This window comes from Pseudomonas sp. GW456-12-1-14-TSB6, assembly GCF_059424205.1.
The window spans coordinates 54,506-110,888 of sequence record NZ_JBWKZE010000006.1 but is presented as its reverse complement, the minus strand read 5'-3'; the positions used below and the strand labels follow the sequence as shown (position 1 = coordinate 110,888).

Sequence of the window (56,383 nt, the reverse complement as noted above, 5' to 3'; positions counted from 1 at the left end):
GGCAGCGGCTGGTCGAGTTCGATCAGGCGCTTGGCTTCACTTTCATAGAAGTCGAACAGTTCGAACAGCTTGTCGACGTTGGCGTGTTCGAAGTTGTAGGTGGACTGCTCCACTTCGTTCTGGTGGAACACGTCGCCGTAGGTCACTTTGCCGAACGGACCGTCAGCCCAGACCAGGTCGTAGACCGAATCCACGCCTTGCAGGTACATGGCCAGACGCTCGAGACCGTAGGTGATCTCGCCGGTCACCGGGTAGCACTCGATGCCGCCCGCTTGCTGGAAGTAGGTGAACTGAGTCACTTCCATGCCGTTCAGCCAGACTTCCCAGCCCAGACCCCAGGCGCCGAGGGTCGGCGATTCCCAGTTGTCTTCGACGAAGCGGATGTCGTGGACCAGCGGGTCCAGGCCGACATGCTTGAGGGAGCCCAGATACAGTTCCTGGAAGTTGTCCGGGTTCGGCTTCAGGACTACCTGGAACTGGTAGTAGTGCTGCAGACGATTCGGGTTTTCGCCGTAACGGCCGTCAGTCGGACGGCGGCTTGGCTGCACGTAGGCGGCGTTCCAGGTTTCCGGGCCGATGGCGCGCAGGAATGTCGCGGTGTGGAAAGTGCCGGCGCCTACTTCCATATCGTAGGGCTGAAGTACCACACAACCTTGCTCGGCCCAGTACTGCTGGAGCGCGAGGATCAAGTCTTGGAAGGTACGCACGGCTGGCGTAGGCTGGCTCACGAAATTCACCTGTTTCTTGGGCTGCGATTTAAAGAGCGGGAGTATACCCGATTCAGTCGCACCTCCACCCCCTGGAGCCTTATGCCACGCTGCTTTTGGTGCAACGAAGATCCGCTGTACATGGCTTACCACGATCAGGAGTGGGGTACGCCGCTACGCGATGCGCAGGGTTTGTTCGAGTTGCTTTTGCTCGAAGGGTTCCAGGCCGGGCTGTCGTGGATCACCGTGCTGCGCAAGCGCGAGCGATATCGCGAGGTGTTGTTCGGCTTCGACGTACAGCGCGTGGCGCAAATGAGCGACGCGGAAATCGATGAATTGATGCTCGATCCGGGAATCATCCGCAACCGCCTCAAGCTCAACGCGGCCCGGCGCAACGCCCAGGCCTGGCTGGCGCTGGAAGATCCGGTGGCGTTTCTCTGGTCGTTTGTGGATAACCGCCCGGTGATCAATCATTTCAAGGATCGCAGCGAAGTCCCGGCCATCACCCCGCAGGCCGTGGCCATGAGCAAAGGTCTGAAAAAAGCCGGTTTCACCTTCGTCGGCCCGACCATCTGCTACGCGCTGATGCAGGCCTCGGGCATGGTCATGGATCACACTCAGGACTGCGACCGCTACGCGCAGCTCGTCAACGGCGGTTAGAATGGCCGCCTCGCGCACAGCACAAGATCAGGAGTGACCTGTGGAAAAGTTTAAAGGCGCCATGCTGGTTGGCGCTCTGCGGCTGTTTGCCCTGCTTCCTTGGCGGGCCGTACAGGCCGTGGGTTCGGCGATCGGCTGGATCATGTGGAAAACCCCCAACCGCTCCCGCGATGTGGTGCGGATCAACCTGGCCAAATGTTTTCCACAGATGGACCCGGCCGAACGCGAGCGTCTGGTCGGCCAGAGCCTCAAGGACATCGGCAAGTCTCTGACCGAAAGCGCCTGCGCCTGGATCTGGCCGGCCCAGCGCTCCATCGACCTGGTACGCGAAGTCGAAGGCCTTGAAGTGCTGAAAGACGCGCTGGCCTCGGGCAAGGGCGTGGTTGGCATCACCAGTCACCTGGGCAACTGGGAAGTGCTCAACCACTTCTATTGCAGCCAGTGCAAACCGATAATTTTCTACCGACCACCAAAGCTCAAGGCTGTGGATGAATTGCTGCGCAAGCAGCGCGTACAACTGGGCAACAAAGTCGCCGCGTCGACCAAGGAAGGCATCCTCAGTGTCATCAAGGAAGTGCGCAAGGGCGGCCAGGTGGGGATTCCCGCGGATCCGGAACCGGCGGAATCCGCCGGGATCTTCGTGCCGTTCTTCGCCACTCAGGCCCTGACCAGCAAGTTCGTACCGAACATGCTCGCCGGTGGCAAAGCCGTCGGGGTGTTCCTGCATGCCCTGCGTCTGCCGGACGGTTCCGGCTACAAGGTGATCCTCGAAGCGGCGCCAGAAGCGATGTACAGCACCGACACCGAAACGTCCTGCGCGGCGATGAGTCAGGTGGTTGAACGTTATGTGGCGGCTTATCCGAGCCAGTACATGTGGAGCATGAAACGCTTCAAGAAGCGTCCGGCGGGTGAGGCGCGCTGGTACTGATCAGCCCTGTGCAATTGTGGATAACCTGACAAAACGGGTTATCCACAGCCGTCACGGTTTCTGCCTTTCGAGCTTCTTCAGAAACACCGTCATTTCCTTCTCGGCCTGCTTGTCGCCATGGGCCCGGGCCGCTTCCAGCCCCTGCTCCCATGCCTGCCGTGCCGCTGGCAGATCCCCAAGCGCCAATTGTGCCTTGCCCAATAGTTTCCACGCCGCCGAGTACTTCGTATCGAAGCCGACGCAACGCTGCAAGTGCTCGGCTGCCTTCGCGTTCTCCCCCAGATCCAGATAACCCTTGCCGAGGCCGAAGCGCAGCAGCGAGTTATCCACACCCTTGGCGAGCATTTTTTCCAGGGATTCGATCATCGGTCTCGTCTCTAGGTCGATCAGAAGAAACTCAGGCCCACGTGGAACAGCTTCTCCACATCGCGAATATGCTTTTTATCCACAAGGAACAGAATCACATGGTCGCCGGCGGCAATCACCGTGTCGCCATGGGCGATAATCACTTCTTCATCGCGGATGATCGCGCCAATGGTAGTTCCCGGCGGCAGCGCAATGTTGTCGATGGTCTTGCCGATGACCTTGCTCGACTTCGAATCTCCGTGGGCCACCGCTTCGATGGCTTCCGCCGCGCCACGGCGCAATGAGTGCACGCTGACGATATCGCCGCGCCGCACGTGGGCCAGCAAGGTGCCGATGGTTGCCAGTTGCGGGCTGATGGCGATGTCGATGTCACCGCCCTGGATCAGGTCGACGTAGGCCGGGTTGTTGATGATCGTCATCACCTTCTTCGCGCCCAGGCGCTTGGCCAGCAGCGACGACATGATGTTGGCTTCGTCATCGTTGGTCAGGGCGAGGAAGATGTCGGCGTCGGCGATGTTCTCTTCCAGCAGCAGGTCGCGATCCGACGCGCTGCCCTGCAACACCACGGTGCTGTCGAGGGTGTCGGAGAGATAACGACAGCGCGCCGGATTCATCTCGATGATCTTCACCTGATAGCGGCTTTCGATGGCCTCGGCCAGCCGTTCGCCGATCTGCCCGCCACCGGCGATGACGATGCGCTTGTAGCTTTCGTCTAGCCGGCGCATTTCGCTCATCACCGCGCGAATGTTCGCACGGGCGGCAATGAAGAAGACTTCGTCGTCGGCCTCGATCACCGTGTCGCCCTGGGGAAGAATCGGTCGATCGCGGCGGAAAATCGCGGCCACCCGTGTTTCCACATTCGGCATGTGTTCGCGCAACTGGCGCAGCTGCTGGCCCACCAGCGGCCCGCCGTAGTAGGCGCGCACCGCGACCAGTTGTGCCTGGCCTTCGGCGAAATCGATCACCTGCAAGGCGCCGGGATGCTGGATCAGACGCTTGATGTAGTTGGTGACGACCTGCTCAGGACTGATCAGCACGTCGACCGGAATCGCCTCGTTCTGGAACAGCTGCTCCTCGCGGGTCAGATAAGACGCTTCGCGCACCCGGGCAATCTTGGTCGGGGTGTGGAACAGGGTGTGAGCGACCTGGCAGGCAACCATGTTGGTTTCGTCGCTGTTGGTCACCGCGACCAGCATGTCGGCGTCGTCGGCACCGGCCTGACGCAGAATGTTCGGCAGCGAGCCTCGGCCCTGCACGGTGCGGATGTCGAGGCGATCGCCAAGATCGCGCAGACGGTCGCCGTCAGTGTCGACCACCGTGATGTCATTGGCCTCGCTGGCCAGATGTTCAGCCAGCGAACCGCCGACCTGTCCCGCACCGAGGATGATGATTTTCATCCAGTCACTCCATTGAATCCGTTTAGCCGCGCGCGGCAGCGATCTTGATCAGCTTGGCGTAGTAGAACCCGTCATGCCCGCCCTGCTGGGCCAGCAATTGGCGACCATGGGGCTGCTTGATCCCGGCGGCGGTGGCCAGATCCAGCTCCCGCGCGCCCGGCGTGCGCTCAAGGAACGCGGCGATCACTTCGGTGTTCTCGGTCGGCAAGGTCGAGCAGGTGGCGTAGAGCAGAATGCCGCCCACTTCGAGGGTTTTCCACATCGCGTCGAGCAACTCGCCTTGCAGTTGCGCGAGGGCGGCGATGTCGTCGGCCTGACGGGTCAGCTTGATGTCCGGATGACGGCGGATCACGCCGGTGGCCGAGCATGGCGCGTCGAGCAGGATGCGCTGGAACGGTTTGCCGTCCCACCACGCTGCCGTGTCGCGACCGTCGGCGGCGATCAGTTCGGCGCTCAAGCCGAGACGTTCGAGGTTTTCCTTCACTCGCACCAGCCGCTTGGCTTCCAGGTCCACCGCCACCACGCCGGCCAGTGCCGGTTCGGCTTCGAGTATGTGGCACGTCTTGCCGCCCGGCGCGCAGCAGGCGTCCAGCACTCGCTGGCCCGGCGCGAGGTCAAGCAGGTCGGCGGCCAGTTGCGCGGCTTCGTCTTGCACGCTGATCCAGCCTTCGGCGAAGCCAGGCAGGCTGCGCACGTCGGCAGCAGCATCCAGCACGATGCCGTCGCGGCTGAAAGTGCACGGCTGCGCAGCGATTCCCGCTTCTATCAGCAGACCCAGGTATGCGTCACGGCTGTGACGACGACGGTTGACCCGCAGGATCATCGGCGGATGCGCGTTGTTGGCTTCGCAGATGGCTTCCCATTGCTCAGGCCAGAAGGCCTTCAGGGATTTTTGCAGCCAGCGCGGGTGGGCGGTGCGCACCACCGGATCGCGTTCCAGTTCGGCGAAGATCGCCTCATGTTCGCGCTGGGCATTGCGCAGTACGGCGTTGAGCAAGCCCTTGGCCCACGGCTTTTTCAGCTTGTCGGCGCAACCGACGGTTTCGCCAATGGCGGCGTGCGGCGGAACGCGGGTGTAGAGCAGTTGATAGAGGCCGACCAGCAGCAATGCCTCGACATCGGCGTCAGCTGCCTTGAACGGCTTCTGCAGCAGTTTTTCCGCCAGCGCCGACAAGCGTGGCTGCCAGCGCGCGGTGCCGAACGCCAGGTCCTGAGTGAAGCCGCGATCGCGATCCTCGACCTTGTCCAGTTGCGTCGGCAGGGAGCTATTGAGCGAAGCCTTGCCGCTCAGAACGGCGGCGAGTGCCTTGGCGGCGGCCAGACGCGGGTTCATTGCGCGTCCACCGCTGCGCCCAGCACGGTGCCGGTGGCGAATTTCTCACGGCGGCTGTTGAACAGATCGCTGAAGTTCAGCGCCTTGCCGCCGGGCAATTGCAGACGGGTCAGGCACAGCGCCTGTTCGCCGCAGGCGACTAGCAGACCGTCCTTGCTGGCGCCGAGAATCGTGCCCGGTGCGCCTTTGCCTTCGGCCAGTGTCGCCGCGAGCACTTTCAGCGCTTCGCCGTTGAGCGTGCTGTGGGTGATCGGCCATGGATTGAAGGCGCGGACCAGACGCTCCAGCTCGACGGCCGGACGGCTCCAGTCGAGGCGTGCTTCGTCCTTGTTCAGTTTGTGCGCGTAGGTGGCGAGCTCGTCGTTCTGCACTTCGCCTTCCAGGGTGCCGGCGGCCAGACCGGCAATTGCCTGCACCACGGCTGGCGGGCCCATTTCGGCCAGGCGATCATGGAGGCTGCCGCCGGTGTCTTCGGCGCTGATCGGGGTCACGACTTTAAGCAGCATCGGCCCGGTATCGAGGCCGGCTTCCATGCGCATCACGGTCACGCCGCTTTCGGCATCGCCCGCTTCCACGGCGCGCTGGATCGGCGCCGCACCGCGCCAGCGTGGCAGCAGCGAGGCGTGGCTGTTGATGCAGCCCAGGCGCGGAATATCCAGCACCGCTTGCGGCAGGATCAGGCCGTAGGCAACCACCACCATCAAATCCGGCTTGAGCGCAGCGAGCTCGGCTTGAGCGTCAGCGTTGCGCAGGGTCGGCGGCTGCAACACCTGAATATTGTTTTCCAGGGCGAGCTGTTTGACCGGGCTCGGCATCAGTTTTTGCCCACGACCGGCCGGGCGATCCGGTTGGGTGTAGACCGCAACGATCTCGTAAGGGCTGTCCAGCAGGGCCTTGAGGTGTTCGGCGGCGAATTCCGGGGTGCCGGCAAAAACGATGCGCAGTGGCTCAGTCATGGGGGAGTCTCATAAAAAGAAAAAGGCTTGCCGCAGCAAGCCTTTGGAGAGGGGCATCAAGCGTTCTGGCGGTGCTGCTTTTCCAGTTTCTTCTTGATCCGGTCGCGTTTGAGCGTGGACAGGTAATCGACGAACAACTTGCCGTTGAGGTGGTCGCATTCGTGCTGGATGCACACGGCGAGCAGGCCTTCGGCGATCAGTTCGTAAGGCTTGCCGTCACGGTCCAGAGCCTTGATCTTGACCTTCTGCGGGCGGTCGACGTTTTCGTAGAAACCCGGCACCGAGAGGCAGCCTTCCTGGTATTGCTCCATTTCGTCGGTCAGCGGTTCGAACTCGGGGTTGATGAACACCCGCGGTTCGGTGCGGTCTTCGGAAAGGTCCATCACGACGATACGTTTGTGCACGTTGACCTGGGTCGCGGCAAGGCCGATGCCCGGCGCTTCATACATTGTTTCAAACATGTCATCGACCAGCTGACGCACTTCGTCGTCCACTACAGCCACAGGTTTGGCGATAGTGCGCAGACGCGGGTCCGGAAATTCGAGGATGTTCAAAATGGCCATAAGCTTGATTGCTGCACGTGTGAGGTAAAGTCGGGCGATGGCCTGGCGGGTCCGAAGATGCAGGCTACCGTTGTGAAACGTAGCTCCTTGATTTTCAGCATAGAGCAGGGAGCGAGCCACGGGGGCTCTGGCGTTTCACGCGAACGCACATAATAAAGGGATTCACCGCATGAGGAAATCACTACTCGCCCTGCTGTTTCTGGCCTCGGCCGGTACCGCGTACGGGCAAGTGCAACTCAAGGAAGGTTTTCCACAGCAATACACGGTGGTTTCGGGGGATACGCTCTGGGACATCTCCGGTAAATATTTGCGCGAACCCTGGCAGTGGCCGCAGTTGTGGCGGGCCAATCCGCAGATCGAAAACCCCAACCTGATCTATCCGGGCGACACGCTGACGCTCAGTTACGTCAACGGCCAGCCGCGCCTGACCGTCAATCGCGGCGAGTCACGCGGCACCATCAAGCTGTCGCCGCGCATCCGCACCAGTCCGGTGGCCGATGCGATTCCGAGCATTCCGCTCAAATCGATCAACAGCTTTCTGCTGAGCAACCGCATCGTCGACAACGTCGAGGACTTCGACAAGGCGCCGTACATCGTCGCCGGCGATGCCGAACGGGTGCTCAGCGGCACCGGTGACCGGATCTTCGCCCGTGGCCATTTCGATCCGAACCAGCCGGTCTACGGCATCTTCCGCCAGGGCAAGGTCTACACCGATCCGCAGAGCAAGGAGTTTCTGGGGATCAACGCCGACGACATCGGCGGTGGTGAGATCGTCGCCACCGAAGGCGACGTCGCCACCCTCGCCCTGCAACGCACGACCCAGGAAGTGCGCCTCGGCGACCGCTTGTTCAGCGGCGAAGAGCGTTCGATCAACTCGACCTTCATGCCCAGCGCGCCCTCCACCGACATCAACGGCCTGATCATCGATGTGCCGCGCGGCGTCACGCAGATCGGCGCGATGGACGTGGTGACCCTGAACAAAGGCAAACGCGACGGTCTGGCCGAAGGCAACGTGCTGGTGGTGATGAAAACCGGGGAAACCGTGCGCGACCGGATCACCGGCCAGCCGCTGAAAATCCCGGATGAACGTGCCGGATTGCTGATGGTGTTCCGCACCTACGACAAACTCAGTTACGGCCTCGTGCTGAACGCATCGCGCTCGCTGGCGGTGCTGGACAAGGTGCGAAATCCTTAGCTGGCTTCACAAGTTACCAACAGAGTTATCCACAGCTTGTTCCGAAAGGTTCGGGCCTTATAACGATCAAGGATGATCCATGATGATGCCTGTCTCCCCGTCGGTTTCGCCGGCAGAACTGGAAGCGCGCCTGCGCCTGCACCGCTTGCCGGAAATCGGTCCCAAGCGTTTCACCAAATTGCTCGAAGCCTTCGGCTCTGCCTCGAAGGCGATCGGCGCGCCGGCCACCGCCTGGCGTTCGCTGGGTTTGCCGGCGGCCTGCGCCGAGGCCCGACGCTGCCCTGAAGTTCGCGACGGCGCCAGCCATGCATTGCGCTGGCTAGAGCGTCCGGATCAACATTTGTTGATGTGGGATCACCCGGATTACCCGGCCTTGCTGTCGCAGATTCCCGACCCGCCGCCCTTGCTGTTCGTCGCTGGCAACCCACAGATTCTGGAAAAACCGCAGCTGGCGATGGTCGGCAGTCGCCGCGCTTCCCGTCCGGGCATGGACACTGCCGCTGCGTTTTCCCGCAGTCTCGCGGGGGCCGGGTTTGTCATCACCAGTGGCCTGGCGCTGGGCATCGATGCGGCGGCGCATCAAGCCGCTGTGGATGTCGGTGGGCAAACGGTCGGCGTGCTCGGTACCGGCCTGGAAAACTTTTATCCACAGCGCAACCGTCGGCTGGCGGACGCGATGATTGCGTCCGGCAGTGCGGTGCTTTCGGAATTTCCTCTGGACACTGGGCCGACGGCGAGCAACTTCCCGAGACGCAACCGCATCATCAGCGGCTTGTCCCTCGGCGTGCTGGTGGTCGAGGCCAGTGTCGCCAGCGGTTCCTTGATCACCGCACGGCTGGCGGCGGAACAGGGGCGTGAGGTGTACGCCATTCCGGGTTCGATCCATCACCCCGGCGCTCGGGGCTGTCATCAACTGATACGCGACGGAGCCGTGTTGGTGGAAACCATCGAGCATATTCTCGAAGCCCTGCGCGGCTGGCAGCATCTGCCGGTATCCACAGCCGCAGCGAATCCGGAGAACCCGTTGTTGAGCTTGCTGCACGCGGCGCCGCACACCAGCGAGGGGCTGGCCGACAGCAGTGGCTGGGCGCTCCCCAAAGTGCTGGCGGCACTCACCGAACTGGAGATGGATGGCCGCGCGGTGTGCGAAAACGGCCGCTGGTTTGCGCGCGTGAGCTAGGTTTTACATTGAAGATCGGTAAACTGCGCGAAACCTGTTTGCGGAGAGTTTTTCATGGTCAACAGTTGGCGTGTGCAACAAGCCGCACGAGAGATTCGCGCCGGGGCGGTGATTGCCTATCCAACCGAAGCCGTCTGGGGGCTGGGGTGCGATCCTTGGAATGAAGAAGCGGTGGATCGCCTGCTGGCGATCAAGAACCGTTCGGTGGACAAGGGCTTGATCCTCGTCGCCGACAACATTCGTCAGTTCGATTTTCTGTTCGAGGATTTCCCGCAGGACTGGATCGACCGCATGGCCAGCACCTGGCCGGGCCCGAACACCTGGCTGGTGCCGCACCAGAACCTGTTGCCAGAGTGGGTGACCGGGGTGCATGACACCGTGGCGCTGCGGGTCAGCGATCATCCGCAGGTGCGGGATCTGTGCTCGCTGGTAGGGCCGTTGATTTCGACGTCGGCCAATCCGCAGGGGCGGCCGGCAGCGCGCACGCGCTTGCGGGTCGAGCAGTATTTCCGTGGTCAGGTCGATCTGGTGCTTGGCGGAGCGCTTGGCGGTCGCAAGAATCCGAGTCTGATTCGGGATCTGGCCACCGGCAATATCGTGCGTCCGGCCTGATACCACCCTTGGTTAATTTTTGAGTGCTCCTCGGCTTTCATGGCGAGGAGTACTACGCGTGCCTGCGATTTTTCCTTCATGTATCTGAAGTAATAACTCGGGTTTTGGTTTTAAATTTTCCTTTCTACGTCAGATGAATCTTTAAGTATTCAATTGTTGTAATTTTTCCGACGTTATTCTCAGAAGCCACACAGTGGCGATTTTTCTAAAACCATTCATTATTTCAATGCGCTCAGAAAACTTCGAAAAGTTAACGGCTGCGGAGAAGAAATGGATATCAGGGATTCGCAATTAACGGATTATCTGCAGGAGATTCAGACGACCTTTAAAAGGCGTCATGAAAACTATCGCATCGTTATTCTTGAAGCAGGATCAGACACACGAGAGTTTGAACGGTTTGTTTCTCGCCATTTCCGGCTGCGATTGCAACACTACATGTTGACACCCAGAGCCAGGTCACTTGAAACACGCCTGGCGATTATTTCGCGCAGTACCCACTTTCTGTTGTATCAGCACGACAGGCCCACGGCCGTATTGAGAGTGACCCCTGCGCCGTTCGAATGGGCCTCACTGGCGCAGCAGCAACTGTCTCCCGCCACGACGCTGTCGCGCCATGTCGAGTTCAGTCGCTTGATCAGTCACTCGCAAACTCAGTTCCCCATGTCGATCAACGGCCTGCTGGCGGCTGCCACGGAATGGGCGGTCACGCGGGGTTATGAAGGGGTTACCGCGCTCTGCCGATCACCGCAGCGGCGATTGTTCCAGCGCTTCGGCTTGACGCCCATTACCACCGACGCGCTGCGCATCGAACAACGCCAACGCGGCGATTACTGGCTGCTCTCGGCTCAATGGCAGCAAATCCTCACGGCACTTCAACAGTCTGCCCACCTGCTCGCCAACCCATTGGAGACCTCCGTTGATGAATACGCCTCTCAGTTTTGAACAACAATTAAGCCTGCTCGATGAGCGAATCGAAAAGTCATGGGCCGATATTCTGGAAAGTTCGCGGCTGGTGAAAGCCATCCGTGAGGGCAGCGTTTCCAAAGCCTTGTATGCGATCTACATGATTCAGACTTTTCACTACACGGCGCACAATGCGCGAAATCAAGGATTGGTCGGTGTCCGACATGCGGGTAATCCTGTGTATGCAAAGTTCTGTTTTGAACATGCGGCACAGGAAGTCGGCCATGAAAAGATGGCACTACACGATGTCATGAGTCTTGGTTTGAAGAATGAAGTGTTTGATATTCCGCCTGCACTTCCGGCTACAGATGTATTGATCGCGTACTTATACTGGATTTCCTTTACCGGTAATCCGCTACAACGACTTGGTTATAGTTATTGGGCAGAAAATGCCTACCAGTTCATTACTCCGCTCATAGATAGTCTGAGTGAAACACTGTCGCTAAAACCCGCTCAACTTACATTCTTCATTGCACATTCCGACATTGATATCGAGCACTTCAACGAAATCAAACTGATGCTGCAACGCACCTGCAAGCGTCAGGAGGACTGGGATGCGATTAGCACTGTCATGGAAACCAGCCTGCGCCTGACCGGCAACATGCTTGAGGCGGTCTATGAGCAGTTCGAGGCCTGGCAAAACGGGCTGGCGCCCGGTTATGACTTCCTCCACGCCCTGGCCAACCAATGAAGGCCGCCCGCCGATGTTCCGATCAGATGGCTGGAGGCAGACATGGCTGATTATTTCGACCGGCTCAACTACACGCTCGGGGATGAGGACACCGCGCTTGAGTACGCGATCCTGCCCAGACGTGCCGGGCACGTGCTGGGTATCGCCGGATGCGGCGGCCGGCTGTTGCCGTTATTGGCCGCCTCCCCGACACGCATGACCTGTACCGATATCAGCGCGCCGCAACTGGCGTTTACCCGATTGCGGTTTGCCCTGCTGGAACAGACCGATCACGAGTCGTTCATGGCGTTCATGGGCTATCGAATGGAAAGTATGCGGGCGCGGCGCCGCTCTCTTTTCCAGCAACTGGTTTTACCGCCGGCGGATCGTCGCTGGTTGTCCGCTTTCTTCCAGTCCCGACGTTGGGAAGCGCCGATCTACATGGGCGCATTCGAGCAAACCCTGAAGCGGTTGGCGAAGATCACCGGACTGTTTACCGGCAAGGCCGGCCGGGGCATTTTTCAGTTCAGCCAGCTTGACGAACAAACGGAATATTACCGAGCCCGCTTTCCGCTCAGGCGCTGGAAAGCCGTGATCGCTTTGCTGGGAAACGCGGCGGTCCTCAATTCGTTGTTGTACAAGGGCGCGTTTCCACCCAACAACCTCGGGATCAGTTCCCGCGCGGCGTATCTGGGAATTTTCCATACGTTGTTCACCACTCAAGTGGTCCGCGAGAGCTTTTTCCTGCAAATGCTGTTTTTCGGTGAGCTGCGTTATCCACAAGGCTTTCCGCTGGAGTGCGATCCGCAGATCTTCCAGCGGGCCCGTGAGGGACTTCGGCAGTGCGAGTTACGTGTGATGCAGGCTGACATCCTTGACTGTGCTGCCGGGGAAGCCGACATCGATTTCGTATCGCTGTCGGACGTGCCTTCTTTCATGCCCGAAGCGGCCGGCAAGAACGTTTTGCAGCGCCTGGCCCCGGCGCTGTCGGAAAACGCACAGGTGGTCATGCGGGGGCATTTGCATGTGGTGCGACCCGATTGCGCTGGCTTCTGCGATATCACCCACCAGTACCAGGCAGACATTGCACGAGAAAGAACCCAGCTCTGGCATGTCCAGGTCTATCGCCGCTCTCCCTCTTTGCAGGTATCCCGATGAACACCTTTCAACCGACCGTCAATTGGATCAAAAACCGTGTCCGGCAAGCGCGTGACGATCAGCAACAGCTGTTCGATGCAGGGCTGAACGGCCTGAAGCTGGATAAGCGTGAAGGCAAGGAGATCGAACTCGACAACGGCGAACGGCTGACCGAGTTTCTTTCCTGCTCTTATCTGGGCCTGGAATGTGATCCTCGTTTGATTCGAGGAGCCATGAGCGCTGCGGAGTCTTTCGGTGTGCAGTTCGCCGCCGCACGAACTCGGGCGCTGTTGCCGCCCATGCGTGAGCTGGATGAACTGCTGAACCGGATATTTCAGGGACACACAGTTACCTTCAACTCGGTGGGCAGTGCGCACCTTGGCTGTCTGCCGCTGCTCGGCTCCGGCGAGATGCCCTCGTATCCCATGCGTCGTGGCCCGTGCTGGATCGTCGACCGTGCCGCTCACGCTTCGATGCAGGTGCTGCAAGGCATTCTCTGGCAATTCGGGCCAATACAGCGCCGCGATTGCAGCGACGTAGAGCAGGTCGAAGAAGCGTGTTCAACGGCAGTCGCGGCGGGTAATACCCCGATCATCCTGACCGACAGCATTGGCTCAATGCGCGGTGTGTACCCTATCAATCGGCTGCTGCAACTGGCGGAGCGTTTCGACGGTTATCTCTATGCGGATGACGCCCACGGTACCTCGATCCATGGCTTGGCCGGAGGTGGTTACGCTCTGGACGCGGCGGATGAACGCCAGCGCGGCCGGCTGATCCTCCTGTCGTCGCTGTCCAAGGCGTTCGGTGCAACCGGTGGGGCAATCACTGTGCGCACCGAAGCCGATGCCGAGATGATTCGGCGCCATGCGTCGACTTACACGTTTGGCGGGCCATTGTCCGTTGGCGGGGTAGGTGCGGCAGTCGCTTCCGGCAAAATCCATTTGTCCCCGGAACTGGAGCAGTTGCAGGCGGCGTTGTGGCGAAACATCGCCACGGTCGACAGGTTGCTGGGGCCGGTGCTGGGCAATCATCACGTCGCGTCTCCCATTCGTTTTATCCGTGTCGGGGCCGAGAGAGATGCGATAAGCCTGGCGCAGCATTTGCGCCGGCAGGGCATGGCGGTCACCACCGCGGTGTTTCCGGTGGTGGCCAAGGGCGAGGCCATTTTGCGTCTGGCCATCAGCGCGAGCCACAGTCAGCTCCATCTGGAGTCTCTGGCGAACGCCGTCCGTAGCGGATTTGATGAGTTGGGCATTCGTCAGGGAGGGCGCGGCAATGAGCAATGAACCGGTCACCGACGTTTGGACCGAGGCGCTTGTGCATAAATTGGCTCACGCGCGTTCACTGCCGTGGTTTCGTGCGCTGTATCCGCGAATCCTGGAAGTGCGGGGATTGGCCGATCTGCATCGATTGCCGGTTCTGGCGGTGGAAGACGAGTCCGGCGGCGTGCTGTTTTCCGCGCTCGGTGAAGCTTCCCATCGAGCACCGGGCGGCGGACTGACCCTGACCTCGGGAGGCAGCACCGGCAATCGCAAACAGATCACCCATTCCTGGGCGTTCAACGCTGCAATCGTGCCCTTGGGGGCACGGATGTTCGGTGCGACGGACGAACGCCCTGAGGTGGTCGTCAACTGCCTGACAGCCGGGGAAATGCAGGGTGCCTTTCAATACGCGGCAGCCATCGTCGAGCACATTGGCGCACGCCTGCTGCCTGCCGGTTCACAGATGGGCGTGCAGCGCGTTGCCGAGCTCATTGAGGCACACAAGGCAGATGCGTTGATATGCACATCCTCCTTCGCCACCGCGTTGTTCAATCATAAGAAAGTCGGCGCTGTGCAATTGTGCAGCCTGAAGTGGCTTTACTACATTGGAGAACCCTGCAGTAAAACGCTGCGCGACCAGTTGGCCCGGGACTGGCCGATGCTCAACATTCGCTCGTTGGGCTACAGCTCGACGGAGACCGGCCCCATCGGTTTTCAGTGTGCTCATCTGGAGCATGGCTTTTATCACCTGCATGCCGATGCCATGCTGCTCGAAGTGGTTGATCCGTTGACCCTTCAAGCTGTGGCTGAAGAAGAAACCGGTGAGTTCTTACTGACACCGCTGCTGCCTGATCATGTGCCGTTGTTGCGTTACCGGATCGGCGATCGTGGGCGAATCCTGCGCACAGTGACGAAGTGCGACTGTGGCAGTTCCATGCCGGTACTGGCGCTTGAGGGGCGGGTGGAAACATCGATCAAACTGGGGGGCGCGATCATCACTCAGTCACAGGTGTTGCACGTACTCCGACAGCTTTTGCCGCAGCTGCAGAACACCGATGTCCAGGTGCAGATTGATCGACAGCCCGAGGGGACACGCATGCGTCTGGTCATAGCCGAGGACGTACTGACAGCCAACGCACAGAGCGTCATTGAAGATGCGTTGCAAGTCGAAGGACAGGCCAGTGCATTGCTCAGGCTGCCGGGTGTTTTGGGGGTGGAGGTGAAGCGTCTTGCCCGTCAGGAATTCGAAACCACCCTGGCCGGCAAGACGCCGTTTTTCGTGACGACGGAAAAGACCCCGGTACAGTCATGAAGATGAGCCGAGGTCATCGGTGGTCAGGGCAGCAGAACAGTGGAGCCCGTGGTGCGCCGTGCAGACAGCTCGGTCTGCGCTTTCGCCGCATCAGCCAGTGGATAACGCTGGCTGATATCCACTTTCAGCTTGCCGCTGGTGATCATCCCGAACAGCTCGTCGGCCATGCGCTGCAGGTTTTCGGCGTTATTGGCGTAGGTCGCCAGGGTCGGACGGGTGACGTACAGCGAACCTTTCGCCGCCAGAATCCCCAGGTTCACCCCGTCCACCGCGCCCGACGCATTGCCGAAGCTCACCAGCAGGCCACGGGGCGCCACACTGTCCAGCGAAGCCGGCCAGGTGTCCTTGCCGACGCCGTCGTAGACCACCGGGACTTTTATCCCGTCGGTCAATTCCAGCACCCGTTGGGCGACATTTTCGTGGCTGTAGTCGATGGTTTCCCAGGCGCCGTGGGCCTTGGCCAGATCGGCTTTGGCTTTCGAGCTGACGGTGCCGATCAGCTTCACGCCCAGGGCCTTGGCCCATTGGCAGGCGAGCAAGCCGACACCGCCGGCCGCTGCGTGGAACAAAATGGTTTCGCCACCCTTGAGTTCGTAGGTCTGGCGCAGCAGGTATTGCACGGTCAGGCCCTTGAGCATCACGCCGGCGGCGGTTTCGAAGCTGATGGCGTCGGGCAGGTGCACCAGATTCGCTTCCGGCAGAACGTGGACGTCGCTGTACGCGCCCAACGGGCCGCTGCCGTACGCCACACGGTCACCGACCTTGAATCGGGTGACCTCGCTGCCCACGGCCTCGACAATGCCGGCGCCTTCCGCACCCACGCCCGAAGGCAACGCCGGTGGCGCGTAAAGACCGCTGCGGTAGTAGGTGTCGATGAAGTTCAGGCCGATGGCCTTGTTGCTCACGCGAACCTGCTGCGGACCGGGTTCGGCCGGTTGATAGTCAACGTACTCGAGCACTTCGGGGCCGCCGTGGGCGCGGAACTGGATTCGCTTGGCCATCTGCCTACTCCTTGGGTCATTTGGGAAGGCCCCTATCGAACGCTCATGCTTGATCTTCGTCAACTGCGGCGTGCCGGTTTGCGATGGTATGCTACGCGCCCATTTGCGCGGGCGCCGCGCAGTTCCGCCCGATCCAAGGTGAAGCCATGACGACCCGCACCGACGCCGTAAAGGCCTATCTGCTCGACCTGCAAGACCGCATCTGCGCCGCGCTGGAAACTGAAGACGGCGGCACGCGCTTCGTCGAAGACGCCTGGACCCGTCCGGCCGGCGGTGGCGGTCGGACCCGGGTGATCGAGAACGGCACGGTGATCGAAAAGGGCGGCGTCAACTTTTCCCACGTCTTCGGCAGTGGCCTGCCACCGTCTGCCAGTGCCCATCGGCCGGAGCTGGCCGGGCGTGGTTTCGAAGCCCTTGGCGTGTCGCTGGTGATTCACCCGCACAACCCGCATGTACCGACGTCCCACGCCAACGTGCGCTTTTTCATCGCCGAGAAGGAAGGTGAAGAGCCGGTCTGGTGGTTCGGCGGTGGCTTCGACCTGACCCCGTACTACGGCAACGAAGAAGACTGCATCCACTGGCACCGCGTCGCCGAGCAGGCCTGCGCGCCGTTCGGCCCGGACGTCTACCCGCGCTACAAGGCCTGGTGCGACACCTACTTCCACATCAAGCATCGCCACGAACCGCGCGGTATCGGCGGGTTGTTCTTCGATGACCTGAACGAGTGGGACTTCGACACCAGTTTCGCCTTCATGCGCGCCATCGGCGATGCGTACATCGACGCTTACCTGCCAATCGTGCAACGGCGCAAGAACGACGCCTTCACCGCCAAACAGCGCGAGTTCCAGGAATTCCGCCGTGGCCGCTACGTCGAATTCAACCTGGTTTACGACCGTGGCACCCTGTTCGGCCTGCAATCGGGCGGGCGCACCGAGTCGATCCTGATGTCGCTGCCACCGCAAGTGCGCTGGGCCTACGACTGGAAAGCCGAGCCGGGCAGCGAAGAAGCGCGCCTGACCGAGTACTTCCTGCAAGACCGCGACTGGCTGGCTCAGGCCTGAGGACTTGTGATGGATCGTTACGTTGTTTTCGGTAACCCGGTTGGTCACAGCAAGTCGCCGATGATTCACAAACTGTTCGCCGAACAGACCGGGCAGCGTCTCGACTACAGCACCCTGCTGGCGCCGCTCGAGGACTTTTCCGGCTGCGCCACGGCGTTTTTCCAGGAAGGTCGCGGCGCCAACGTGACCGTGCCGTTCAAGGAAGACGCCTATCGCCTGGCCGACAGCCTGACTGCCCGCGCCAAACGCGCGGGTGCGGTGAATACTTTGAGCAAGCTCGACGACGGCAGCCTGCTCGGCGATAACACCGACGGCGCCGGGCTGGTGCGCGATCTGACGGTCAACGCCGGGTTCAGCCTCGCCGGCAAACGCATTCTGCTGCTCGGCGCCGGTGGCGCGGTGCGTGGTGCGCTGGAGCCGTTGCTGGCGGAAAAACCGGCCTCGGTGATCATCGCCAATCGCACGGTGGACAAGGCCGAGCTGCTGGCCGAACTGTTCTGTGATCTGGGGCCGGTGTCGGCCAGTGGTTACGACTGGTTGCGCGAGCCGGTGGACGTGATCATCAACGCCACCTCCGCCAGCCTCACCGGCGACGTGCCGCCGATTGCGCCAAGCCTGATCGAGCCCGGCAAGACCTTGTGCTACGACATGATGTACGGCAAGGAACCGACCGCGTTCTGCCGCTGGGCCAGCGAGCACGGCGCGGGTGTGGTGATGGACGGTTTGGGCATGCTGGCCGAACAGGCTGCCGAGGCGTTCTTCCTGTGGCGCGGTGTGCGTCCCGACACTGCGCCGGTTCTGGCGGAATTGCGTCGGCAGTTGGCGCTGTAAGGCGCCCTCAGTCCTCGAAGCGGATCGGGCATTTCTCCGGCCCTTCGAGTTTGCGCAACTCCTCCACCACCTGCGGTCGCGCCTGACGCAAGGTCAGGCTGCGATCCTGGCGCAACAGGCGCCGGGCTTCCTGATGGAGCATTTCCACGCCGGAATAGTCGATGAAGTTGATCTGCTGCGCCTCGATCACCACCCGCGCGCCGTGCATCCGTTGCAGGCGCACTTGCAGATAGTGGCTGGCGCCGAAAAAGATCGAGCCGCCGACCCGCAGTACATCATCTTCGCCATCACGCCAGTGCTGTACTCTCGGCTGCGAGGTGCGCTTGAGGTAGAAAAACAGCGACGCCAGCACGCCAGCGTAGATTGCCGTCTGCAATTCCAGCAGCAACGTGGCAATGCAGGTCAGGCCCATCACCACGAATTCCGCCCGGCTGACCCGCAGCAGCGCACGAATGCCGCGATGATCCACCAGTCCCCAGGCGATCAGCAGAATGCTGCCGGCCATGGCCGGAATCGGAATATGCGCGATCAGCCCCGCACCGAAAATCGCGAACAGTGCCACCCACAACGCCGAAAACACCCCGGCCAGTGGCGAACACGCCCCGGCCTCATAGCTCAGCCCGGAACGGGTGAACGAGCCAGCGGACAACGATCCCGAAAAGAACGCCCCGACAATATTCGAAAGACCCTGCGCGCGCACTTCCTGGTTGGCGTCGAGCAACTGTTGCGAGCGTGCGGAAATCGAACGGGCAATCGACAGGCTGGTGACCAGCCCGAGCATGCCCACCGCCACGGCACTGGGCAGCAGGCGCAGGATCAGATCCATATCCAGCGGCAATCCACTGAACGGCGGCAAGCGCCCGACAAATGCACTGACCAATTGAACATGGCCGAACATCGCCGGCCACAGCCACACCACCAGACTGCCGAGGACCAAGGTCATCAACAGCGTCGGCCAGCGAGGTAGCCATTGTTTGAGCAACGCACCGACCACCACCGTTGCCACACCAAGGAGCAGCGATGGTTTATCCACAGCCCCGAGATGGCGCAGCAGATCCATCAGGCTGGCCAGCGCCGTGGCCTTGGCCGGCAGATCCAGTCCCAGCAGGTTCGGCAATTGACCGATGGCAATCACCACCGCAGCGCCGAGGGTGAAACCCAGCACCACGGAATGCGAGACAAAATTTACCAGCGCGCCGAAGCGCAACAGGCCAAGCAGCCACTGGAAAATCCCGGCGAGGAAGGTCAGTAGCAGGATCAGGGTGATGTAGTCCTGAGACGCAGGCACAGCCAGCGGACTGACACTGGCGAACAGCACAATCGAAATCGCTGCCGTCGGCCCACAGATCAGATGCCACGACGAGCCCCACAGACAAGCAATCAACACCGGAACGATGGCGGCGTAGAGCCCGTATTCCGGTGGGAGACCGGCGATCAGGGCGTAGGCAATCGACTGGGGCAACGCGAGAATCGCCCCGCTGAGGCCGACGACCAGGTCCCGCCCGACGCTGGCGCGGTTCTGCCGGGGCAGCCAGGTCAGGAAGGGGAAAAGTGAGCGGCGGCTGGGGAGGGCCATGGATCCTCTCGGATGAAATTTTGCGCATTGTACGCAGCCCGGGACGCGGAGCGTCCATTGCGGCATTCCCACGCAGAGCGTGGGAACGATCGGCCCGCGCAGTTACAGTTTGGCTTTAACTGCCGCCAACGCATCTTTGCCGTCCACGGTCTTCACACCATCAAGCCACTTGTCCAACACCCCCGGATTCGCCTTGATCCACGCCTTCGCCGCCTCCGCATTGCTGACCTTCTTGTTCACCACCTCGGCCATGATGCTGTTCTCCATCTCCTGAGTGAACGAAAGATTGGTCAGCAATTTACCCACATTCGGACAAGCCTCGGCATAGCCCTTGCGGGTCAGGGTGTAGACGCTACCGGTGTCGCCAAAGTACTTCTCGCCGCCCTTGAGGTAGTGCATTTTCAGCTGCACGTTCATCGGGTGCGGGGTCCAGCCGAGGAAGGTGACGAATTTCTGTTTCTTCACCGCCCGCGAGACTTCGGCCAGCATCGCCTGTTCGCTGGACTCGATCAGCTTCCACTGGCCCAGGTCGAAGTCGTTTTTCTTGATGATCTCTTGCAGCGAGATGTTCGCTGGCGCGCCCGAGCCGATGCCGTAAATCTTCTTCTCGAATTTATCGGCGTACTTATTCAAGTCGGCGAAGTTATGCACACCCGCGTCCCACACGTAATCCGGCACGGCCAGGGTGAATTCGGTGCCGTCGAGGTTCTTCGCCAATTGGGTGACGTCACCGGTGGCGACGAACTTGTCGTAGAAACCCTGCTGCGCCGGCATCCAGTTGCCGAGGAACACGTCGACCTGGCCATCCTTCAAGCCGCCGAAGGTGATCGGCACCGCGAGGGTGTCGACCTTGGCCCTGTAGCCCATGCCATCCAGCAGAAACCCGGTGATGGCGTTGGTCGCGGCGATGTCGCTCCAGCCGGGATCGGCCATTTTCACCGTGTCGCAGCTCTCGGCGAACGCAGATGCGCTGCCCAGTGCCAGCAGACTGACCGTCACGACTGTGGATAACTTGACCATGGACTTCCCCTTAACGTTATTGGTTTTGGCAGGGTTGTGGATAACGGGCCTTGCGCTCCAGGTCATCGAGGTCGATGTGGTTGCGCATGTATTGCTGACTGGCGTCCACCAGCGGCTGGTGATCCCAGCTCTTCAGTTTGCCGATCGTCAGCGCCTCGGCGACAAAACGCCGGCGACGCTGGCTTTCAAGGACTTCGCGGTGGATTGCCGGGATGTCCCACTTGGCCCGCGCTTCGGCAAGAAAGTCGTCGAACAGCTGGCGATGTTGTGGCGATTGGCTGAGTTCTTCCTGCTCGCGTGGATCGTTATCCACATCGAAGAGTAGGCAAGGGTCGGTTTCGCTGTAGATGAATTTGAAGGCGCCACGACGAATCATCATCAGCGGGCTGACGGTGCCTTCGGCCATGTATTCGCCGAACACTTCGTCGTGACCGCCCTGCCCTTGCAGGTGCGGAACCAGCGAACGGCCGTCGAGCGGCAGATTCGGTTCCAGGTTGCCGCCGGCCAGTTCGACAAAGGTCGGCAACAGATCGGCGGTGGAGACTGCAGCGCTGACACGGCCCGATTTGAACTGACTGGGCGCACTTATCAACAGGGGCACTCGCGCGGCCATTTCGTACCAGTGCATTTTGTACCAGAGGCCCTTCTCGCCGAGCATGTCGCCATGGTCACCGGAAAACACGATGACCGTGTCGTCCGTCAGCCCACAATCTTCGAGGGTTTGCAGAAGTTTGCCGACGTTGGCGTCGATATAGCTGCATGCACCGAAGTACGCGCGGCGCGCATCGCGGATCTTATCCACAGGCAGCGGCTTGTCCCACAGGTCGTAGACCTTGAGCAATCGCTGGGAGTGCGGGTCGAGTGAATGCTGATCCGATGTCGTAGGAAGCGGGATATCCGCATCGTCGTACAAATCCCAGAACGCCTTGGGAATCGTGTACGGATCGTGAGGGTGAGTCATCGACACGGTCAGGCAGAACGGCTGGTCGCCATCCTCGCGAATATGGTCGAACAGATATTGCTGAGCCTTGAACACCACCTCTTCGTCGAAGTCGAGCTGGTTGGTGCGCACGCACGGCCCGGCCTGCAACACCGAAGACATGTTGTGATACCAGCTCGGCCGCACATCAGGCTCGTCCCAGTTCACCGCCCAGCCGTAGTCGGCCGGATAAATGTCACTGGTCAGGCGCTCTTCGTAACCGTGCAGTTGATCGGGGCCGCAGAAATGCATCTTGCCCGACAGCGCGGTGCGATAGCCGAGGCGGCGAAGGTAATGGGCGTAGGTAGGAATGTCGGCGGGGAAATCGGCGGCGTTGTCGTAGGCGCCGATCTTGCTCGGCAACTGGCCGCTGACCAGGGTGAAACGCGACGGTGCGCACAGCGGGCTGTTGCAGTAAGCGGCATCGAATACCACGCCTTGTTCGGCGAGGCGGCTGAGATTTGGCAGTTTGATCGGCGACGGGCCGTAGAACGGCAACATTGGCGCGGCCATTTGATCGGCCATGATGAAAAGAATGTTCTTGCGCTTCATGTGATCGCGGCATTCCATAGTGAATATTTATGCGACATTGCTGCGATCGAGCATGGAGTCCACGCAATATCCGGTAAAGCCCGCGCCGGACAATGACTAGGATAAGCACAGCTTATGTATGAAGCCCTCGGTGATTTGTCGCTCGACCTGCTGCGCGCTTTCGAGGCGGCGGCCCGTCATCGCAGTTTTACCGCTGCGGCGGTGGAGCTCGGCACGACGCAACCGGCAATCAGCCAGCAGATCAAACGGCTGGAAGAGCAACTCGGCACACGGCTGTTCGATCGTATCTACCGGGGCATCGAACTGACCGAGGTCGGCTCGATCCTGTTCGAGCAAGTTACCCTTGGTTTGCAGAATATCGACGCGGGATTAAGCGCGATCAGCTCACAACAGCAGCACGAAGTACTGCAGGTCGCTACCGATTTCGCCTTCGCCGCGTATTGGCTGATGCCGCGTCTGCACCGTTTCCATGAAGCTTATCCACAGGTGGATGTGAGCCTGGTCACCAGCGAGCGCAATCACAACATGCTGCGTCCAGATATCGACGTTGCCGTGCTTTTCGGCGACGGTCGATTCAAACAGGGCGAGAGTCACTGGTTGTTCAGCGAAGAAGTATTCCCGGTGTGCAGCCCGCAATTGCTCAAGGATCGTCCCCTGCCCATGCCCGCCCAGGCATTGATGGAGTTTCCATTGCTGCACCTGCGCGGGGAAAACAGCAGCAACTGGTTCGACTGGAGCGGTCTGTTTCGCGCGCTGAACATCAGCACACCGCCGGCCCCGGGCCAACTGCGCTTCGACAATTACACTTTGTTGATTCAAGCGGCGATTGGCGGTCAGGGCGTGGCCATCGGCTGGCGGCACCTTGTGGATAACTTGCTCACCCAGGGTTTGTTGTGCCGGCCGATCGCTGAGACCATCCTGTCGCGCCTCGGTTATTACGTGGTGCTGCCGCAACGCAAACGCCGGGGCGCGTTGATCCAGACGTTCGTGGATTGGCTGATGGCCGAACAAGCCAGCAGCGCCGAATCCCTGGCCGGGCTGCCGTTGCCTTCGATTGCTGTGTAACGGATCAAGAGGCGGCAACAAAATCCACGTGCTGACGCAGATGCAAATTCAGCCGCAGCTCATCGGCAATGCCCACCGCTACCCGGTTCAGGCGCTCCAGCGGTTCGGCCAGACCCGGTTCGAGCGTGCGGCCGACCTGATTGAAATGCTCGATCGTCAGCCCGGCGACGCTGCGCGGTGCATTCACCAGCGTCCAGTGCAGCGGGCTGCTTTGCAGGGCTTCGCGCACTTCCAGAGCGGCGTGGCGTTGCAGCGGGTCGGCGTTTTCCGGATCGTCCAGTGCTTCGAATTCGCCGATGACAAACAGCCGCGAGACGTTTGCCGCCTGTAGCCCATCGATCAGTGCATCCACCGCCAGCACCTGTTCCACCGGCCCCAGCACCACGGATTTCTCGACATGATCACTGCTCAGTGGCAAGCCCGGCGCATTCAGCAGGCAGATCACTGCCGTGCTGCCGGCCACGCTCTGATTGACCCGCTCGGCATCGAGCAGATCGCCGCTTTTGGTGCGCAGCCCCGGCCGTGGGGCGAGCGCCGTCAGATCGTCGAGGATGGCAATGACTTCGTGCTGGCGACGCAGCAGTTCAGCCATCAACGCACTGCCCAGGCTACTCATGGCACCATAGAGCACCACTTTCACCGCCGGGGTTTCGGCATTTTTCATGGCTGAGGTCCCTTTTGTTTTCCCTTGTATGGCGTGTGACATACGGGCAGCGCCGAGGGTTCGAACCGATTCAGAGGGTTTGCGATGCAGACGATCAAGGGTTATCACGCCCACGTTTATTACGACGCCAGCACGATCGAACAGGCGCGGGTGCTGTGTGAGCAGGCCGCGCAATTATTTCCATTGAAGATGGGCCGCGTGCATGAGCGCCCGGTCGGCCCGCACCCGGACTGGAGCTGCCAGCTGGCCTTCGGCCCGGAGCTGATCGGCGATGTGCTGCCGTGGCTGGCGCTCAATCGCAAGGGATTGGTGGTGTTCCTGCACCCGGACACCGGCGATGACTTGCTCGACCACACCGACCATGCAATCTGGATGGGCGCGATGCGGCCGCTGGATCTGTCTGTTTTTTAATCAGATGGTTTCTTCGGGTTCGCCAGGTAAATGCTCGTCCAGGTGCAGCCATGGCAACTGGCTGTCGGTCCAGATATGCCGCTCTGCGGCGGCCTGCTCCGGATGATCCAGTGTGGCGATCGTCAGGTCGATGCTCTCGGGACTGAGCAACGTTATCAGCGCCAGTTGTGCGCCGCAGTTCGGACAGAAGAACCGGGCGCAACTGGTCGACGAGTCATAGCGCGAAGGCGTCCCGGCCAGCCACTGGAAGTTCGCTGCCGGCAGCGTGATCCAGGTGGTGACGATGCCGCCGCTGACCTTTCGACAGACCGAACAATGACAGTGGGCGATGTCGTGCAACGCTCCGCTGAACTGATAGCGGATATGTCCGCAATGGCAGCCACCGCTGTGCAACTCAGTCATCGCCCTGCCCTCCGCTTCCCGTGTTCATTGACTCTAGCCCGCATCCGACGGCCGGTTGGCCGTTCGCCCAAAGCTTTCTTGCGCGAAAGGTAGCTGAAAGGTTCCCCGATTAGGATCGCCCCCACTGCCGGCAACAGACCGGTTGGCCAACGCGTGTGATTGCTCGCACGACAGGCCCAATTAACAACAACAATGGTGATTCTGATGTCCTCTGTAACGCGCCTCCTCGCTCCGACTCCGCCCGTACGCCTCGTGCTTCCCGTTCTGCGCTGATCCAACCCGATCCGCTCACTTACCTAGCCGCGCTACGCCTGGAGTATTCCCATGCTGACTTTCCTTGGCTTCGCCATGGTCATCACGTTCATGTTCCTGATCATGACCAAGCGCCTGTCTGCGCTGATCGCTCTGATCATCATCCCGATCCTGTTCGCCCTGTTCGGTGGCTTTGCTCCGAAGATCGGCCCGATGATGCTCGAAGGTATTACCAAGCTTGCGCCGACCGGCGTGATGCTGATGTTCGCGATTCTGTATTTCGCCCTGATGATCGACTCCGGCCTGTTCGACCCGGCCGTGCGCAAGATCCTCAAACTGGTCAAGGGCGACCCGCTGAAAGTTTCGGTCGGCACCGCCGTTCTGGCGCTCGTCGTTTCCCTCGATGGTGACGGCGCGACCACTTACATGATCTGCGTGGCCGCCATGCTGCCGCTGTACAGCCGCATCGGCATGAGCCCGCGGATCATGGCCGGTCTGATCATCCTCGCCGGCGGCGTGATGAACATGACCCCATGGGGTGGCCCGACCGCCCGTGCCGCCAGTGCGCTGCACGTGGACCCGTCGGACATTTTCGTACCGATGATCCCGGCGATGGCTGCCGGTGTGGTGGCGATCCTGATCATTGCCTACTTCTACGGCAAACGTGAGCGTGCGCGTCTGGGTGAGCTGCACCTGATCGGCGACGAAATCGATCACAGCGAAATCAGCGTCTCGCAATTCCCGGATGCCCGCCGTCCGAAACTGATCTGGTTCAACGGCCTGCTGACCCTGGCCCTGATGTGCACTCTGATCGCCGGCCTGTTGCCGCTGCCGGTGCTGTTCATGGTGGCGTTCAGTATTGCCATGATCGTCAACTACCCTTGCCTGCAAATGCAGAAGGATCGCGTCGCCGCCCACGCCGGCAGCGTGCTGTCGGTGGTCAGTCTGATCTTCGCGGCAGGCATTTTCACCGGTATCCTGTCGGGCACCGGCATGGTCGATGCGATGTCGAAAAGCCTGCTGGCGGTGATCCCTGATTTCCTCGGCCCGTACCTGGCGGTGATCACGGCGCTGGTGAGCATGCCGTTCACGTTCTTCATGTCGAACGACGCGTTCTACTACGGTGTGTTGCCGGTGTTGTCCGAAGCGGCCAGCCATTACGGCATCACCGCGGTGGAAATGGCCCGTGCCTCGATCGTCGGTCAGCCGGTTCACCTGCTGAGCCCACTGGTGCCGTCGACATACCTGCTGGTCGCACTGGCGGGGATCGAGTTCGGCGATCACCAGCGTTTCACCCTGAAGTGGGCAGTGCTGGTCTGCCTGTGCATACTGGTCGCCGCCCTGTTGTTGGGGACTTTCCCGCTGTTCAGCACGTTGTAACGGCACCAAACTCACCCGGACGCCAGCTGATTGCTGGCGTCCTGGTTTAACACTCGCTCAAAGGAATACACATGGAATGGCTGACCAACCCTGAGATCTGGGTTGCCTTCTTCACCCTGACCGCCCTGGAAATCGTTCTGGGCATCGATAACATCATCATGATTTCGATCCTGGTCAGCCGCATGCCCAAACACATGCAGCAGCGCACCCGGATCTTCGGTCTTGGCCTGGCCATGATCACGCGGATCCTGTTGCTGCTGTCGATCACCTGGGTCATGCGCCTCACCGCCGACCTGTTCGAAGTGTTCGGCCAGGGCATTTCCGGCCGCGACCTGATCCTGTTCTTCGGTGGCCTGTTCCTGCTGTGGAAAAGCTCGCAGGAGATGTACCACGCACTGGAAGGTGAAGACGAAGCTGGCGACGAGCCTTCGGGCAAGGGCGGCAACTTCCTCTACACCATCATCCAGATCGCAATCATCGACATCGTGTTCTCGCTGGACTCGGTGATCACCGCCGTCGGCATGGTGTCCCACGTTCCGGTCATGGTCGCGGCGATCATCGTGGCCGTGCTGGTGATGATGCTGGCCTCGGGCAAGATCAGCGAGTTCATCGACAAGCACCCGTCGCTGAAAATGCTCGCGCTGTCGTTCCTGCTGGTAGTCGGTACCGTGCTGATTGCCGAGTCGTTCGACGTGCACGTACCGAAAGGCTACGTCTACTTCGCCATGGCGTTCTCGCTGGCGGTCGAAGCGATCAACATCAAGATGCGCACCGCCATCGCGAAAAAACGCAAACAGCAGGATCCGGTGAAATTGCGCAAGGATATTCCGGGTCAGTAACCCGAATGCTGCGCAACAGATCAAAGGGCCTTCGGGCCCTTTTTTCATGGCTGCATGAACCTGTTTTCATGACACTTTTGTTTCAATCCCCGCTTTAGCTGTGCAATGCTGGCGCCCAGACCGTTAGCCAACTACAGCTTAAGTATCAGAACGTAGAAATTGCGCGGTACCGTCCACTTGCCCCTCTGGGGCGCTGCCATTACAGGGGGTCTGCATGCTCACCCTGCTCAATTTGCTGTCTGCCGTGGCCCTGCTGATCTGGGGCACGCATATCGTTCGAACCGGCATCCTGCGGGTGTACGGCACCAATCTGCGCCACGTGATCGGCCAGAACATGTCCAAACGCTGGCTGGCCTTTGTCGCCGGCATCCTCGTGACCGCGATGGTGCAGAGCAGCAACGCGACTGCCATGCTCGTGACGTCCTTTGTCGGTCAGGGCCTGATGGCGTTGACCCCGGCCCTGGCGACCATGCTGGGTGCCGACGTCGGTACGGCACTGATGGCGCGGGTGCTGACGTTCGACCTGTCGTGGCTGTCGCCGCTGCTGATTTTTATCGGGGTGATTTTCTTTCTGTCGCGCAAACAGACGCGGCTCGGGCAGATGGGCCGCGTGTCCATCGGGCTTGGGCTGATCATTCTGGCGCTGCAATTGATCGTCGAGGCCGCTGCGCCGATCACCCATGCCCAAGGGGTGAAGGTGATTTTCGCCTCGTTGACCGGCGATATCCTGCTCGACGCCTTGGTCGGCGCGCTGTTCGCGATGATTTCCTACTCCAGCCTGGCGGCCGTGCTGCTGACCGCCACCCTCGCCGGCGCTGCGGTGATCAGTCTGCCGGTGGCGATCGGTCTGGTGATCGGCGCCAACATCGGCAGTGGTGTGCTGGCGTTCATGAGCACCAGCATGCAGAACGCCGCCGGCCGGCAGGTGGCGCTGGGCAGCCTGCTGTACAAACTGATCGGGCTGTTGCTGATCATTCCGGTGCTGGATCCGCTGGTGCACTGGATCGACAGCCTGGATTTCAGCCCCCAGGAAATGGTCATCGGGTTCCACCTGCTCTACAACACCGCGCGTTGCCTGATCCTGCTGCCGAGCGTCGGGCCGATGGCGCGGTTGTGTGCCTGGCTGCTGCCGGAGCGGCCGGAGGTCAACGGCACCGCCAAGCCCCGCCACCTTGATCCCACCGCGCTGGTCACGCCGAGCCTGGCACTGGCCAACGCCGCCCGGGAAACCCTGCGCATGGGCGACCTGATCGACAACATGCTCGACGCGACCCTCGACGTGCTGCGCGGCAAACAGACCGCCATCACTCAGGAAATGCGCAAGCTGACCGATGACGTCGAAGCGCTGTACAGCGCGATCAAGCTGTACCTGGCGCAGATGCCCCGCGAAGATCTCGGCGAGCAGGACAGTCGTCGCTGGGCGGAGATCATTGAGCTGGCGATCAACCTCAAACTGGCCAGCGACCTGATCGAACGCATGCTGCGCAAAGTGCAGCAGCAGAAGACTTCGCAACGCCGGTCGTTTTCCGAAGACGGACTGGAAGAGCTGGCCGGGCTGCAACAGCAATTGATCGCCAACCTGCGGCTCGGGCTGTCGGTGTTCCTCAGCGGCGACAAGGAAAGCGCCCGCCAGTTGCTGCGCGAGAAACGTCGCTTTCGCGCCCAGGAACGGCGTCTGGCCCACGCCCATGTCAGCCGATTGCAACGCAAGATCGTGCAGAGTATCGAGACCAGTTCGTTGCACCTGGAGCTGATTGCTGACATGAAACGTTTGAACTCGCTGTTCTGCAGCAGCGCCTATGTGGTGCTGGAAACTTCCGATACCGGCGCGCTGGCGGCGGACGATATGGCGGACATCACGCATTCGCCTTGAACGTCTGGGGTTGTGGTCAGTCAGTAACTCAAGGTTCGGCCTCGCGGCCGGACTGACGACACGGATCTCCAATTCAGCCGTATGGAAGCTCGTTATGCGTTGCCTGTTGTTCGCTTGTCTGCTGCTCGGTTCCCTGCCCGCCTTCGCCCTGGATCGTTTTCAGGTCGAAGGCTATGCGCTGCCCAACGGGCTGCAATTGCTGCTCAAGCCCGGCACCGAGCGTGGGCACGTGGCGATCCGGCTGGTGATCGGCGTCGGTCTCGATGATTTCGACTGCAATGAAAAGGAGCTGCCGCACCTGCTCGAACACTTGCTGTTCAGCGGCATCGACGCCACCGGTGAAGGTGGTCTCGAAGAGCGCATGCAGGCACTCGGCGGTGACTGGAACGCCTTCACCAGCAACGCCGACACCACGTTCGTCATCGAAGCCCCGGCGAAAAACCAGCGCAAGGTCCTCGACCTGCTGCTGGACCTGCTGACCCAGACCCGCTTCGACGACAACGCGATCAACGCGGCCAAACGGGTGGTCGAGCGCGAGGACGGCGGCCATTACACCCGGCTGCAACGCTTCCTCGACCGGCAGGACCTGGGCCACACCGCGAGCAATCAACTGGCGGTTGAACTGGGCCTGAAATGCCCGCAGCGGGCCGAAGTCGATGGCCTGACTCGCGAGCAGCTGGAGAAGGTGCGCAAGGCCTGGTACGCGCCGAACAACATGACCCTGATTGTCGTTGGTGACCTCGACAAACTGCTGCCGGCCTATCTGGAACGGGCGTGGGGCGCACTTGAAGCGGTCGAACCGAGCGAACACCGTCCGTTGCCGGACATCCGCGCCAGCGCTGCCCACGAACGCACGATCACTCGCGGCTTCATCGGCAACAGTGCCAAGCTGCACTGGCTGGTGCCGGAGCCGGTGCTGGACGACCAGTACGACGAAACCTTCGACCTGCTCAAGGAATACCTGGAGTGGGCGCTATACCGCCAGTTGCGCCTGAACCACGGTTTGTCCTACGGGCCGTGGGCCGAGCGCGAAGTGTTCGGCGGCGTCGGTTTCATGAGCCTCAACGCCGACCTGGATCGCGGCGATATCGCCGAAGCCGAGCAGGTGCTGGAAGACCTCAAGGCCGACCTGCTGAAAAACGGCCTCGACGCCGACACCTTCAATCGCTTGAAACAAGCCGCCATCGCCCACCAGGCCTGGGCCGTGCAAGGCACCAGCGCCATGGCCGACTATTACTGGAGCGCGCTGAGCGACTACGAGGATGGCCGCTTTGCCGATCCTGCGCGGGAGCTGCAAGGCGTGACGCTGGAGGCGGCGAACAAGGCCATGCGCGAGTTGTTGCTGCAACCGGGCTATTTGCGGATCGAGAAACCGCTGCTCAGCGACGATCAGGTGTTGTGGCTGCTGGCGGGCGGATTGGGCGTGCTGGTGCTGATTCTGCTCGGCTGGCGCCTGCATCGGCGCAAGTCCGTGCATCCGGAATGACCGGCAGCCTCGCCACACGGCCCGGCGGGCGGTACTCTGTCGGGGTTTTTTCCTCGACTCTCGTGAACCGCCCAAATGTCTAAATTGACCCTCCTGATCCAGCGCATTCTCGAACTGATGAAGCGCTACCCCGGGGTCATTGCGCTCGGCGGTTTCATCTCCGGGGTCGGCAGTTTCATTCTGGTTGACCGGCAACAGGGGCTGGCGAGCTGGATCACCACGATCATGCTGCTGAGCTGGATCTGGCTGATGCTGGAAAACAGCCTGACCAAGCTGTTCACGCGAATCTTCAAACGGGAAATCCCCCAGCCGCTGCTGCGTTACGCGACGCAGATGATCCACCAGGAAAGCCTGTTTTTCGTCCTGCCGTTCTTCTTCATCACCACCACCTGGAACAGCGGCCAGCTGTTTTTCACCGGGCTGCTGTGCATCGCGGCGCTGATCTCGATCGTCGACCCGCTCTACTACAAGTGGCTGGCGCCACGGCGCTGGGCGTTCCTCGCGCTGCACACCCTGACCCTGTTTGCCGCCCTGCTCACGGCGCTGCCGGTGATCATGCACCTGACCACTTCGCAGAGTTTTAAATGGGCGCTGGGGATTGCGGTGGTGTTGTCGTTCCCGAGCCTGGCGTCGATCTTCCCGATCCGCACCGTGCGCAATGCCCTGGCGATCCTGTGCATTACGGTCGGCATCGGTGGTGTGGGCTGGGTCCTGCGTTCGTGGGTGCCGCCGGCGACGCTGTGGATGACTGACGTGGCGATCAGCACCCAGGTGCAGGACCGGGTTCCGGGCGCCAGCCTCAAGGAAGTCAGCGCCGAGCAGATCCGTGGCGGCGGGCTCTACGCCTACACCGCGATCAACGCGCCGCGCGGGCTCGACGAGCGGATTTATCACGTCTGGCAGTTCAACGGCAAAGAGGTCGACCGCATCGCCCTCGACATCCACGGCGGGCGCAAGGAAGGCTACCGGGCCTGGACCCACAAGCAGAACTTCCCCGGCAACCCGGCGGGCAAGTGGCAGGTGCGAGTGTTGACCGAGGACGGTCAGGTGATTGGCGTGCTGCGCTTCGAGGTCACGGACAGCACACCGACCAAAGAAAAGTAACCGGGTTCGTGCTATTACGTAGGTTCGTCTCGATAGCCGAACAAGCACGGAGCTTATGACCAGCAGCCCAATGACCGGCAGTGCCCGCCTGGACACCTCGATCACCCCTGCCCGCCTGCGGGTGACCGGGGACTGGACGCTTGCCCATTACGCCGACCTCAAGCAACTGAGCGAAACGCTCCACGGCCAGTACGACGCCAACACCCCCATCGACCTCAACGGCCTCGGCGCCCTCGACACCGCCGGTGCGTCGCTGCTGGTGGAGCTGCTCGGCTCGGAGCGGCTGGGCAAGTCCGCCGAACACCCCGATTGCACGATTTCCAGCGCCGACCGCGCCTTGCTGCAAACTGTGTATCGTTCGCTGACCGACTTCTGCGTGCCGATCAAGGAACCGGAAATCAGCGTCAGCGTGCAACTGCTGACGCGCATCGGCCGGGCCGTCGACACGGTCTGGCGAGACACCCTGCAATTGCTCGGCTTCGTCGGCCTGATTCTCGAAACCATCGCCCGCAGCCTTTTCCGGCCCAAGCGCTGGCGGATCACGCCGATGATCGCCCACATCGAACAGACCGGCCTCGACGCTGCGCCCATCGTCGCGTTGCTGACCTTTCTGGTGGGCGCGGTGGTGGCGTTCCTCGGGGCGACGGTGCTGGCCAGTTTCGGCGCCAGCGTGTTCACCGTGGATCTGGTGGGCTTCGCTTTCCTGCGCGAGTTCGGGGTGCTGCTCACGGCGATTCTGATGGCCGGCCGCACCGCCAGTGCCTTCACCGCGCAGATCGGCTCGATGAAGGCCAACGAGGAAATCGACGCGATTCGCACCCTCGGCCTCGACCCCATGGAATTGCTGGTGGTGCCGCGGGTGCTGGCGCTGCTGGTGGCGCTGCCGATGCTGACCTTCCTCGCGATGATTTGCGGGATCGTCGGCGGCGCGGTGGTTTGCGCGGTGTCGCTGGATATCTCGCCGGCGATGTTCCTGTCGCTGCTGCAAAGCGACATAGGGATTCAACATTTCCTGGTGGGTCTGGTCAAAGCCCCGATCTTCGCGTTCCTGATCGCCGCTATCGGTTGTCTGGAAGGCTTCAAGGTCAGCGGCAGCGCCGAATCGGTCGGCGCCCACACCACCTCAAGCGTGGTGCAATCGATTTTCGTGGTGATCGTGCTCGATGCGGTTGCCGCGCTGTTTTTCATGGAGATGGGCTGGTGAGTCGTCTACCCCGCGCGCCCTCCGAGGCGGTGATCGAAGTCCGTGGCCTGTGCAATCGCTTCGGCAGCCAAAGTGTGCACGAGAACCTCGACCTCGACTTGTACAAAGGCGAGATCCTGGCCGTGGTCGGCGGCTCCGGCAGCGGCAAATCGGTGTTGCTGCGCAGCATCGTCGGCCTGCGCCAGCCCAGCGAAGGCATGGTCAAGGTGTTCGGCCAGAACCTGCCGAGCCTGCCGGAGCATGAGCGTTCGCTGATCGAGCGGCGCTTCGGTGTGCTGTTTCAGAAAGGCGCGCTGTTCTCGTCGCTGACCGTCACCGAGAACGTCGCCCTGCCCCTGATCGAACACGCCGGTCTGAGCCGCGACGACGCCGAGCATCTGGCGGCGGTGAAGCTGGCGCTGGCCGGGCTGCCGCTGTCGGCGGCGGACAAGTACCCCGCTTCGCTGTCCGGCGGGATGATCAAGCGCGCGGCGCTGGCCCGGGCGCTGGCGCTGGACCCGGACATCCTGTTTCTCGACGAGCCCACCGCCGGTCTCGATCCGATTGGCGCGGCGCAGTTCGACCAATTGATCCTGACCCTGCGCGATGCCTTGGGCCTGAGCGTGTTTCTGGTGACTCACGACCTCGACACGCTCTACACCATCACCGACCGCGTCGCGGTATTGGCGCAGAAGAAGGTGCTGGTGGCCGGTCCCATCGACGTGGTCTCGGAAACCGACGACGCGTGGATTCACGAATACTTCCACGGCCCTCGCGGCCGCTCGGCGCTGGACGCCGCCAAACAGCTCAACGAGGTCTGACATGGAAACCCGAGCCCATCATGTATTGATCGGCCTGTTCACGGTGATTGTGGTGGCAGGCGCCCTGCTCTTCGGTCTGTGGCTGGCCAAGTCCAGTGTCGACACCGAGTTCAAGGATTACGAAGTCGTGTTCAACGAGGCGGTCAGCGGCCTGTCCCGGGGCAGCCCGGTGCAGTACAGCGGGATCAAGGTCGGCGACGTGGTCAGCCTGCGCCTCGACCCGCAGGACCCACGTCGGGTGCTGGCACGGATTCGTCTGGCCGGCGACACGCCGGTCAAGGAAGACACCGAAGCCAAACTGGCCCTGGCCGGGATCACCGGCACCTCGATCATCCAGCTCAGCGGAGGCACGCCGCAAAGTCCGAAACTCAAGGGCCATGATGGCAACCTGCCGACCATCGTCGCCTCGCCCTCGCCCATCTCGCGGCTGCTCAGCGACAGCAACGATTTGATGAGCGGGGTCACGACGTTGCTCAGTAATGCCAATCAGATGTTCTCTGCCGACAACATCGAGCGCGTGAGCAAGACCCTTGAGCATCTGGAGCAGACCACCGGTTCGATCAACGATCAGCGCGGCGACCTGCGTCAGGCCATGCAGCAACTGGCGACGGTCGGCAAACAGGCCGGCAACATGCTCGAACAGACGTCCGCGCTGATGCGCAACGCCAACGGCCTGCTCAACGATCAGGGCAAACAGGCGCTCGGCAGTGCCGAACAGGCGATGAAATCCCTGGAGCAAAGCAGCGTCACCATCAACGGCCTGCTCAGCAAGAATCAGAATTCCCTCGACAGCGGCATGCAGGGCCTCAACGGCCTGGCCCCGGCGATCCGTGAACTGAGGGAGACTCTGAATTCGCTGCGCGCCATTTCCCAACGCCTGGAGGCCAACCCAAGCGGTTACCTGCTGGGCAGTGACAAGAACAAGGAGTTCACGCCATGAAGCTGACTCGCCTCGCCCTCCTCGCCGGCTTCACGCTGATCAGCGCGTGCTCGATCCTGCCCAAGTCCGAACCGTCGGATGTCTATCGCCTGCCGGCGGCACAGGCACCCGCCTCGGCCGGTTCGGCAGCGGCTCAGCACTGGTCGCTGCGCCTGAACAAACTGCAGGCCAGCGAAGCGCTGAACCGGCCGAGCATCGCGGTGATTCCTCAGGGCGATGTGATCAGCAGTTACAAGGCCTCGCGCTGGAGCGATCCGGCGCCGGTGCTGGTGCGTAACCGGATACTGGATGGATTCCAGCGAGATGGCCGGATATCGCTGTTGAGCACCGACGACAGCAACTTCCAGGCGGATCTGGAACTGGGCGGCAGCCTGCAGGCGTTTCAGACCGAGTATCAGGGCACGCAGGCCAGCGTGGTGGTGCGGGTCGATGCGTTGCTGGTGCGCGGTTATGACCAACGGATTCTCGCCAGTCGCCGATTCGAAGAACGTCAGCCGCTCGGTGATGTGAAGGTCCCGGCGGTAGTGGCCGGGTTCGGGCAGGCCAGTGATCGCCTCACCGCGAAGGTGGTGGCGTGGGCGGTGGAGCAAGGCCAGAAAGTTGCCCCTCCTGCCCGGCCTTGAGCCTTAACCGAAGAACCAGTAGCAAACGCCGATAGCGCCGAGCACACCCGCCAGCTCGGCCAGCAGCGCACAACCTACGGCATGCCGGGCGCGCTGGATGCCCACCGCGCCGAAGTAGACCGCCAATACGTAGAAGGTGGTTTCGGTGCTGCCCTGAATCGTCGCCGCGACCAGCGCCGGGAAGCTGTCCACGCCCGAGGTTTTCATCGTTTCGATCAGCATCGCCCGGGCGGCGCTGCCGGAGAACGGTTTGACCATGGCGGTCGGCAGCGCATCGACGAAGCGCGTGTCCCACCCTGCCCACTCCACCAGATGGCGAATGCCGTCGAGGCCGAAGTCCAGCGCGCCCGATGCGCGCAATACGCCGATCGCGCAGAGCATCGCCACCAGATACGGCAGCAGGTTCTTGGCAACGTCGAAACCTTCCTTCGCACCTTCGACAAAGGCCTCGTAGACCTTCACCTTGCGCAAGGCGCCGATCACCAGGAACAGCATGATCAGGCCGAACAGCGTCAGGTTGCCGAGAATCGACGAAAGCCCCGCCAGTGCGGCGGCCGACATTGTCGCGAGCAACGCCATGAAACCGCCGAGAATCAGCGCGCCGGGAATCAGGTAGGCCAGCACCACCGGGTCCCAGACCCGCAGGCGCTGCATGAACGCCACCGACAGGAAGCCGACGATGGTCGAGCAACTGGTGGCCAGCAGGATCGGCAGGAACACCAGCGTCGGGTCCGGCGCGCCTTGCTGGGCGCGATACATGAAGATCGTCACCGGCAGCAGGGTCAGGGACGAGGCATTCAGTACGAGGAACAGGATTTGCGCGTTGCTGGCGATGGTCGAGCTGGGGTTGAGCTCTTGCAGCGCCTTCATGGCTTTAAGGCCGATCGGCGTGGCGGCGTTATCCAGGCCCAGGCCGTTGGCGGCGAAGTTCAGGGTGATCAGGCCGATGGCCGGGTGACCCGGCGGCACTTCCGGCATCAGCCGCAGGAACAGCGGGCCCAGCGCTTTGGCCAGCCACTCGACAATCCCCGCCTTCTCGGCGATGCGCAGGAAACCCAGCCACAGGGTCAGCGTGCCGAACAGCAGCACCATGACTTCGACCGACAGCTTGGCCATGGCAAAAATGCTTTCCACCATCGCCGCGAAGATCCCGGCATTGCCGCCGATCAGCCATTGCCCCAGCGCCGAAACGGCTGCCACGATGAAGAAGCCAAGCCACAGGCCATTAAGCATCAGTCAAATCCCCCGGAAGATGCGGCGAATGATAGCGGGGTCGCCAGAAACGACAAACCCCGGATTTCTCCGGGGTTTGTCAGGGTGCCTTGCGGGCGGGGATCAGTTATTCGAAACGTCACCGGCCGGCAGTTTTTCCTTGCTGCGCCAGTGCGGCAGCGAGTTCCAGTAGCGCTGGCCCTTGGCGTCGTCGTACATGCCTTCCCAACGAGCGATGACCAGTACGGCTAGGGCGTTGCCGATCACGTTCAGGGCGGTACGCGCCATGTCCATCACACGGTCGACACCGGCGATGAAGGCCAGGCCCTCCAGCGGAATACCCACGCTGCCCAGGGTGGCCAGCAGCACCACGAAGGACACGCCCGGCACGCCGGCGATGCCTTTGGAGGTAACCATCAGGGTCAGGACCAGCAGCAGTTGCTGGCTGATCGACAGGTCGATGCCGTACAACTGGGCAATGAAGATCGCCGCGATGGACTGGTACAGGGTCGAGCCGTCGAGGTTGAACGAGTAACCGGTCGGCACCACGAAGCTGCAGATGGCTTTCGGTGCGCCATAGGCTTCCATCTTCTCGATCACCCGTGGCAGCACGGTTTCCGAGGAGGCGGTGGAGTAGGCCAGGACCAGCTCATCCTTGAAGATGCGCATCAGCTTGATCACCGAGAAACCGAACATCTTGGCGATCAGGCCCAATACCACAAAGGCGAAGAAGGCGATGGCGACGTAAACCAGGATCACCAGCTTGGCCAGCGGCAGCAGCGAGGCGAAACCGAAGTTGGCCACGGTCACCGCGATCAGGGCGAACACGCCGATTGGCGCGTAGTTCATGATCATGTGGGTGACTTTGAACATGCTTTCCGAGACGCCCTGGAACATCTTCACCAGCGGCTCGCGCAGGTCCGACTGCAGGCTCGACAGACCGAGACCGAACAGCACGGAGAAGAAGATGATCGGCAGCATTTCGCCGCGAGCCATGGCCGCGAAGATGTTCGACGGGATCAGGTTGAGGATGGTCTCGATGAACGCGTGTTCATGCTGCACTTCGGCGGCGGTCGCCTGGTACTTGGAGATGTCCACAGTGCCCAGGGTGCTCATGTCGATGCCGGCACCCGGATGGAACAGGTTGGCCAGCAGCAGGCCGACGATGATGGCGATGGTGGTGACGATTTCGAAGTAGATGATGGTTTTCAGGCCGATGCGCCCGAGTTTCTTGGCGTCGCCCACGCCGGCGATGCCGACGATCAGGGAAGAGATAACGATCGGGATCACGATCATCTTGATCAGACGGATAAAGATATCGCCTGCCGGTTGCAGGACGTTGCTGATCCACCAGGCCTTTTCGGCGCTGAAATGGTTGAGCAACGCGCCGATTGCAATCCCCAATACCAGACCGATGAGGATCTGCCAGGCGAGGCTAAGCTTTGCCTTCTTCATTATCTTTACCCTTACTTGCGTTTGACTCAGGCACATGCAGGAACTGGAACGCTCATCAGCGGAAAAGTCTGTGCATCTGCCTCCGTATAAGGTGCCCCGAAGCGCGTGTTTACGGCTCTCCGGCAGGCGAAAAAAGGCGCAACTATTCCGATGCAAGGTTGCGCCGTCTAATGCCGTAAACGCCTACCCCATGCCGAATCGGCATGAGCTTTTTTTTATGAAACTGGCGTCCCAACCGGTTCGAATACGACATTTCGGCAGGCATAAGTGCCGTGAACCGGCCATTACAGCGTAGGTTGGTTATTTTTTGAACGGGTGATTTCGACGAAAAATTTGGGAAAAAGCCTACGTTCGGAAACTAAATGTCCGACTGATTCGGTCGACTCTTTCTCGATATACGGTCGCCAGGAAACACCGCGAAATGCTTTCGCATGCAGTGTGAGCGATAAAAAAGTTGAGCAGAACGCTCTGGATCAACGTTTTGTCACGTTGAAAGCCCAGCGCAAGTCCGTCGAACCACTCCGGTTGGCGAACTTGCGTCGCAGCTTTTACCCTGACCCGGCCCTCATCGCAGGCACTCCCTGTACCCGTAGGTCACTCCGACCCTGCAACAGTCAGAACGTCCCGGCCCCCTGGTCATGCACCGGCCTTCCTCGGGCCGACGCAATGGAGGACAGCCTTTCGGCTGCCCTCGTGTTCAATACCAGTTCGGATCTTTCTTCAGCGTTTCCATCAGAAGGTTTTGCATGCCCTGATCGGGTTTGCCGAGGAAGCGGTAGGTGGCATGTCGCGTTGGCGACTTGTCCGCCGGCAGTCCTTCGGGCACATCCACAAGCATGGCGTAAGCGTCTTTCTTGTCGAAACTGAACGCGACGATCAAGCGATGGTTCATGCATTTGTCTGCGGATTCGCAGAGCGGGCCGACCAGATACTTGTCGCCATCTTCGGTCACGGCATTCATCTGCTGGTCAGGTGTGCCGGACAGGTTCATCACCCATTCCGGCAGGCGTTCTTCCTTCTTCACCACGCCTTCCCAGGTTTCCCTGTATTGCGGGTCGGAACTCAACAGTTCGTTGACCCGCGCCTGACCGTCATTGGCCGCGATTGCCATGGCACTACCGCCCAGGAGCAGGGCGGCTGCCAGTGTCTTTAACCCCTTCATGTTCAACCTCGACCGCGACGGCCAAAGAAGAAGGAAGCGATGAACATCACCAGGAACACGACAAACAGAATCTTGGCGATACCCGTGGCGGTGCCCGCGATACCACCGAAGCCCAGTACTGCGGCGATGATGGCAATGATCAGGAATGTGATTGCCCAGCTCAACATGGTGATTCTCCTTGCTTCTATTTAGGGATGTTGCCGGTCTCGGCGCGTAGGCGCCCAGATTCGTTGATCAGAAAACCCAGCGTTCTTCACGGGGCATGTCGCCCAGCGGTTGTGGCTGGTCGACGTCCATCATGCGCATCGCGCCGTTGTCGGCCTGGCTGCTGCTGACGGCGCTGAAGTGCGTCTGCGTCGCGTGTTGCATGGAAATCAGGGGCTCAGGCTGCTGGCTCTGCTCCCAGCGCAGATATTGCTGGCAGGCGATCAGAGTGATCAGCAGCGCAAGTGCGCCAAACAGGGCCTGCTGCAGATGCAGTGGCGAAATACGCATTTGGGCGGCACGTTGGCGAGTCATCCTGGGTTCCTCACTCTTGTTCGGTGGGGGCAGTGCATTTCTGCCCGGGCTGAGTGATGTATTGCAGCCCGCATGCCAGCTTTTTTGTTTAAAAAAATCTAATAAAATCAAATAGTTATAGATGCTGCAAAAGTTACTGACGACGCATCCTGCACGATGACCCTCGCGGCGTCGTGCGTAATGCACGATTATTTCGTAGGAGAAATCATTCTTTTTGAATTGAGAGCAGGGTGCGGATGTCAGAAAAGGAGGCAGGAAACCGTCCTGAAACTGTGCGATGTTTAAAAAATCAACAAAATCAGTGGATTAGCTATGAGGGCAGGAGAGAGCTACCCTGCTATGACTGGAATCGATCAGAATCAACCATGCAACTTGCCCGATTTTTCCGGGACTAACCCAAGACATTTACTTATGGAGCGTAGGAAAAATGGAATCAGCCACTGAGCACCAAGGCCGCATTCTGCTGGTGGACGATGAATCCGCCATCCTGCGAACCTTTCGTTATTGCCTCGAAGACGAAGGTTATTCTGTCGCCACTGCCAACAGTGCGGCCCAGGCTGAAGCGCTGTTGCAACGCCAGGTGTTCGATCTGTGCTTTCTGGATTTGCGTCTGGGCGAAGACAACGGCCTGGATGTATTGGCGCAGATGCGCATTCAGGCGCCGTGGATGCGGGTGGTGATCGTCACCGCCCATTCGGCCGTCGACACCGCGGTGGACGCCATTCAGGCCGGCGCTGCCGATTATCTGGTCAAACCCTGCAGCCCGGATCAATTGCGCCTCGCGACCGCCAAACAGCTTGAAGTGCGCCAGCTGTCGGCGCGTCTGGAAGCCCTCGAAGGTGAGATTCGCAAACCCAAGGACGGTCTCGATTCCCACAGCCCGGCGATGAAAGTCGTACTGGAAACCGCGCGGCAAGTGGCGGGCACTGACGCCAACATCCTGATCCTCGGCGAGTCCGGCACCGGTAAAGGTGAGCTGGCCCGAGCCATTCACGGCTGGAGCAAGCGCGAGAAGAAATCCTGCGTCACCATCAACTGCCCGTCGCTGACCGCCGAACTGATGGAAAGCGAGCTGTTCGGTCACAGTCGCGGCGCGTTCACCGGGGCCAGTGAAAGCACGCTGGGTCGAGTCAATCAGGCCGATGGCGGTACGCTGTTTCTCGACGAGATCGGCGATTTTCCGCTGACATTGCAACCCAAGTTGCTGCGCTTTATTCAAGACAAAGAATACGAGCGGGTAGGGGATCCGGTCACCCGTCGCGCCGATGTGCGTATTCTCGCCGCCACCAACCTGAACCTTGAGGACATGGTGCGCGACGGACGTTTCCGCGAAGACCTGCTCTACCGTCTGAACGTCATCACCCTGCATTTGCCGCCGCTGCGCGAGCGGGCCGAAGACATCCTGACCTTGGCCGACCGGTTCCTCGCCCGCTTCGTGAAGGAATACGCGCGTCCGGCCCGGGGCTTCAGTGACGAAGCTCGCGAAGCACTGCTGGGCTATCGCTGGCCGGGCAACATCCGCGAGCTGCGTAACGTGGTGGAGCGGGCCAGCATCATTTGCCCGCAGGAGCGTGTGGAAATCAGCCACCTCGGCATGGCCGAACAACCGGCGAACAATGCGCCACGGGTCGGCGCGGCGCTGAGCCTTGACGAGTTGGAAAAGGCTCACATCGGCGCAGTATTGGCGACTGCCGGGACCCTCGATCAGGCCGCCAAGACCCTGGGGATCGACGCCTCGACGCTGTATCGCAAGCGCAAGCAGTACAACCTGTGAGCATCCGCGGATGAAACTGGCGATGAAGTTGCGGACTCGCTTGTTCCTGAGCATTTCCGCGCTGATCACCGTGGCCTTGCTCGGGCTGATGCTCGGGCTGGTCAGCGTGATGCAGATGGCCGGCACTCAGGAGGCGCTGATCCGCAACAACTTCGTCACCCTCGATCTGGGGCTCAAGCTGCGCCAGACCCTCGGCGATCAACTGATCATGATGCTCGCCGAAAAGCCCGACCCCGTGGCGTTCGAGGCGTCCAAACAGCATTACTTCCAGTTGCTCGACGAGGGCATCGCCCGGGAGCAGAAAGACGACGATCGCCAGTATGGTTTCAGTCAGGCCAAAGCCGATTACCTGAGCTTCCTCCAGGCGTTCGACATCTCCCGCGACCCGGCTGCTGCCCTGAGCGGCGGTGGCGACTTGCGTGAGCGCTTCAACACCCTGCGCAACGGATTGATTACCGAGCACAAGCACGCACTGGAGAACATCAATTCAGTCCAGCATGCCGCCCGCGACCGCGCATTGCTGATCGCTGGCCTGTTGGGACTGGTGGGGCTGGCGGTGCTGATCATTGGCTTCGTTACCGCCCAGGGCATTGCCCGGCGGTTTGGTGCGCCGATCGAAGCGCTGGCCAAAGCGGCGGACAATATCGGCCAAGGCAATTTCGAGGTGACCCTGCCGGTGTCCTCGGCTATGGAGATCAACCTGCTGACCCGGCGCTTCGGGCTGATGGCCGAAGCCCTGCGCGAACATCAGGCGACCAATGTCGACGAATTGCTCGCCGGCCAGCAGCGCCTGCAAGCGGTGCTCGACAGCATCGATGACGGTCTGCTGATGATCGACCGTCAGGGTCGTCTCGAACACTTGAACCCGGTGGCCCAGCGACAACTGGGCTGGGACAGCGACCGTTTCGGCGAAGGCCTCGGCACGGCGCTTCAGCGACCGGAGCTGGATGCACAGCTGCAACTGGTGTTGCGCGGCGGCAACCTTGAGCGGGCGCCGGAAGATTTGAGCATTGAGGTCGACGGCGAAACGCGCCTGCTGACCTACAGCCTGACGCCGGTCAGCCATACCCAGGGGCATATTCTCGGCGCCGTGATGGTCCTGCACGACGTCACCGAGCAGCGCGCCTTCGAACGGGTGCGCAGCGAGTTCGTGTTGCGCGCCTCTCACGAACTGCGCACGCCGGTCACGGGCATGCACATGGCGTTCGGACTTTTCCGCGAGCGGGCGAAGTTTCCTCCGGAGTCGCGCGAATCCGATCTGCTCGACACGGTCAATGAAGAAATGCAGCGTCTGATGCAGTTGATCAACGATCTGCTCAACTTTTCGCGTTATCAGAGCGGTTTGCAGAAACTCACACTGGCGCCGTGTTCCATCGAGGACCTGCTTGAACAGGCGCGTTTGCGTTTCGCCGATTCGGCAGCGCAGAAGGGTGTTACCTTGACCGTCGAAGCGCAGAGCCCGCTGCCACGCTTGCAGGCGGATCAGGCGCAGCTCGATCGAGTCCTCGACAACCTGATCGACAACGCCTTGCGCCACACGGCGCGCGACGGGCTGATCCGCTTGCAGGCCCGTCGCCATGGCGAACGGGTGATCATCAGCGTCGAAGACAACGGCGAAGGGATTGCCTACGGTCAGCAAGGGCGGATTTTCGAACCCTTCGTTCAGGTGGGCCGCAAGAAGGGTGGGGCCGGGCTGGGTCTGGCGCTGTGCAAGGAAATCGTCCAGTTGCACGGTGGGCGGATGGGCGTTTACTCGCGGCCGGGGCAGGGCACGCAGTTCTATATGGCGCTGGCGGTTTAGGCTTCGTCGTCGATCCGGCGGCCGGCGAGTCGCCGTCCACGGGTAATCAGTTCGATGAACTGCACCGCGCTCAAGGCGTGGGCGAACAACCAGCCCTGACCGAACTTCACCCCTTCGCTGCTCAGCAGCGCCGCTTGTGACTCGAATTCGATCCCTTCGGCAATCACCTTCAGGTCCAGCGCCTGGGCCATGTGAATGATGTGTGGCGCGACACCGCTGCTGGCAGCGTCATGGCCGAGGGCGTCGATAAATGCCTTGTCGATCTTCAGGCAATCCACCGGCAGGGTTTGCAAATAGGCCAGGCTGCAATAGCCGGTGCCGAAATCGTCGATCAGCACCTGATGCCCGACATCGCGCAGCGCCTGCAGGTTTTCCCGGGCTACTACCACATCGATCAGGCCGCGCTCGGTCACCTCGAAAGCAATCTGCCGCGCCGCCACCCGATGCAGGGTCAGCAGCCGCGCCATGACCTGGCCGATGCGCGGCACCATCACGTCGCAGGCGGCCAGATTCACCGAGATGTACAGCTGCGGATTGGCCCGCAGCAACTGACCCAACTGCTCGAGCAGGCGTTGCAGGACGAAGTCGGTCATCTGGCGAATCTGTCCGGTGTTCTCGGCCATCGGGATGAACAGGTCGGGGCTGGTCAGCGTGCCGTCCGGCCGGCGCCAGCGCAGCAGGGCTTCGGCACCGACGCAGTTGCGGCTGTCGAGATCGAAGATCGGCTGATAAAGCACCTGCAACTCGCCACGGCGGATGGCGCCGTGCAGCTCGGCGTCGAGCGACTGGCGCTGGCGCACGACCCAGAACACCAGAACGCCCACCAGCGCACCGAGCACCAGACAGAAAGGCACCATCCACCACCAGAGCTCCGGAATGTGCATGCCCGAGCGCGGGCTGATCAGCACCAGTTGGTATTCCGGGTTGTCAGTGGGCATGCGGTAGATCAGGTGTGACTGAGTGACTTGCAGCGCGTTCGGGGTTTTCGGCGGCCAGGGCTCGGTGGGCGGCCAGACCTGTGGAACGCCGAGCACCGGAATCGCCCGGGTCCCGTGATCCAGCACTACCAACAGGCTGCTGCCGGGCAACAGGTCGACCATGTCGGTGAGATGTCCGCGCGAGGTGGCTACGCGAAAGTTGCCGCGCCCGAGCATCAGCGCTGCGCGGTTTTCATCGGGTTCGGTGGTGGTGTTCAGCCAGTAGCTGTAGGTCGGGCCCTTGATGTCCGGAGGACGGATCACCGACAGGCCTTCCTGGCGCGGACGGTTGGAGCAAATCCGCGTGGCGTCCATGTAGGCGGCTTCATAGACGAAGCGGTAGTTGAACGTCACTTGCTGCAACGTGGCGATCATTTCGTCGTCGCAGCTGCGCAAGGGCTGGGCTTCGAGGTCGTCGAGGCTTTCGCGCAACTGGCCGAAGAGTTGCTCCAGACGTGCCAGGAACCGCTCGCCCTGGGCGTTCATTTCCTGGCTTTCGCTTTGCTCGACCTGGCGCACGGCCACGAACAGCCCGCCAGTGATCAGCAGGCTCGCACTGAGGACAGCCGCGATCATCGCCAGAAACCAGGGGCGATAAAACCAGCTACGCAGCGTCTCTCGGGTAGCAACCATCATGGATATCCGAAGAATTACCAATGAGTTATAGCTGCTGATTGCGATTTCGCCCTGACCGTCGGGCGGGCGTCATTATTTTGTCTGATTCAGCACCAGCAGCAACGCTGCCGTTTGCGCATCCGGCGTGCCGTCAAAGCGCGCAGGGCGGTAGTGCATCTGGAAGGCCGCGAGCACATGGCGGGTCGCTACATCCAGCTCACCGGTTTGCGGCGTCGAGTAGCCCAGGCGTGCCAGTTGGCTCTGGAACCAGGTGATGCTCGGCAGCTCGGCGTCGAACTGCGCTTGCTGGCGTGCCACGGCTTGCTCGTCGGGCCAGAGCCCCAGCCCCTCGGCCGCCAGTCGCTTCCAGGGGAACAGCGGCCCCGGGTCGAGCTTGCGCAACGGGGCGATGTCGCTATGGCCGATGATGTGGCGCGGGCTGATGCCCTGGCGTTTGCTGATGTCCTTGAGCAGGACGATCAACGATTGCACCTGGGCTTCGCTGTAGGGATACCAGAGGCGACCGGTCGGTGTGTCCTTGAAGCCCGGATTGACGATTTCGATGCCGATCGAGCTGGAGTTGAGCCAGGTACGGCCTTGCCATTCGCTTTCGCCGGCGTGCCATGCGCGCAGGTTTTCGTCCATCAGCTTATAGATGGTGGCGTTCTTGTCATCGCCGATCAGGTAATGGCTGCTGACTTCGCCGTGGGTCAGCAATTGCAGTGAGCGTTCGAGCGAGGCGGAGGTGTAGTGCACGATCACGAACTGCACACGGCTGTCGTGATTGACCGAAGGATGGCTGGTGTCGAAACGCGGGCCGCTGGCACAACCGGCCAATAAGAGGAGCGACGCGAGGAGGGTGAAAAATTTCATGGCAGAGGGCAGTACACGCAAGACGATAATGCAACAGTGTAACGTATCGCCTTGCGCTTCGACGCTTAAAGGGCTGATTTAAACAATATGGAACAATTGCCTCAGCCCAGCTCTACCCGGTTACGCCCTGCGTTTTTCGCCCGGTAAAGCGCCTGATCGGCTCTTTTGAGCACCAGATCGCTGTGTTCTCCCGGCCGGAATGCCGCCAGCCCCATGGAAACCGTGATCGTGACGCGCTCGCCCTTGAAGTGAAACGGGCAGGCTTCGATGGCGGCGCGCAGGGTTTCCAGGAGTTTGGCGCCGACCGCCGGCGGGGTGGCCGGGAGCAGAAGGACAAACTCTTCCCCGCCGAAACGGGCGATGAATTCACTGCCGCGCAAACGCTTGCGCAGCACCGTGGCGATGATTTTCAAGACCTTGTCGCCGGCCAGATGCCCGTAGTTGTCGTTGATTCGTTTGAAGTGATCGAGGTCGAGCATGGCCAGGCTCAAGGTATTGCCGTGCTGCTGCCATTGGGCGATTTCATGTTCGAGCCGTTCGGTCCAGGCGGCGCGGTTGGGCAGGCCGGTGAGCGGATCGATCAGGGCTTTCTGGCGTTGCTCTTCGAGGTGTTCGCGATAACCCTGCGCTTCCTGCTCCATGTGTGCGACGCGTTCGGCCAGGCTTTTCAGGCGTCCAGCCACTTCCTGTTCCCGGGCGTCGCGCTGCTTCTGGTGCTGATCCATGGTGCCGAGCAGGCCTTCGAGGTGGTTTTCCAGCACTTGCTTGAGATCGTCCAGATCGGCCGCTTCCTGCACGCTGTTCTGCAGGCCGTCGACCTGTTCGCGGATCTGCGTGTCCATCGCTCGCGCCGCAGAGCTGTTGTCGGCGTGGCCTTCGCTGGCGGCCTGCAAGTTGCTCTGGAACGCTTCGAGGCGCTCGTTGAGTTGCTGCAGGTAGGCTTCGAATTCGTGCTGGCCGCTGTCGGTAATGGCCAGCATCAAGGTCGCGAGATCGTCGAGGATCGGCAGCAATTCGTACCAGTTCAGGCCGTTTTTCAATCGATCGCGCATGGCCTCGGCTTGCGGGCGATGGCGCTCCGGCAAGGTCAGGTCATCCAGCAGCCCGATCAGCGTGTCTTCGATGTGTTTGGCGACCGAGCTGTAGGACGGCTCCGGCGAGTCCGGCAGGGCGTAGAGGATGTCGTGCTCGGATTGTTCCGGATCGATGGCGGCCAATGCCTGGGCGATGGGCTCGGGCAGGGGCAGGCTGTCGAGGATCACGGGCGGCGGGGTATCGCCGGGGTGGATCAGTTCGTCGGGGTTGATGGCCGTGGGCACTGCCGGCGCGAAAACCGGAGGAGGTGTGAAGGTCTGCGGCTCCGGTTCTGGCTCGGCGGTTTCTGGTTCGCTGGGGGCGGAGGGGGATTCGGTGAGAATTCTGGCCGGCTCGAAGGCCGCCACCTCCGGCTCCGCATGATATTCGGGGGGTGGCTCTGGAGTTTTCGCGGGTTCGGCCACGGGGGCGGCAACCGGTGCTTGGCTGACGCTCGCAGTGGCGACCGGTTCGGCGCTTGTAACAGCCGCTTCCGGCGCTGGCGCAGCTTCATGTGTGACGGGCGCTTGCTGTGGCTGCGCTGGTGGTGCGACCGCAGCGGCTTGAGCCACTGGAGCAGGCGTTTCCTCGCTGTCGCGACTGCCGAACAGGCGCTGTAACAAGCCTGGGCGTCCCGGTTCCGCCGGCGTTGCCAGTTGGCTCAAGGCCTTGCCCTGCAAGCCGCTGAGTTCGCTGAGCAGCAGCGGCATCTCTCTGGCCTGACTCACCCGCCCATCCAGCTGCTTGGCGAATTTCTTCAACGGCTGGGCCACATCGCGAGGCAGGGGCAGAGATTGCAGTTGGGTGACCAGCGCCGTCAGTGCGGTGCTGACCTGTTCGATCCGGGTTTCCCGGCGCTGCTCGGAATCGAGCACGGCTTTTTCCAGGCGCGGCAGCAGGGCGGCGAGGCCAGCGTCCATGTCATCGGTGCGCACCACGTCGCGCATTTCTTTCATGCACTGGTCGACCACGCGGTCGGTGCCTTCCGCTGCCAGTGTGCTGCGCACCAGGCCGCGGCGCAGCAGGTCGAGCCGGGCGTCCCATCGACGTTCGAGCTTTTCCTGTTGTTCGATGCTTTTGAGGTATTTCTCTTTCCAGCGCTGGGCTTCGTCGCTCATTCAGGGGTTCCGCGAAGGGCAGTGCTCAACGCGGGCAATGCATCGGCCGTGAGCGAACCCGGCAGACGAATCTCTACCGCGACCGGCAGGTGATCGGAAATCGGTTGCGCCAGCACTTCGACCTTTTCCAGGGTCAGGGTCGGGCTGAGCAGAATATGGTCCAGGCAGCGCTGCGGGCGCCAACTGGGGAATGTCGCTTCGAGTTGCGGGGCCAGCAGGCCGAGGTCGCGCAACGGCGAGTGTTGCAACAGATCGCTGGCGTGGGTGTTCATGTCGCCCATCAGCACCTGATGCTTGTAGCCGCCGATCAGCTCGCGGATGTAAGCCAGTTGCATGCTGCGCACCCGGGCGCCGAGCGCCAGGTGCATCATCACCACCACCAGCGCTTCCGGGCCTTCGCCGAAGCGCACCAGAATCGCCCCGCGTCCCTTTGGACCCGGCAGCGGGTGGTCTTCAATCGCCCACGGCCGCAGGCGACTGAGCACACCATTGCTGTGCTGGGCCAGTCGGCCAAGGTTGCGATTGAGTTGTTGATACCAGTAGGGGAAGGCGCCGAGCTGGGCCAGGTGTTCGACCTGATTGACGTAGCCTGAACGCAGGCTGCCGCCATCGGCTTCCTGCAGGGCGACCAGATCGAAGTCGCCGAGCAGATTGCCGATCTTTTGCAGATTGCTGGAGCGCCCGGGGTGCGGCAGCAGATGCTGCCAGCTGCGGGTCAGGTAGTGCCGATAGCGCTCGGTGCTGATGCCGACCTGAATATTGAAGCTGAGCAAGCGCAGACGGCTGTCTGCGGGCAGGCCCGTCGATTCCAGGTGATGCTCGTTGACCTGCGGTTCATGCAGGCCAACGACGCGATCGGTTCCCCAGCGGCGCATGGCGATTGCCGCGCTTAGTTGGCGGCTGCCTTGTTGGCCGCTCGCTCTTTGGCCACCAGTTGATCAGCCAGTTTCAGCGCCTGTTCGGCGCCGCCGGCGGAGCCGATGTCGAAGCGGTACTTACCGTTGACGATCATGGTTGGAACGCCGGAGATTTCATACTTCTTGGCCAGTTCGCGGGCTTTCACGATCTGCCCTTTGATGGCGAACGAATCGAAGGTCGCCAGGAACTTGTCCTTGTCCACGCCTTGAGTGGCGAGGAAGTCGGCCATGTCGTTCTTGTCGGTCAGCTTCTTGTGTTCTTTCTGGATGGCGTTGAATACGGCAGCATGCACATTGTGCTCGACGCCCATGGCTTCCAGGGTCAGGAACATCTGGCCGTGAGCGTCCCACGGGCCACCGAACATCGCAGGAATGCGCACGAAGTTGACGTCGGATGGCAGTTTTTCAACCCACGGATTGATCACCGGCTCGAACGCGTAGCAGTGCGGGCAGCCATACCAGAACAGTTCGACCACTTCGATCTTGCCAGGCACGGCGACCGGCACCGGGTTGCTCAGTTCGACGTAAGGGGCAGCAGGGGCTTCGGCGGCCTGGGCGGTCACGCCGAACAGGCTGGCAGCGACGAGGGCGGCGCTGATGATCAGATTACGCATGCTTTACTCCTGGACAATTTTGGTCGCCTCGCGCGACCTGTTTTCAGACAGATCCTGGCGGGCATGAGTTCTGTAGTGTAACGGCAGCGGCCACAAAAAAGGGCGGCCAAAGCCACCCTTTTTATACTTGCTGCGACGGATTAATCGAGCGTTAACGTGGCAGGCGTTGGCCATCGCACGCAATGCTCGAATCGCGTGTCTTAGTGCAGGCCCTGAATGTAGCTGGAGACTGCCGCAATGTCTTCGTCACTCAGCTTGCGGGCGATGGTGCGCATGGTCATCGCGTCGCCGTCGTTGTTGCGGCCGGCTTCTTCCTTGCGGAAATCGGTCAGCTGCTTGGCGATGTACTGAGCGTGTTGGCCACCCAGGTGCGGGAAGCCGGCGGCTGCGTTGCCGGCGCCGTTCGGCGAGTGGCAACCGGTGCAGGCTGGCAGGCCTTTCTCGAGGTTGCCGCCACGGAACAGGGCTTCACCGCGAGCGACGATCTTCGGATCGGCGGCGCCGACGCTGCCTTTCTGGCTGGCGAAGTAGGCGGCGATATCGGCCAGGTCCTGATCGCTCAGGTTGGTCAGCAGGCCGGTCATTTCCAGAACGGTGCGCTTGCCCGACTTGATGTCGTGCAATTGCTTGGTCAGGTAGCGTTCACCCTGTCCGGCCAGCTTTGGAAAGTTTGGCGCCATGCTGTTGCCATCCGGGCCATGGCAGGCGCCGCATACGGCGGCTTTTGCCTGGCCTGCGGCTGCATCACCGGCAGCATGGGCGAAGCCTGAGATTCCCACGGTCAACAGCAGACTCACGATCAGTTTGTTCATCAGCTAATCCAACTACGGCTAAGGGTTAAGAGTTATGGACCGGGCTTACTCTCGCTCATCCAGAGGATGAGGGCCTGGTAATCCTCGGCACTGCAGTCCATGCACAAACCACGCGGCGGCATCGCCTTGAAACCCTGGGTCACGTGTTGCACCAGCGTCTCCATACCTTTCGCCAACCTCGGCGTCCAATCTTCCTGATCGCCTCTTTTGGGCGCCATGGGTAGTTGGCCGGAATGACAGGCTCCACAAACACGGTTGTACACGGCTTCCGGATCCTGTGTAGCCTGTGCGCTGTAAATCGGCATCAAGACTCCGGCAGCCAGCAGCCATTTCGTCATAAAACGACCTTTTCAGGGTTGAGAGCGTTCTGCGTTCTAATGCGCAATCAAGGTCTGTCGCTCTCGTGAACTTCATCCTTCGCTGGGACAAAGCACACACAAAATCTGCGGCATTATATACTGGCGTCACTGAAACGGAAGCGACACCGCGTTCCGCGCCTAATCCCGGCGCCGCCCACATCGGAAATCCCATGCAACTCAAGAATCCCATCCTCGGCCTGTGCCAACAGTCCACGTTCATGCTCAGTGCCGCCAAGGTCGATCAGTGCCCCGACGACGAAGGCTTCGAAGTGGCGTTTGCCGGTCGTTCCAACGCCGGTAAATCCAGCGCGCTGAACACCCTGACTCACGCCAGCCTGGCGCGCACCTCGAAAACCCCGGGTCGCACACAGCTGTTGAACTTCTTCAAGCTAGACGATGAACGGCGTCTGGTCGACCTCCCGGGTTACGGTTATGCAAAAGTACCGATACCGCTCAAGCAGCACTGGCAGCGTCACCTCGAGGCTTACCTCGGTGGCCGCGAGAGTTTGAAGGGTTTGATTCTGATGATGGACATCCGTCATCCAATGACTGATTTCGACCTGCTGATGCTCGACTGGGCCGTTGCCGCCGGCATGCCGATGCACATCCTGCTGACGAAGGCCGACAAACTGACCTACGGCGCGGCCAAGAACACGCTGCTCAAGGTGCAGTCGGAAATCCGTAAGGGTTGGGGCGATCAAGTGACGATCCAGCTGTTCTCCGCCCCAAAACGCATGGGTCTGGAAGAGGCCTACACTGTGTTGGCAGGCTGGATGGAACTGGCCGATAAAGGCGCGGAAGCAGCGGCTGAATAATAAGGATATGGAAAATTGGCTGTAGTGCGGTCAGGCAAGGCAAAAGTGTTAGTAAAAAGCGGAGTTTAGGGGACCTAAATGAGCATTTTTACTAACGCTTTTAACGCAGCATGACCGCGCTACAGCCAATTTTGAGGCAAAAAAAAGCCCCGGACTTCGTATGGGGAGGGAGAAGTTCCGGGGTTTAAGTTCCGAACCGCTAGGGCGGGGTTCAGATATCTGCCAACACTTAACACAACATAGGAGCATCGAAGGGCTTCACCAGCCATTCAGTATCTCTGAGTGCCCTGTTGCAAGATTAGTTCAGAATCTTTTCAAAAAACTTTGGAATAAGCTCAAGAACGATCAGGCCTAAGTGCTTTCCGGTGCTTTTGCCGCGACGCTCGGTCGCAGCAAAGCCGCGTCCCAGAGGCCTCAGTGCGCCTCGTCCCAGTTGTTGCCAACTCCCACTTCCACCAGCAACGGCACATCCAGTTTTGCCGCTTCGCTCATGTGCACGCGAATTTCTTCGCGAACCTGATCGACCAGATCCTCGCGAACCTCCAGCACCAGTTCGTCGTGCACCTGCAGGATGACTTTGGCGTCCAGCCCGGAAGCGCTCAGCCAGTTATCCACCGCCACCATGGCTTTCTTGATGATGTCTGCTGCGGTGCCCTGCATCGGCGCGTTGATCGCCGTGCGTTCGGCGGCCGCGCGATCCTGCGGCTTGTTCGAGTTGATTTCCGGCAGATACAGACGACGACCGAAGATCGTTTCCACGAAGCCCTGATCGGCCGCCTGCGCGCGGGTGCGATCCATGTACTCGCGAACGCCCGGGTAACGCGCGAAGTAGGTGTCGATGTAGGCCTTGGCGGTCTTGGTGTCGACGCCGATGTCCTTGCCCAGCTTCTGCGCGCCCATGCCGTAGATCAGGCCGAAGTTGATCGCCTTGGCGCTCCGGCGCTGGTCGGACGTCACTTCGTTGAGCTCGACCTTGAATACTTCGGCCGCGGTGGCGGTGTGCACGTCCAGGTTGTTGCGGAAGGCATTCATCAGCCCTTCGTCGCGGGACAGGTGGGCCATGATTCGCAGTTCAATTTGCGAGTAGTCCGCCGCCAGCAGTTTATAGCCTTTCGGCGCGACGAACGCTTGACGGATGCGTCGGCCCTCGGCGGTGCGCACCGGGATGTTCTGCAGATTCGGATCGCTCGACGACAGGCGTCCGGTCGACGCGACGGCCTGATGGTACGAGGTGTGGATACGCCCGGTACGCGGATTGATCTGCTCCGGCAGGCGATCGGTGTAGGTGCTTTTCAGCTTGCTCATGGAACGGTGTTCCATGAGCACTTTCGGCAAGCGGTGATCGTCTTCGGCCAGTTTCGCCAGCACTTCTTCGGCGGTGGACGGCTGGCCCTTGGCGGTCTTCTTCAGCACCGGCAGGCCAAGTTTTTCGTAGAGGATTACGCCCAGTTGCTTCGGCGAGCCGAGGTTGAACTCTTCACCGGCAATCTCGAAGGCTTCACGTTCCAGCGCGACCATCTTGTTGCCCAGCTCAATGCTCTGAATGCCGAGCAGTTCAGCATCGACGAACGCGCCCTGGCGCTCGATGCGAGCGAGCACCGGCACCAGCGGGATCTCGATGTCGGTCAGCACGCTGGCCAGGCTCGGGATGGCGCTGAGTTTTTCGAACAGCGTCTGGTGCAGGCGCAGGGTCACTTCGGCATCTTCGGCGGCATACGGCCCGGCCTGTTCCAGAGCGATCTGGTCGAAGGTCAGCTGCTTGGCGCCTTTGCCGGCGATGTCCTGGAAGCTCACGGTGGTGTGGTCCAGGTATTTCTGCGCCAGGCTGTCCATGTCGTGACGGGTGGCGGTGGAGTTGAGCACGTAGGACTCAAGCATCGTGTCGAAGGCAATCCCGCGCACAGTGATGCCTTCATTCTGATCGCCGCCAATGGCGCAGTTGGCCAGGATGTTCATGTCGAACTTGGCGTGTTGGCCGACCTTGAGTTTGTTCGGATCTTCAAGGATCGGCTTGAGTGCGCGCAGCACAGTGTCGCGATCCAACTGCTCCGGCACGCCGATGTAGGAATGGGTCAGCGGGATGTACGCCGCTTCGTTGGCCTGTACCGCGAAGGAAAGCCCGACCAGTTGCGCCTGCTGCGCGTCGATCCCGGTGGTTTCGGTGTCGAAGGCGAACAGCTTGGCGTTCTTCAGTTTTTCCAGCCAGACGTCGAATCGCGCCTGATCGAGGATGGTTTCGTACGCGGCTTCAGCCGCAGCGGCGGGCGCTTCCTCTTCGGCAGGCGCGCTGAACAGATCGCCGGCCGGCGCAGGCTCGGCAGCAGCGCTCAGTTCCTGGCGCTTGGCATCGCGATCCAGGTCATTCAGCCAGCTCTTGAATTCCAGCAGGGTGTACAGCTCGTAAAGTTTGGCCGGGTCCTCCGGACCCATTTGCAGGTCCTCGAGGCCGATATCCAGCGGCACGTCGACCTTGATGGTCGCCAGTTGATAGGAGAGGAACGCCATCTCCTTGTGCTCTTCGAGCTTGGCCGGCAGGGTCTTGGCGCCACGGATCGGCAGGGTCGGCACGATGTCGAGCTGCGCATACAGCTCGGTCAGACCGCCGTTGACGCCCACCAGCAAGCCGGAAGCGGTTTTCGGGCCGATGCCCGGAACGCCGGGAATGTTGTCGGAAGAATCGCCCATCAGGGCCAGATAATCGATGATCTGCTCCGGAGCGACGCCGAATTTCTCCTTCACGCCCTCCACATCCATCGAACTACCGGACATGGTGTTGACCAAGGTAATGTGGCCGTCGACCAGTTGCGCCATGTCCTTGTCGCCGGTGGAGATGATCACCGGGCGATCGGCGGCCGCGCTGCTGCGGGCCAGGGTGCCGATCACGTCATCGGCCTCGACACCTTCGACGCACAGCAGCGGGAAACCGAGGGCGATCACGCTCTGGTGCAGCGGCTCGATCTGCACGCGCATGTCGTCGGGCATGCTTGGGCGGTTGGCTTTGTATTCGGCGTACATCTCATCGCGAAATGTCCCACCCTTGGCGTCGAACACCACGGCGAACGGGCTGTCCGGATACTGCTTGCGCAGGCTCTTGAGCATGTTCAGCACGCCTTTGACCGCACCGGTCGGCAGGCCTTTGGAGGTGGTCAGCGGTGGCAGCGCGTGAAAGGCGCGGTACAGGTAAGACGAACCGTCCACCAGGACGAGGGGGGCTTGGCTCATGAGCAGAATCAACCTTTTCGGCGGGCCCGGCGCTAGAATAGCGGGACCGTTGACGACAAAGGGACAAGGTTATCATGCGTACGTTAAATCGCTTGCTGCTGGTCAGTCTGATTGCTGTTTCACCGCTGGCCGCGATCGCGGCGGATGATGCGCCATCGTCGGAGCCGGAAGTTACCATTAGCACGCACACGGAAGGCGACAAGGTCATTCAGGAATACAGCCGCAGTGGATTCGTCTACGCGATCAAGGTCACACCGAAGGGCGGTAAACCCTATTTCCTAGTGCGCGCCGATGGTTCGGACGCGAACTACATCCGGTCCGACCAGCCGGATATGCTTATTCCGTCGTGGGAAATCTTTACCTGGAAGTAAGTTTCCTGACTTTTAATCGGCGCCGTTTGATGGCGGCGCCAGAACTGAGCAGTTTTTAACCATGTCTGTGTTCACCCCCCTGGCTCGGCCCGAGCTGGAAACCTTTCTCGCCCCATACGGGCTCGGCCGTCTGCTCGATTTCCAGGGGATCGCCGCCGGCAGCGAAAACACCAACTTCTTCATCAGCATGGAAAAGGGCGAGTTCGTCCTGACCCTGGTCGAGCGCGGCCCGGTGCAGGAAATGCCGTTCTTCATCGACCTGCTCGACGTCCTCCACGAAGCCGACCTGCCGGTGCCCTACGCACTGCGCACCACTGACGGCGTGGCCCTGCGTGAGCTGAAAGGCAAGCCGGCGCTGCTGCAACCGCGTCTGGCCGGCAAGCACATCAAGCAGGCCAACGCCCAGCATTGCGCGCAGGTCGGTGACTTGCAGGCGCACCTGCACCTGGCAACCCAGGGCAACAACATGATCAAACGCAAGACCGATCGTGGCCTGGACTGGATGCTGGAAGAAGGCACACAGTTTCTTTCGCACCTGAGCGACGCGCCGCGTGCGCTGCTGCAAACCGCGCTGGACGAAATCACCCAACAGAAAGAGAAAATTCTCGCGCTGCCTCGGGCAAATATCCACGCCGACCTGTTTCGCGACAACGCAATGTTCGAAGGCACGCACCTGACCGGGCTGATCGACTTCTACAACGCCTGCTCCGGGCCGATGCTCTACGACGTGGCGATCGCCTTGAACGACTGGTGTTCGGACGATGATGGCCTGATCGACGGCCCGCGTGCTCGGGCCTTCCTCGGTGCCTACGCGGCACTGCGTCCGTTCACGGCGGCCGAGGCCGAATTGTGGCCGACCATGCTGCGAGTGGCGTGCGTGCGGTTCTGGCTGTCGCGGCTGATTGCGGCGGAATCGTTCGCCGGGCAGGACGTGCTGATTCACGATCCGAAAGAGTTCGAGCAGCGGCTGGCGCAGCGTCAGACGGTCAATACGCCGCTACCTTTCGCCCTGTAAAAGAAAAAACCGCAGCCTGCACAGGCTGCGGTTTTTTTTGTATCAGAGCGATTCGAGACAACCCGCCAGATCATTCCCCAGCTTCTCCAGCACTTGCTCGTAACCCTGAGCCGTCGCTGGCGTGTACCCGCCCAGCGCATCCAGTTCCGCCAGTTTCACCGGCAGGCCTGCCACCAGGGTCTCGGCGAGACGTGGACGTAGCGGCGGCTCACTGAACACGCAGGTCTTGCCGACTTCCTGCAAGCGCGCGCGCATCGCCGCCACATGCTGGGCGCCCGGCTGCACTTCCGCCGCTACGCTGAACACGCCGGTGTGCTTCAAGCCGTAGGCCTCCTCGAAGTAGTCGAAGGCTTCGTGGAAGACGAAGTAGGGTT

Annotated in this window: 54 protein-coding genes (2 of these 54 cut by a window edge); 28 read left to right on the top strand and 26 right to left on the bottom strand. The window is 61.2% G+C overall.

Annotation, left to right across the window (positions count from 1 at the left end; genetic code table 11):
* On the bottom strand, positions 1-728 hold the 5' portion of the coding sequence (glyQ, locus tag AC07Y2_RS07595) for a glycine--tRNA ligase subunit alpha (RefSeq protein ID WP_003187265.1). It extends 226 nt beyond the left edge of the window; only the first 728 of its 954 coding nucleotides appear in the window; it begins with the start codon at positions 726-728; its stop codon lies off the left edge, out of view.
* An 81-nt stretch (positions 729-809) separates the two neighbouring features.
* Here glyQ and tag point away from each other — a divergent pair, with 81 nt between their 5' ends.
* A complete protein-coding gene (tag, locus tag AC07Y2_RS07590) occupies positions 810-1,367 on the top strand; it encodes a DNA-3-methyladenine glycosylase I (RefSeq protein ID WP_064592405.1) in 558 nt (185 codons plus the stop codon).
* Positions 1,368-1,407: 40 nt separating this feature from the next.
* Complete coding sequence (locus AC07Y2_RS07585; protein ID WP_103385813.1) at positions 1,408-2,295, top strand: lysophospholipid acyltransferase; 888 nt, start codon at positions 1,408-1,410, stop codon at positions 2,293-2,295.
* 51 nt (positions 2,296-2,346) lie between these two features.
* Here AC07Y2_RS07585 and AC07Y2_RS07580 read toward each other — a convergent pair whose 3' ends face one another.
* From AC07Y2_RS07580 to def, 5 genes are read right to left on the bottom strand one after another with little or no spacing between them, the layout of a single operon-like run.
* A complete protein-coding gene (locus AC07Y2_RS07580; RefSeq protein WP_103385814.1) occupies positions 2,347-2,661 on the bottom strand; it encodes a tetratricopeptide repeat protein in 315 nt (104 codons plus the stop codon).
* A gap of 20 nt (positions 2,662-2,681) precedes the next feature.
* Positions 2,682-4,058, bottom strand: a complete 1,377-nt coding sequence (gene trkA / locus AC07Y2_RS07575) for a Trk system potassium transporter TrkA (RefSeq protein ID WP_039764938.1) — start codon at positions 4,056-4,058, stop codon at positions 2,682-2,684.
* Positions 4,059-4,080: 22 nt separating this feature from the next.
* Entirely contained in the window at positions 4,081-5,391 is a 1,311-nt protein-coding gene (rsmB, locus tag AC07Y2_RS07570) for a 16S rRNA (cytosine(967)-C(5))-methyltransferase RsmB (RefSeq protein ID WP_103385815.1), read from the bottom strand.
* Positions 5,388-6,347, bottom strand: coding sequence for a methionyl-tRNA formyltransferase (fmt, locus tag AC07Y2_RS07565; protein WP_074689778.1), 960 nt, complete (start codon positions 6,345-6,347; stop codon positions 5,388-5,390). The genes rsmB and fmt overlap by 4 nt, the downstream gene beginning before the upstream one ends.
* A gap of 56 nt (positions 6,348-6,403) precedes the next feature.
* On the bottom strand, positions 6,404-6,910 hold the full coding sequence (gene def, locus AC07Y2_RS07560; RefSeq protein ID WP_039764933.1) for a peptide deformylase: 507 nt from the start codon (positions 6,908-6,910) through the stop codon (positions 6,404-6,406).
* Positions 6,911-7,079: 169 nt separating this feature from the next.
* Here def and AC07Y2_RS07555 point away from each other — a divergent pair, with 169 nt between their 5' ends.
* The 8 genes from AC07Y2_RS07555 to AC07Y2_RS07520 all read left to right on the top strand — a co-directional run bounded on the left by AC07Y2_RS07555 (position 7,080) and on the right by AC07Y2_RS07520 (position 15,241).
* The gene (locus AC07Y2_RS07555) at positions 7,080-8,105 is read left to right on the top strand and encodes a LysM peptidoglycan-binding domain-containing protein (protein WP_039764931.1); all 1,026 of its coding nucleotides are present in this window, start codon (positions 7,080-7,082) and stop codon (positions 8,103-8,105) included.
* Between the two features lie 79 nt (positions 8,106-8,184).
* Positions 8,185-9,285, top strand: coding sequence for a DNA-processing protein DprA (gene dprA / locus AC07Y2_RS07550; protein WP_103385816.1), 1,101 nt, complete (start codon positions 8,185-8,187; stop codon positions 9,283-9,285).
* 54 nt (positions 9,286-9,339) lie between these two features.
* A complete protein-coding gene (tsaC, locus tag AC07Y2_RS07545) occupies positions 9,340-9,897 on the top strand; it encodes an L-threonylcarbamoyladenylate synthase type 1 TsaC (RefSeq protein WP_011331748.1) in 558 nt (185 codons plus the stop codon).
* A 270-nt stretch (positions 9,898-10,167) separates the two neighbouring features.
* On the top strand, positions 10,168-10,839 hold the full coding sequence (locus tag AC07Y2_RS07540) for a GNAT family N-acetyltransferase (protein WP_039764926.1): 672 nt from the start codon (positions 10,168-10,170) through the stop codon (positions 10,837-10,839).
* Entirely contained in the window at positions 10,817-11,551 is a 735-nt protein-coding gene (locus AC07Y2_RS07535) for an iron-containing redox enzyme family protein (RefSeq protein WP_103385817.1), read from the top strand. The genes AC07Y2_RS07540 and AC07Y2_RS07535 overlap by 23 nt, the downstream gene beginning before the upstream one ends.
* 42 nt (positions 11,552-11,593) lie before the next feature.
* A complete protein-coding gene (locus AC07Y2_RS07530; RefSeq protein WP_085667293.1) occupies positions 11,594-12,688 on the top strand; it encodes a DUF3419 family protein in 1,095 nt (364 codons plus the stop codon).
* Positions 12,685-13,953 (top strand): aminotransferase class I/II-fold pyridoxal phosphate-dependent enzyme, encoded by a 1,269-nt coding sequence (locus AC07Y2_RS07525; RefSeq protein ID WP_074689776.1) that lies wholly within the window; start codon positions 12,685-12,687, stop codon positions 13,951-13,953. The genes AC07Y2_RS07530 and AC07Y2_RS07525 overlap by 4 nt, the downstream gene beginning before the upstream one ends.
* Entirely contained in the window at positions 13,943-15,241 is a 1,299-nt protein-coding gene (locus tag AC07Y2_RS07520) for a phenylacetate--CoA ligase family protein (RefSeq protein ID WP_085667291.1), read from the top strand. Before AC07Y2_RS07525 ends, AC07Y2_RS07520 begins: the two co-directional genes overlap by 11 nt.
* A 23-nt stretch (positions 15,242-15,264) precedes the next feature.
* On the opposite strand, the gene AC07Y2_RS07515 is transcribed toward AC07Y2_RS07520, so the two are convergent.
* Positions 15,265-16,242: an NADPH:quinone reductase gene (locus AC07Y2_RS07515; RefSeq protein ID WP_074689774.1), complete on the bottom strand. Its 978-nt coding sequence runs from the start codon at positions 16,240-16,242 to the stop codon at positions 15,265-15,267.
* Between the two features lie 146 nt (positions 16,243-16,388).
* On the opposite strand from AC07Y2_RS07515, the gene hemF reads away from it, so the two are divergent.
* Together hemF and aroE are read left to right on the top strand one after the other, a co-directional pair.
* Positions 16,389-17,303, top strand: coding sequence for an oxygen-dependent coproporphyrinogen oxidase (gene hemF, locus AC07Y2_RS07510; protein ID WP_007954079.1), 915 nt, complete (start codon positions 16,389-16,391; stop codon positions 17,301-17,303).
* A gap of 9 nt (positions 17,304-17,312) precedes the next feature.
* Positions 17,313-18,134 carry a shikimate dehydrogenase gene (gene aroE / locus AC07Y2_RS07505; RefSeq protein WP_039764917.1) on the top strand — a complete coding sequence of 274 codons (822 nt, stop codon included), beginning with the start codon at positions 17,313-17,315 and terminating at the stop codon, positions 18,132-18,134.
* A gap of 7 nt (positions 18,135-18,141) precedes the next feature.
* On the opposite strand, the gene AC07Y2_RS07500 is transcribed toward aroE, so the two are convergent.
* The 3 genes from AC07Y2_RS07500 to betC form a co-directional block, all read right to left on the bottom strand.
* Positions 18,142-19,710, bottom strand: coding sequence for a SulP family inorganic anion transporter (locus AC07Y2_RS07500; RefSeq protein ID WP_103385818.1), 1,569 nt, complete (start codon positions 19,708-19,710; stop codon positions 18,142-18,144).
* 102 nt (positions 19,711-19,812) lie between these two features.
* Positions 19,813-20,730: a choline ABC transporter substrate-binding protein gene (gene choX / locus AC07Y2_RS07495; RefSeq protein ID WP_103385819.1), complete on the bottom strand. Its 918-nt coding sequence runs from the start codon at positions 20,728-20,730 to the stop codon at positions 19,813-19,815.
* 16 nt (positions 20,731-20,746) lie between these two features.
* Positions 20,747-22,261, bottom strand: a complete 1,515-nt coding sequence (gene betC, locus AC07Y2_RS07490; protein WP_103385820.1) for a choline-sulfatase — start codon at positions 22,259-22,261, stop codon at positions 20,747-20,749.
* Positions 22,262-22,375: 114 nt separating this feature from the next.
* Here betC and AC07Y2_RS07485 point away from each other — a divergent pair, with 114 nt between their 5' ends.
* On the top strand, positions 22,376-23,326 hold the full coding sequence (locus AC07Y2_RS07485) for a choline sulfate utilization transcriptional regulator (protein ID WP_039764910.1): 951 nt from the start codon (positions 22,376-22,378) through the stop codon (positions 23,324-23,326).
* A gap of 4 nt (positions 23,327-23,330) precedes the next feature.
* Here AC07Y2_RS07485 and AC07Y2_RS07480 read toward each other — a convergent pair whose 3' ends face one another.
* Positions 23,331-23,990, bottom strand: coding sequence for an NAD(P)-dependent oxidoreductase (locus AC07Y2_RS07480; protein ID WP_074689770.1), 660 nt, complete (start codon positions 23,988-23,990; stop codon positions 23,331-23,333).
* Positions 23,991-24,074: 84 nt separating this feature from the next.
* Between AC07Y2_RS07480 and AC07Y2_RS07475 the strand changes: the two genes are divergently transcribed.
* Positions 24,075-24,401: a DOPA 4,5-dioxygenase family protein gene (locus AC07Y2_RS07475; protein ID WP_103385821.1), complete on the top strand. Its 327-nt coding sequence runs from the start codon at positions 24,075-24,077 to the stop codon at positions 24,399-24,401.
* Here AC07Y2_RS07475 and AC07Y2_RS07470 read toward each other — a convergent pair whose 3' ends face one another.
* A complete protein-coding gene (locus AC07Y2_RS07470) occupies positions 24,402-24,803 on the bottom strand; it encodes a GFA family protein (protein WP_103385822.1) in 402 nt (133 codons plus the stop codon).
* A gap of 324 nt (positions 24,804-25,127) precedes the next feature.
* Between AC07Y2_RS07470 and AC07Y2_RS07465 the strand changes: the two genes are divergently transcribed.
* The 9 genes from AC07Y2_RS07465 (at position 25,128) to AC07Y2_RS07425 (ending at position 35,304) form a co-directional block, all read left to right on the top strand.
* On the top strand, positions 25,128-26,435 hold the full coding sequence (locus tag AC07Y2_RS07465; RefSeq protein ID WP_007954069.1) for a CitMHS family transporter: 1,308 nt from the start codon (positions 25,128-25,130) through the stop codon (positions 26,433-26,435).
* Positions 26,436-26,506: 71 nt separating this feature from the next.
* Complete coding sequence (locus AC07Y2_RS07460; RefSeq protein WP_039764900.1) at positions 26,507-27,274, top strand: TerC family protein; 768 nt, start codon at positions 26,507-26,509, stop codon at positions 27,272-27,274.
* A 214-nt stretch (positions 27,275-27,488) separates the two neighbouring features.
* Positions 27,489-29,147, top strand: a complete 1,659-nt coding sequence (locus AC07Y2_RS07455) for a Na/Pi cotransporter family protein (protein ID WP_074689766.1) — start codon at positions 27,489-27,491, stop codon at positions 29,145-29,147.
* 94 nt (positions 29,148-29,241) lie between these two features.
* Positions 29,242-30,633 carry a M16 family metallopeptidase gene (locus tag AC07Y2_RS07450; RefSeq protein ID WP_103385823.1) on the top strand — a complete coding sequence of 464 codons (1,392 nt, stop codon included), beginning with the start codon at positions 29,242-29,244 and terminating at the stop codon, positions 30,631-30,633.
* A gap of 75 nt (positions 30,634-30,708) precedes the next feature.
* Positions 30,709-31,737 carry a DUF5924 family protein gene (locus AC07Y2_RS07445; RefSeq protein WP_039764894.1) on the top strand — a complete coding sequence of 343 codons (1,029 nt, stop codon included), beginning with the start codon at positions 30,709-30,711 and terminating at the stop codon, positions 31,735-31,737.
* Between the two features lie 55 nt (positions 31,738-31,792).
* A complete protein-coding gene (locus AC07Y2_RS07440; RefSeq protein WP_064592455.1) occupies positions 31,793-32,941 on the top strand; it encodes an ABC transporter permease in 1,149 nt (382 codons plus the stop codon).
* Positions 32,938-33,741 carry an ABC transporter ATP-binding protein gene (locus AC07Y2_RS07435; protein ID WP_039764888.1) on the top strand — a complete coding sequence of 268 codons (804 nt, stop codon included), beginning with the start codon at positions 32,938-32,940 and terminating at the stop codon, positions 33,739-33,741. Before AC07Y2_RS07440 ends, AC07Y2_RS07435 begins: the two co-directional genes overlap by 4 nt.
* 1 nt (position 33,742) lies before the next feature.
* Positions 33,743-34,681 carry an MlaD family protein gene (locus AC07Y2_RS07430; RefSeq protein WP_039764886.1) on the top strand — a complete coding sequence of 313 codons (939 nt, stop codon included), beginning with the start codon at positions 33,743-33,745 and terminating at the stop codon, positions 34,679-34,681.
* Positions 34,678-35,304 (top strand): ABC-type transport auxiliary lipoprotein family protein, encoded by a 627-nt coding sequence (locus AC07Y2_RS07425; protein WP_103385824.1) that lies wholly within the window; start codon positions 34,678-34,680, stop codon positions 35,302-35,304. The genes AC07Y2_RS07430 and AC07Y2_RS07425 overlap by 4 nt, the downstream gene beginning before the upstream one ends.
* 3 nt (positions 35,305-35,307) lie before the next feature.
* On the opposite strand, the gene AC07Y2_RS07420 is transcribed toward AC07Y2_RS07425, so the two are convergent.
* From AC07Y2_RS07420 to AC07Y2_RS07400, 5 genes are all read right to left on the bottom strand, one after another.
* Positions 35,308-36,537: a nucleoside recognition domain-containing protein gene (locus AC07Y2_RS07420; RefSeq protein ID WP_074689763.1), complete on the bottom strand. Its 1,230-nt coding sequence runs from the start codon at positions 36,535-36,537 to the stop codon at positions 35,308-35,310.
* 102 nt (positions 36,538-36,639) lie between these two features.
* On the bottom strand, positions 36,640-37,971 hold the full coding sequence (gene gltP, locus AC07Y2_RS07415; protein WP_103385825.1) for a glutamate/aspartate:proton symporter GltP: 1,332 nt from the start codon (positions 37,969-37,971) through the stop codon (positions 36,640-36,642).
* 697 nt (positions 37,972-38,668) lie between these two features.
* On the bottom strand, positions 38,669-39,133 hold the full coding sequence (locus tag AC07Y2_RS07410; protein WP_039764879.1) for an inhibitor of vertebrate lysozyme family protein: 465 nt from the start codon (positions 39,131-39,133) through the stop codon (positions 38,669-38,671).
* 2 nt (positions 39,134-39,135) lie between these two features.
* A complete protein-coding gene (locus AC07Y2_RS07405; protein ID WP_003177151.1) occupies positions 39,136-39,300 on the bottom strand; it encodes a DUF1328 domain-containing protein in 165 nt (54 codons plus the stop codon).
* Between the two features lie 67 nt (positions 39,301-39,367).
* Entirely contained in the window at positions 39,368-39,652 is a 285-nt protein-coding gene (locus AC07Y2_RS07400; protein ID WP_039764878.1) for a hypothetical protein, read from the bottom strand.
* 427 nt (positions 39,653-40,079) lie between these two features.
* Here AC07Y2_RS07400 and algB point away from each other — a divergent pair, with 427 nt between their 5' ends.
* Positions 40,080-41,426 carry a sigma-54-dependent response regulator transcription factor AlgB gene (algB, locus tag AC07Y2_RS07395; RefSeq protein ID WP_039764876.1) on the top strand — a complete coding sequence of 449 codons (1,347 nt, stop codon included), beginning with the start codon at positions 40,080-40,082 and terminating at the stop codon, positions 41,424-41,426.
* 10 nt (positions 41,427-41,436) lie between these two features.
* Positions 41,437-43,227, top strand: a complete 1,791-nt coding sequence (locus AC07Y2_RS07390; RefSeq protein WP_103385826.1) for a KinB sensor domain-containing domain — start codon at positions 41,437-41,439, stop codon at positions 43,225-43,227.
* Here the strand turns inward: AC07Y2_RS07390 and AC07Y2_RS07385 are convergent.
* From AC07Y2_RS07385 to AC07Y2_RS07355, 7 genes are all read right to left on the bottom strand, one after another.
* The gene (locus AC07Y2_RS07385) at positions 43,224-44,837 is read right to left on the bottom strand and encodes an EAL domain-containing protein (protein ID WP_170844919.1); all 1,614 of its coding nucleotides are present in this window, start codon (positions 44,835-44,837) and stop codon (positions 43,224-43,226) included. The two genes, AC07Y2_RS07390 and AC07Y2_RS07385, sit on opposite strands and share 4 nt — an antisense overlap.
* Before the next feature lie 75 nt (positions 44,838-44,912).
* On the bottom strand, positions 44,913-45,692 hold the full coding sequence (locus AC07Y2_RS07380) for an N-acetylmuramoyl-L-alanine amidase (RefSeq protein ID WP_039764871.1): 780 nt from the start codon (positions 45,690-45,692) through the stop codon (positions 44,913-44,915).
* Between the two features lie 101 nt (positions 45,693-45,793).
* Positions 45,794-47,884, bottom strand: a complete 2,091-nt coding sequence (locus tag AC07Y2_RS07375) for a GGDEF domain-containing protein (protein WP_103385827.1) — start codon at positions 47,882-47,884, stop codon at positions 45,794-45,796.
* Complete coding sequence (locus AC07Y2_RS07370; RefSeq protein WP_074689758.1) at positions 47,881-48,759, bottom strand: endonuclease/exonuclease/phosphatase family protein; 879 nt, start codon at positions 48,757-48,759, stop codon at positions 47,881-47,883. The genes AC07Y2_RS07375 and AC07Y2_RS07370 overlap by 4 nt, the downstream gene beginning before the upstream one ends.
* A gap of 14 nt (positions 48,760-48,773) precedes the next feature.
* Positions 48,774-49,415, bottom strand: a complete 642-nt coding sequence (locus AC07Y2_RS07365) for a thiol:disulfide interchange protein DsbA/DsbL (RefSeq protein WP_039764866.1) — start codon at positions 49,413-49,415, stop codon at positions 48,774-48,776.
* 200 nt (positions 49,416-49,615) lie between these two features.
* Positions 49,616-50,227 carry a c-type cytochrome gene (locus tag AC07Y2_RS07360; protein ID WP_039764863.1) on the bottom strand — a complete coding sequence of 204 codons (612 nt, stop codon included), beginning with the start codon at positions 50,225-50,227 and terminating at the stop codon, positions 49,616-49,618.
* 32 nt (positions 50,228-50,259) lie between these two features.
* Positions 50,260-50,565 carry a c-type cytochrome gene (locus AC07Y2_RS07355; RefSeq protein WP_039764861.1) on the bottom strand — a complete coding sequence of 102 codons (306 nt, stop codon included), beginning with the start codon at positions 50,563-50,565 and terminating at the stop codon, positions 50,260-50,262.
* A 191-nt stretch (positions 50,566-50,756) separates the two neighbouring features.
* Here AC07Y2_RS07355 and yihA point away from each other — a divergent pair, with 191 nt between their 5' ends.
* Positions 50,757-51,401: a ribosome biogenesis GTP-binding protein YihA/YsxC gene (gene yihA, locus AC07Y2_RS07350; protein ID WP_039764859.1), complete on the top strand. Its 645-nt coding sequence runs from the start codon at positions 50,757-50,759 to the stop codon at positions 51,399-51,401.
* 414 nt (positions 51,402-51,815) lie between these two features.
* Here yihA and polA read toward each other — a convergent pair whose 3' ends face one another.
* On the bottom strand, positions 51,816-54,623 hold the full coding sequence (gene polA / locus AC07Y2_RS07345) for a DNA polymerase I (protein WP_103385828.1): 2,808 nt from the start codon (positions 54,621-54,623) through the stop codon (positions 51,816-51,818).
* Positions 54,624-54,697: 74 nt separating this feature from the next.
* Between polA and AC07Y2_RS07340 the strand changes: the two genes are divergently transcribed.
* Both AC07Y2_RS07340 and AC07Y2_RS07335 read left to right on the top strand, forming a co-directional pair.
* Positions 54,698-54,994 (top strand): DUF2782 domain-containing protein, encoded by a 297-nt coding sequence (locus AC07Y2_RS07340; protein ID WP_074689754.1) that lies wholly within the window; start codon positions 54,698-54,700, stop codon positions 54,992-54,994.
* Between the two features lie 61 nt (positions 54,995-55,055).
* Entirely contained in the window at positions 55,056-56,009 is a 954-nt protein-coding gene (locus AC07Y2_RS07335; protein ID WP_103385829.1) for a homoserine kinase, read from the top strand.
* A gap of 42 nt (positions 56,010-56,051) precedes the next feature.
* On the opposite strand, the gene AC07Y2_RS07330 is transcribed toward AC07Y2_RS07335, so the two are convergent.
* On the bottom strand, positions 56,052-56,383 hold the 3' end of the coding sequence (locus AC07Y2_RS07330) for a zinc ABC transporter substrate-binding protein (protein WP_074689753.1). Its footprint extends 598 nt past the window's final position; 332 of the gene's 930 nt are visible here — the last part of the coding sequence; its start codon lies beyond the right edge, outside the window; it ends in the stop codon at positions 56,052-56,054.

Coding starts and splice junctions, on each gene's coding strand:
- AC07Y2_RS07360 (WP_039764863.1), bottom strand. CDS start 50,227: ATGAACAAACTGATCGTGAGTCTGCTGTTGACCGTGGGAATCTCAGGC.
- AC07Y2_RS07480 (WP_074689770.1), bottom strand. CDS start 23,990: ATGAAAAATGCCGAAACCCCGGCGGTGAAAGTGGTGCTCTATGGTGCC.
- gltP (WP_103385825.1), bottom strand. CDS start 37,971: ATGAAGAAGGCAAAGCTTAGCCTCGCCTGGCAGATCCTCATCGGTCTG.
- def (WP_039764933.1), bottom strand. CDS start 6,910: ATGGCCATTTTGAACATCCTCGAATTTCCGGACCCGCGTCTGCGCACT.
- AC07Y2_RS07385 (WP_170844919.1), bottom strand. CDS start 44,837: ATGGTTGCTACCCGAGAGACGCTGCGTAGCTGGTTTTATCGCCCCTGG.
- algB (WP_039764876.1), top strand. CDS start 40,080: ATGGAATCAGCCACTGAGCACCAAGGCCGCATTCTGCTGGTGGACGAT.
- AC07Y2_RS07525 (WP_074689776.1), top strand. CDS start 12,685: ATGAACACCTTTCAACCGACCGTCAATTGGATCAAAAACCGTGTCCGG.
- AC07Y2_RS07555 (WP_039764931.1), top strand. CDS start 7,080: ATGAGGAAATCACTACTCGCCCTGCTGTTTCTGGCCTCGGCCGGTACC.
- yihA (WP_039764859.1), top strand. CDS start 50,757: ATGCAACTCAAGAATCCCATCCTCGGCCTGTGCCAACAGTCCACGTTC.
- trkA (WP_039764938.1), bottom strand. CDS start 4,058: ATGAAAATCATCATCCTCGGTGCGGGACAGGTCGGCGGTTCGCTGGCT.
- tsaC (WP_011331748.1), top strand. CDS start 9,340: ATGGTCAACAGTTGGCGTGTGCAACAAGCCGCACGAGAGATTCGCGCC.
- hemF (WP_007954079.1), top strand. CDS start 16,389: ATGACGACCCGCACCGACGCCGTAAAGGCCTATCTGCTCGACCTGCAA.
- AC07Y2_RS07515 (WP_074689774.1), bottom strand. CDS start 16,242: ATGGCCAAGCGAATCCAGTTCCGCGCCCACGGCGGCCCCGAAGTGCTC.
- AC07Y2_RS07365 (WP_039764866.1), bottom strand. CDS start 49,415: ATGCGTAATCTGATCATCAGCGCCGCCCTCGTCGCTGCCAGCCTGTTC.
- AC07Y2_RS07410 (WP_039764879.1), bottom strand. CDS start 39,133: ATGAAGGGGTTAAAGACACTGGCAGCCGCCCTGCTCCTGGGCGGTAGT.
- AC07Y2_RS07455 (WP_074689766.1), top strand. CDS start 27,489: ATGCTCACCCTGCTCAATTTGCTGTCTGCCGTGGCCCTGCTGATCTGG.
- AC07Y2_RS07445 (WP_039764894.1), top strand. CDS start 30,709: ATGTCTAAATTGACCCTCCTGATCCAGCGCATTCTCGAACTGATGAAG.
- AC07Y2_RS07425 (WP_103385824.1), top strand. CDS start 34,678: ATGAAGCTGACTCGCCTCGCCCTCCTCGCCGGCTTCACGCTGATCAGC.
- AC07Y2_RS07485 (WP_039764910.1), top strand. CDS start 22,376: ATGTATGAAGCCCTCGGTGATTTGTCGCTCGACCTGCTGCGCGCTTTC.
- dprA (WP_103385816.1), top strand. CDS start 8,185: ATGATGATGCCTGTCTCCCCGTCGGTTTCGCCGGCAGAACTGGAAGCG.
- AC07Y2_RS07440 (WP_064592455.1), top strand. CDS start 31,793: ATGACCAGCAGCCCAATGACCGGCAGTGCCCGCCTGGACACCTCGATC.
- AC07Y2_RS07340 (WP_074689754.1), top strand. CDS start 54,698: ATGCGTACGTTAAATCGCTTGCTGCTGGTCAGTCTGATTGCTGTTTCA.
- AC07Y2_RS07535 (WP_103385817.1), top strand. CDS start 10,817: ATGAATACGCCTCTCAGTTTTGAACAACAATTAAGCCTGCTCGATGAG.
- AC07Y2_RS07460 (WP_039764900.1), top strand. CDS start 26,507: ATGGAATGGCTGACCAACCCTGAGATCTGGGTTGCCTTCTTCACCCTG.
- AC07Y2_RS07430 (WP_039764886.1), top strand. CDS start 33,743: ATGGAAACCCGAGCCCATCATGTATTGATCGGCCTGTTCACGGTGATT.
- AC07Y2_RS07580 (WP_103385814.1), bottom strand. CDS start 2,661: ATGATCGAATCCCTGGAAAAAATGCTCGCCAAGGGTGTGGATAACTCG.
- choX (WP_103385819.1), bottom strand. CDS start 20,730: ATGGTCAAGTTATCCACAGTCGTGACGGTCAGTCTGCTGGCACTGGGC.
- AC07Y2_RS07355 (WP_039764861.1), bottom strand. CDS start 50,565: ATGACGAAATGGCTGCTGGCTGCCGGAGTCTTGATGCCGATTTACAGC.
- polA (WP_103385828.1), bottom strand. CDS start 54,623: ATGAGCCAAGCCCCCCTCGTCCTGGTGGACGGTTCGTCTTACCTGTAC.
- aroE (WP_039764917.1), top strand. CDS start 17,313: ATGGATCGTTACGTTGTTTTCGGTAACCCGGTTGGTCACAGCAAGTCG.
- AC07Y2_RS07465 (WP_007954069.1), top strand. CDS start 25,128: ATGCTGACTTTCCTTGGCTTCGCCATGGTCATCACGTTCATGTTCCTG.
- AC07Y2_RS07335 (WP_103385829.1), top strand. CDS start 55,056: ATGTCTGTGTTCACCCCCCTGGCTCGGCCCGAGCTGGAAACCTTTCTC.
- AC07Y2_RS07540 (WP_039764926.1), top strand. CDS start 10,168: ATGGATATCAGGGATTCGCAATTAACGGATTATCTGCAGGAGATTCAG.
- AC07Y2_RS07420 (WP_074689763.1), bottom strand. CDS start 36,537: ATGCTTAATGGCCTGTGGCTTGGCTTCTTCATCGTGGCAGCCGTTTCG.
- AC07Y2_RS07370 (WP_074689758.1), bottom strand. CDS start 48,759: ATGCGCCGCTGGGGAACCGATCGCGTCGTTGGCCTGCATGAACCGCAG.
- AC07Y2_RS07520 (WP_085667291.1), top strand. CDS start 13,943: ATGAGCAATGAACCGGTCACCGACGTTTGGACCGAGGCGCTTGTGCAT.
- AC07Y2_RS07400 (WP_039764878.1), bottom strand. CDS start 39,652: ATGACTCGCCAACGTGCCGCCCAAATGCGTATTTCGCCACTGCATCTG.
- AC07Y2_RS07375 (WP_103385827.1), bottom strand. CDS start 47,884: ATGAGCGACGAAGCCCAGCGCTGGAAAGAGAAATACCTCAAAAGCATC.
- AC07Y2_RS07405 (WP_003177151.1), bottom strand. CDS start 39,300: ATGTTGAGCTGGGCAATCACATTCCTGATCATTGCCATCATCGCCGCA.
- AC07Y2_RS07380 (WP_039764871.1), bottom strand. CDS start 45,692: ATGAAATTTTTCACCCTCCTCGCGTCGCTCCTCTTATTGGCCGGTTGT.
- fmt (WP_074689778.1), bottom strand. CDS start 6,347: ATGACTGAGCCACTGCGCATCGTTTTTGCCGGCACCCCGGAATTCGCC.
- rsmB (WP_103385815.1), bottom strand. CDS start 5,391: ATGAACCCGCGTCTGGCCGCCGCCAAGGCACTCGCCGCCGTTCTGAGC.
- AC07Y2_RS07475 (WP_103385821.1), top strand. CDS start 24,075: ATGCAGACGATCAAGGGTTATCACGCCCACGTTTATTACGACGCCAGC.
- tag (WP_064592405.1), top strand. CDS start 810: ATGCCACGCTGCTTTTGGTGCAACGAAGATCCGCTGTACATGGCTTAC.
- AC07Y2_RS07470 (WP_103385822.1), bottom strand. CDS start 24,803: ATGACTGAGTTGCACAGCGGTGGCTGCCATTGCGGACATATCCGCTAT.
- AC07Y2_RS07530 (WP_085667293.1), top strand. CDS start 11,594: ATGGCTGATTATTTCGACCGGCTCAACTACACGCTCGGGGATGAGGAC.
- AC07Y2_RS07500 (WP_103385818.1), bottom strand. CDS start 19,710: ATGGCCCTCCCCAGCCGCCGCTCACTTTTCCCCTTCCTGACCTGGCTG.
- AC07Y2_RS07450 (WP_103385823.1), top strand. CDS start 29,242: ATGCGTTGCCTGTTGTTCGCTTGTCTGCTGCTCGGTTCCCTGCCCGCC.
- AC07Y2_RS07390 (WP_103385826.1), top strand. CDS start 41,437: ATGAAACTGGCGATGAAGTTGCGGACTCGCTTGTTCCTGAGCATTTCC.
- betC (WP_103385820.1), bottom strand. CDS start 22,261: ATGAAGCGCAAGAACATTCTTTTCATCATGGCCGATCAAATGGCCGCG.